Raw genomic sequence first — 54391 nt, 5'->3', positions numbered from 1 at the left:
CGCCGGCCCAGCTGCGTTCCACCCCCCCCGCGCGGGCCGCCCCCCGCCCGCCCCCCCCCCCCGCTCCTCGGTGCGGAAGGCCGGTCAGAGGAACGGCGAGAACGGTTCCCCGCCGAGCCGCAGGTCGCCGACCGTCTCCAGCATCCGGTCCTGCACGGCGATGTGCTGGCACGCCGTGGTGATGTCGCGCAACTGGCGGTCCAGCGGGGTGCGTCCGGTGTACACCGCCGCCGAGCCGCACAGGTCGTACAGCGTCTGCACCGCTTCGCGGCAGGCCCGGAAGGCATACCGGCGGGCCAGCGCACCCGGCCCGCGGTCCGGGGTGCGCCCGGCCTGCAGCTCGGTCCAGCTGTCCGTCAGCGTGGTGCGGACGTACGCGCGCGCCGCCCCCACCAGGGTCTCCGCATGCGCGAACTCGGCCTGGACGCGCGGGTTGCGGCCGGCCTTCTGCCGCGTCATGGCATCGGTCTTGTCGCGCAGCAGTTCCTGCGCCGCGTCCAGTGCGGACCGTCCGATGCCGAGCGCCACCCCGGCCATCTTCGCGACGAGATGGTCGGCGGTCGCATAGAGCGGATCGGTCCGCAGCGGCTTCGCGGTGAACTCGTACGTGTGCGTGCGGGGCACGAACACGTCGTGCACCTCGAAGTCGTGCGAGCCGGTGCCGCGCAGCCCGGTGGTGTGCCAGGTGTCGAGCACGCGCGCCTCGGACGCGTCGAGCACGGCGATCCGCCACGAGGGTGCGTCGTCCTCGGCGAGGACCCCGCACAGCACGTGGTCGGCGGCCTCGATGCCGCTGGCCATCGACCAGCGCCCGGACACCCGGTAGCCGCCCGCGACGCGGCGGCCCCGGCCGAGCGGCGGGAGCACGGCCGCGACCAGCCGGTCGGGCACCGGGAAGAGGGCCCGGACCTGCTCGTCGTCCCAGTGCATCGCGCACAGTCCGGCATCGATGCCGATCGCGGCGCACCACGCGACGGAGGCATCGGCGTACGCCAATTCCTCCACCGCAGTGACGATCTGATACGGCGTCATGCCAGGTCCGCCGAGCTCTTCGGGGAAGAGCGCACCGAGCAGCCCGGTACCGCGCAGACCGGCGACGACGTCTTCGGGCATGCGCCCGGCCGCCTCGATCTCGGCGCCGCGCCCAGCGATTCCGGCTGCGAACTCCGCGACTGCGAGCAGGACTTCACCGGCGCGCGCAGAAGCGGGCGGCACGACGGACAGTTCGGTGGCGGCGACCGGTGCAGCCGCCTCGGCCTCCGGCTCCACTTCTTCGTCCAGCGGCTCGTCGACCAGCTCGACGGCCGGCGCCGCCATGCCGAGCGCGGCCCACACCTGCGCCGCGACGGCCTCGGCCGGGCCGTCCACGAGCACGGTCGCGAAACCGAGTTCCGCGGCCGCCGCGATGTTCGCCGGGGAGTCGTCGACGAACAGCGTCTCCGCGGCGCTGGTGCCGAGCAGTTCGAGGACCGTGCGGTAGGGCAGGGCGTTCGGTTTGCGCGCCCCGACCTCGTACGACCTGACCACCACCGGGAAAAGCTCCGGCCACGGGTAGAGGTCCCACCACAGCGGCTCCAACTCCTCGACGGCGTTGGTGCACAGCGCCAGCGGCACTCCGGCGGCCGCGAGCTTCTCGGCCAGGCCGGTGTACGTGGTGTCCAACGTGAACGGCGGCGGCAGCGGCATCCCGCCGGGCATGCCCGCGGGCCCCGGACCGCCGCCCGGGAACGCCCCGGGCAAACCGCCGGGGGGCAGCGGCGGGAACCCGCCCGGCGGCGCCGGGAATCCCCCGGGACCGCCCGGACCGCCCGGACCGCCGGCCGCCGGCATCGGCGGCATCGGCATCCCCGGCGGCATCGGCGGAAGCTGCAGCCCGCCCGGGGCATTGCCGCTCATCGCCTCGCGGAACAGCTCCATGAGGGTGATCTCGCCGCGTTCGAGGCGGTGCCAGGGGTGGTCGCCGTCGGCGTCGGACGGCCCGAAGAAGTCCTTGGGCGGCGCCATCGGCCCACCCGGCGGGTGGGCGAGCACGCCGCCGACGTCGAACACCACCGCCTTGATCGGCCCGCCCGGCCCGGTCGCGTCGGGCATCAGGCGACCTCGGGGTAGTCGCGGTGCGCCAGCGAGTCGAGCATGCGGTTGTAGCGCACGAAGATCGAGGACGCGATGCCCTCGATCGCCGCCTGCGCGGCGTCCACCGTCTCCGGTGCGGCCGCCCAGGTGTCGAACCGCACGGCGTCCGCGGCCGGGTCGGGCTCCATGACCGTGTCGTGCGGGGTGCGCTTGAGGGTGAGGTACGGCAGCGGCCGGCCGGTCTTCTCCTCGACGCGGCGGGCCAGCGCGCCGACCGCGTCGGCGTACGTGGCGGTCATCTTCTTGAGCGCCACGACGGTCCAGTAGCGCAGCAGCGGGTCGGTGGTGACGTCGATGTGGTGGGTGACCACGGCGCGCAGGTCGCGGTGCGTCTCGGTGGCGCGGTCCAGGTAGATGAACTCCAGCGTGCGGCTGACCGGCCAGGCCAGGCGCCGGTCCAGGTCCAGCGAACGCCAGTCGACGTACAGCATCTTGGACCGCGAACCGAAGCGCGCGGCAAGGCGGTTCACGGCCCGCTCGGCCGGGGTGGCCGGGAACGCGTACGGGACCATGTGCCGGTACACGGTCGGCGTGCCGGTGGTGTCGGTGGCCATGAACAGCAGGGCCAGCCGCAGCCGGGCCTCGCCTTCGTCGAGGTCGTCGACGCGGAAGAAGTCGAGCACGCCGGACTCTGCGACCTTGTCCGTCTCGCGGCGCAGCGTCTCGACGAGCGGCTGCTGCGTGGGGTGCGGGTCGGTGGGCCAGAAGTTGAACGAGTACCCCTCCGGCCACAGCGCGCCGGCCTGGTAGTCGCCCTCCCGCTCGACCGCTTCGACCTGCGCGGGCGGTTCGGCCTGCGTGCGGCGGCGGAAGTCGAAGCCGCCCTGGGACAGGGTCTCCTGGGCGAGCTGCAGCATGTGGCTGTTCTGCTCTTCGATGAGCTCGAAGGCGCGGACCGCCAGGCGCACCGCGTCCTCGCGCTGCGCGAGGGTGAGCTCCATGTCGGCGAACACGGCCTCGTGCTCGTCCTCGACGGCGTGCCCGGTCTCGCGCTCGAGGTGGTACTGGCCCCAGTAGATGAGCTCGCGGCCGGTCTTCGCGGTGTAGCGGTCGGCGAGCCGCGCGGTGTGCCGGAAGAGCGCGTTGCCGCAGGCCTCGATGGCCTCCACCACGGCGTAGCGCACGGCCGGGTCCTGGGCCTCGATGTAGAGCTTCGTGATCGCGGTCGTGCGGCGCCGCAGCTGCTCGTTGACCTGGCTGCTGAAGAGCCAGTGGAAGACCTCGGACGGCTTCCAGTCGAGCAGCTCGTCCCAGCCGAGCGTCTTGAAGTCGGCCATGAACAGCCGGGAGTGGGTCATGTCCTCGTCGGCGTGCCCGGTCAGCGCGGCCCGCGGGGCGTCCAGGCCGGCCGGTGAACTGTAGGCGATGTGGTAGATGTTCAGTTCGCGGAAATACATGATGAAGTTCGTGAAGTAAAGCGAGAACCAGAGCTTCTGCTCCGGCTCGATTTCGTCCTCCGCGGCTAACCAGACGTGCAGAGGGTGGTCTTCGATCCGCTTACGCCAGTCATCGATGATCTTCGTCACCTGCTCCATGGCGGGCTTTCTAACAGCGCTTGGCACGGTCAATAAAGAGTGCGCAGGACTCGCGCACACAATCTCGACAAACGGCGTCCGGACTTCCGTTTGTTTACGTTGCGGAAGCCGAACGGAAACCGCGCCAGGCCTATTCGGGACAGCCTGGCGCGGCATGCCGCGTACTCCTTCCCGGGAGCGGTCGCCCGGTCGCGGTCAGACCGAGGTCTGCCCGCCGTCCACCGCGAGCACCTGGCCGGTGATGTACGAGGCGGCCCGCGAGGCCAGGAAGACCGCGACCCCGGCCACCTCCTCCGGCTGCCCCCAGCGGCGCATCGGGACCACCGCGGCGGTCTGCTCGCGGACCGCGGGATGCTCCCAGAACGGCCGGTTCAGGTCGGTGCACACCGGCCCCGGGCAGATCGCGTTGACCCGCACGCCGGCCGCCGCCCACTCCGCGGCGAGCCCGCGGGTGTAGGCCGCGATGCCGCCCTTGGCGGCACCGTACGCACTCAGGAACGGCACCCCGACGATGCCCGCGACCGAGGTCATGTTGATCACCGAGGCGTCGCCCCGGGCCAGCAACTCCGGTGCCAGCGCCCGGCATACGTTGACCGCGGAGTCGAGGTTGAGCCGCCAGGTGGCCTCCCAGCCCGCCGCATCCAGGCCCGCCGCGGGCCCTGCCGCGGGCACCCCTCCGGCGTTGTTGACCAGGATGTCGACGCGCCCCAGGCCCTCGACCGCGGCCCGGGCCGCGGCCTCCACCGCGGCCGGGTCGGTGACGTCGCAGGGCAGCACCAGTGCGCGCCGGCCGGCCGCCTTGACCTCGTCCGCGACCTCGGCCAGCGCGTCCGCGGAACGCGCCGCCAATGCCACGTCGGCGCCCGCCGCGGCGTAGGCCAGCGCAACCGCCCGGCCGATGCCGCGCGAGGCGCCGGTGACGAAAGCCGACTTCCCGTCAAGATCGAATATTCCCATGCTGATCCGCGCTCCCGCCGGTTCGGAATTTCGGCCATGATTCGTTCCGACCGAACCTTGGCGTACGACGCCGCACAGCGGAATACCGCTGCCGACAGGATGCGGCGGAATTCGGACACCCGGAGGGCCGATGCAATTCGGACTGACCATGTTCGCGACCGACCTCACGATTCCGGTCACCGAGATCGCGGTGGCCGCCGAAGAGCGCGGATTCGCCTCGCTCTTCGTTTCCGAGCACACCCACCTGCCGACCAGCAGGCGCAGCAATCTGCCGATGTTCGCCGAGCTCCCGGTCGAGTACGGGCACACCCTCGACCCGCTCGTCGCGCTGACCGCCGCGGCCGGCGCCACCCGCACGCTGCGGCTCGGCACCGGCGTCTGCCTGCTGGCCCAGCGCGAACCGATCGTGACGGCGAAGGCGGTCGCCTCCCTCGACCTGCTGTCCGGCGGCCGCGTCGAGTTCGGGGTCGGGTTCGGCTGGAACGTCGAGGAGGCGGAGGACCACGGCGTGGTCTGGGCGGAGCGCCGGGCCTCGGTCCGCGAGCGGGTCCTGGCGATGCGCGGGCTGTGGCGCGAGGAGGTCGCCGCATACGAGGGAGAGCACGTCCGGTTCGCGCCCAGCTGGTGCTGGCCGAAACCGGTGCAGCCGGGCGGGCCGCCGGTGCTGCTCGGCGGCATCGGCGGCCCGGTATTGGCCCGGCACGTCGCGGAGTACGCGGACGGCTGGCTGCCGGTGGGCAGCATGAGCCTCGAATACGGCCTGCCGCAGATACGCCGGGCCTGCGCCGAGATCGGCCGGGACCCCGCGGAGCTGCGCATCATCCCGTGCGGCGGCTTCCCGCCCACCCCGGCCGAGCTGGACCGCTACCGCGAGCTGGGGGTGGTCGAGCAGGTGGTGCTCACCGTGCCGCACGCGCCCAGGGACGAGGTCCTGGCCACGCTGGACCACTACGCGAAGGCGTTCCTCTGACGGTCCGACACGCCGCGGGTCCGGCCGCGGGCCGGGCCGCCGGCAGGTCGGGGGCGGGGGTCATCCGGCAGGACGGGTGACATGCCCGGATGTCAGACCGCGGACGGACGACATCCGGGCATCTCATACGTAAATTGTCACATCGTGTTGCGACTTCTCCGCTTTCTGTGGTGCACCCTGGCTGCCGAGTTCAAGGCCATCGTCGTGCTGCCCGTCAGAAAGCTCGTGCTGGAACGCCGCTGGAGCGGCCTGACCCTGGCGGTCGTGGCCTGCCTCGGCGTGATCGTCCTGCACGCGGTGCACCTGACCGCGTGGGGCCACGACTTCGTGCGCTGGATCGGCGGCGTGCAGGCCGGCCTGCCGCTGCCGCTCGCCCTGCTGCGCACCCCCATGTCGCTGTACGTGCCGGCCCTGCACCTGCCGGTCTGGGGCGGGCTCACCCAGTTGTTCATCGCGTTCGCCCTGGCGCAACTGCTGCTGGGCTGGAAGCGCACCCTGCTCGTCGCGTACGTCGCGACGCTGGCCGGCACCATGTCGGCACGCCTGATGATCTGGCTCGGCCCCGACCACCTGCTGGGCATCGGCGCGGACCAGGCGTACGTGCTGGACACCGGGCCGTCCGCAGCGGTGGTCGGGCTGTTCTCCTACATCGCGGTGGTCAAGCGCGCCCCGGTGCTGTTCTCGCTGACCAGCCTGATGATGATCATCGAGTCGGTCGCGGTGCCCAACCTCGCGGGCCGCGAGCACCTGATCGCCATCGGAGCCGCAATGGTCATGGGCTTCATCCGGCTGTACCGCGAGTCCAAGGGCATCGAGCCGGGCGCGTTCGCCCGCGCGCTGAGCCGTACCGCGGCCCGCGCGGCGGGCCGCGCGCCGAGGCCTGCCGCACCGGATCCGCAGGCCCTCCCGGCCACCGAGTGGGAGCGGCAGGCGGCCCCGGAACCCGCCGGGCGGGGTTCCCCGACCGGGTGACCGCGGCGCGGCGCACCCGCCCGGGTCATGCCGCTCCGGCGCCGGCCGGGCTACGGTGGGGGCAGTGGACGACGGCCCTCCGGACTCCCCGGAGCACTTCGACGACCCGCCGCCCGGGTTTCCCCGGGACCTCACGGTGGTCTGCCAGACATGCGACGGCGACGGCTGGCGCTACGTCGGCCGGGCCGCGGTGATCGGCGGCCGCGTCGCGGCGGTCGGCAAGCAGGAGGCCTGCATGGTCTGCGAGGCCGTCGGCCGGCACCGCTGGACCACCGGCCCCGGCGCCTGGGTGAAACGCCACGAACGCCGCCCGATCCCGGAGCACTGACGGCGTCGGCCGACCGCCTGGTACCGACTGCCTCGCCGATCCTTCCCGCCGCGAAATGCCTGCCGGCCGAACCCCGCACCCGCGTTCGTCGCCGATCGGTTCCGGTGGATGCGTCGACCGCGCTGCTGCCGATCCGGAGGCGCCCCCGCAGCGTGTGCAACGCCCGTCCTCCGAGGTCGGCCGGGGCCCCCTGGTCCGGCCGCCGTCCCGCCCCTCGTCGCGTGGCGCCCGCCACCCCGCCCATCAGCGGCCTCACGACTTGCGTCGTGCCTCACCTGCGCTCTTCTCCGTCCGTCTCACCGACCGTCTTGCCATGCGGATAGCCGGTATTGACGCCCGTTCGCGGCCCGCGAATAATCCGGACTGGTGAGCCGAGGAGGGGGATGACGATGCGCGGTGTCCGCGGGACGTTCTTCCCCCAGCCGCTCCCCCTCGTCTCGGGACGCTTCCTGAGGCGCCGTCACATCGATCTCCTCCGGGTCTGCAGCGCCGCCTAGAGCCGCGCTGCCCTTGGCCGTTCCCGCCGCCGTCCGCGGGGCTTCCGCGCGCCCGCAAGGCGCCGGACCGCCCGCGCGCGGCCGCATCGCGTGCCGTGCCGCCCGCCGTTCCCGTTCCCTGCCCGATCCGGCCTCCAGGGAGTTCCGCCATGCCCAAGCCCCTCGCCCCGCAGCCCCGTTCCGCCGACCCCGTCGACTTCCGGCGGCACGGGCGCCACCGCACGTTGGGTCGGCCGGCCCCCATGTTCCGCGGCCGGATCGGCCGCATGCCCGGCAGCGGCTTCACCGCCGACCCGAACCGCTACCACCTGTACGTCTGCTTCGCGTGCCCGCGTTCGCTGCGCGTGGCCATCACCCGCGACCTGCGCGGCCTCGCCGACCGGGTGGGCCTGTCCGCGGTCGACCCGGTGCGCGACGGCCGCGGCTGGGCTTTCCGCGACGGCGACGGCCACGGCCCGGACGCGGTCGGCGGGTTCGCGCTGCTGCGTGAGGCGTACGACGCCACCGAGCACCACTACGAAGGCCCCGTCTCGGTGCCCGTGCTGTGGGACCGCTGGAGCGGCCGCATCGTCAACAACCGGCCCGAGGACATCCTGGCCGACCTCGCCACGGCCTTCGCCGGCACCGGCCCGGACCTGTACCCGGCCCGCTTCGCGGCCGGACTCGCGCAGTACTCCGCGCTGTTCGACGACGACGTCTGGGAGGCGGCTCAGCAGGCCGGCCGGGCCCGGGCCGGGGCCCGCTACGACGAGGCGCTGCGGACCGTCCTGAACACCCTGGGCATGCTCGAACACCGCCTGGCGTACGGCGGCTTCCTGCTCGGCGAGGAGCTGACCGCGGCCGACGTGCACCTGTGGACCACGCTGCTGCACGTGGACGCCGTCCACCGGCGCCACCTGCACGCCGACGATGTCCGCCGGATCGCCGACCACCCCGCGCTGTGGGGCTACTTCGCCCGGCTCTACGAGCACCCGGCGTTCCGGCGCAACGTCCGGCTGGACCACATCGCGCAGCACCACCGCACCAGTTGTCGCGGCCCCGCGGCAAGCGGCAGCGCGGTTCCGATCGTGGACTGGGCGCGGTTGGACGGCGTCCCCGCGGATGCGGCGCTCGGCGCGGTCGCGGGCGCCACGGGCGGACCGTGCGGGTAGGGACGGGGAATTCGCGCCGGTCACGGCAGCGGCGCGGGAACGGGCAGGCCGAGGTGGTCCCGCAGGGTCCACCCGGTGTAGTCCGCGCGGAACGACCCGCGGTCTCGGAGCAGCGGGACCACCTGGTCGACGAAGGCGGTCAAGGCCGCGGAGCCGGACCCGTCCGGCGCGTCGGCCGCCTGCAGGACGAAGCCGTCGCAGGCCTGCTCTTGGACGTAGGCGTCCATGCGGGCGGCGATGTGCGCGGCGCTGCCGGCGAACACGGGACGGTCCGCGTCCGGCAGGCCGGCCTGCAGTCCGCGTCCGCGGGCGTCCGCCTCGCTGCCGCCGAGCACGAACCCGGCGTCGAGCATGACCCGGACGTCCCCGGGTCCGCGGGCGTGCCCCGCCGCGCGGGCCTCCAGGTCCGCGGCGAAGGCCCGCGCTTCGTCGAGTCCGGTGCACGCGGTGCGCACGACGTCGGCGTGCGCCGCGCCGAAATCGCGGGCCTCGTCGGCATCTCCGGCATGGATCAGCACGGGGTTCCCTTGCGGGCTGCGCGGCAGCGTCGCGTGCCCGGAGACCGAGAAGTACCGGCCGTGGAAGGCGAACGGCCGGAGCCCGCCGGGATCCGCGAAGACGCCGCCCGCCTGGTCGGCGGCCACCGCGCCGGGCGCCCATGCGTCCCAGACCGCGCGCACGGTGTGCACGAATTCGTCGGCCCGCTCGTGGCGCCGGACGGCCGGAAGGAAGTCCCCGCGCCGGTAGTTCGCACTGTCGTACGCATCCGGCGAGGTGGCCATGTCCCACGCCGCGCGGCCCGCGCTGAGGTGGTCGAGGGAGGCGATCCGGCGCGCGATTTCGTACGGCTCGCTGTAGACGGCGGTCGCCGTGGCGGCCAAGCCGATCCGGTGGGTCACCGCGGCGAGGGCGGAGAGCACGGTGACCGTGTCCGGGCCGCCGCCGCCCGCGAAGTCCCCGTCGCCCAGCAGGCAGAAGTCGAACTTGCCGCGCTCGGCGGTCCGCGCGATGCGCTCGTACGCCGCGAAGTCGGCGCAGCCGCCCGGGAACTGCACCGCAAGGTGCATCTGCCGACGGCGGCCTGCGCCCGCATCGGACGACCGGCCGCTCATGCAATCCCCGCGAAGCCGGCCGCCCGGAGGCCCTCCGGAAGTACGTCGGGCAACCGCGGCTTCAGATAGGCAGGTTCCGCCGGCGCCTTGGGCCGGGCATACCGACTCGGCGGCCGGCCCAGGCCGAGGTGCCCGCGCAATGTGTCCGCGGTGTAGGCGGTGCGGAACAGGCCGCGTTCGCGCAGGAGCGGTACGACCGCCTCCACGAACCGGGTCAGGCCGTCGGGCAGCACGGACGGCAGGACCGTGAAGCCGTCGACCGCGCCCGCCGCCGTCCACGACTCCACCAGGTCGGCGAGCCCGCTCGCGGTACCCGTGAACTGCAGGACTCCGGGCCGCCGCACGGCCGAAGCGGCGCCTGCCGCAAGGCCGGAGCGGGACCTGAAGCCGGTGTCGTCCGGTCCCTCCTGGCCGTCGCACGCATCGAGCGCGTCGAGGTCGCGGCGGGCCCGGCCGGCCTGCGCCGCGGTACGCCGCAGCAGCACGGTCACGTCCGCCATCACCCGCAGGTCCTCGGGGTCGCGCCCGGCGGCCTCCGCGATGCGGTGCGCGCGGGCCCGCAGGCGCCGCGCCTGGCCGGGCGTGGAGACGTCGATGTAGAGCACGTCGGCGGCCCGCGCGGCGACGTCCAGAGCCTCTTCGCTGTCCACGGTCATCGTCACGACGGGTCTGCCCTGCGGCGGCCGCGGCATGGCCGCCGGGCCGCGGACGTCGAAGTAGGTGCCCTCGAAGTCGACCTGGTGCAGCCGGGTGCGGTCGACGAAGTCGCCGCGCGGCCCGCCCCGGACCACCGCGCCGTCCTCCCAGCTGTCCCAGAGCCTCGTCACCACGTCGACGAACTCGACCGACTCGTCCAGGAGTTCCCCATCCGATGCAAGCGCCTTGCGGCCGAACAAACGGGTCTCGTCCTCAGTGGCCGACACCTTGGGCCACCACCCTGCCCGGCCGCGCGCGACGAAGTCGAGGGTGGCGAGCGCGGTGGAGACCTGGAACGGCTCGGTGTGCGTGGTGGTGGCCGCCGGGACAAGTCCGATGCGGTGCGTGGCGGGGGCCGTGCGGGCGAGCAGCGCCACCGCGTCGAGCCGGCCGCGCAGCCGGTCCGCGCGCAGCGACTGCAGGCCGAGTCCGTCGTCGATGCGGACGAAGTCGAGCGTTCCGCGCTCCGCCTCGCGCACCAGCGCGGTCCAGTAGGCAGCCGAGAACACCAGGTCCGGCCGGGTGTCCGCGGCGCGCCAGGCCGCCGGGTGGCGGCCGGCGCCGTCGAGGGCGACGGCAAGGTGGACGTGGTCGCGCACGGCGGGCATGGGGGTCCCTTCGAACGGGGGGCGGTACGTGCGGAGTTCCGCCGGCCGGCGCAGGAAGCGCGGGCCCGCGGTGCCGGCGTGCGGCGTGGTGCCCGCTGCCCCTGGGGGTGGGCAGCGCTCCTGGACGCCGGACGCGGGAAGCCTGACCGCTGCGCGGAAGCGCACCGCCGGGTCGTGTCGGCCCCGGCCGCACCGCCTCGGTCAGGCGCGACTACACGCCGCGCTGAAGACGCGGCCGAGGTCGACGTACAGGCGTGCGCAGAGGGCCGGCCCGGCGGGCATCGGGGATGCGGTCGCCTCGGCATCCGGGGAGGACGCGGGACACCGGGCAGCCGGGACCGCCGCGGCCCCGCCAAGGGTCCGGTGCGGCATCGCGCTCCCCCGTCCTCCCGCTCCCGGCCTGACGCCTCATCAGTTATTGCCGAGTTGTGAACTGCCCATGAACCACGCCGATTTCGTGGCTGACCTGCTTCGGAACCTACGTGACGCGCCGGGCTCGGTCAACGTTGACAGCCGCGTGCCGGGCTTCGTAGCGTCGATCACGTGAGTGCGGACCTTCGCCTGGTGTCCTGCCGCCACATCGACTTCTGCCGAGTGGCCGGCAGCACCTGTCCGCGCGCCTGAGCCCCGCTCCCGCCGCCGTTCCGCCGCGCCCGAGCGCATCCGCCACCGCGCCTCTCGCACGCGCAGCCACCCGCCGCATCGGGATGCGCTCTTCGCCCGAGGAGTCCCATGAGCACCATCACCGTCTTTGCCAGTCCCGTCGACCAGGAGGTCTTCGGCACCTACCGCGGGCGGCCGCCGTCGCCGCGCGACGGGGTCGAACGGCCGCTCTACCCGTTCCAGGACCGCGTCTCCGCTTCGGGGGACGGCCTCTACCCGGCCGAACCCGGGCGCTACCACCTCTACTTGGCGCACGGCTGCCCGTGGGCGCAGATCGCCGCGATCGTCCGCGAGGCCAAGGGGCTCGGCGAAGCGGTCACCGCGTCCTACGTCGACGAGGCGCGGGACGGCCGCGGCTGGGCGTTCCGGGAGCGCTTCGGCCCCGACCCGGTGAACGGGTTCGCGCTGCTGCGCGATGCGTACGAGGCCACCGAGCCCGGGTACGACGGGCACATCTCGGTGCCGACGCTGTGGGACCGGACCACCTCGCGCGTGGTCAGCAACGACTTCCCGGTCATCCCGGTGGACCTGGCCACCCGCTTCGACGCCTGGGCCGCGAACGACGTCGATCTGTATCCCGAGGCCCTGCGCGCGGACATCGACGCGTTCGACGCCCGCATCACCGCGGACGGCCGCGCGGGCGGCGTCCTGCCGGACTCCGCAGACTCCGCCGGCTCCGCGGCGAACGCCCTCGACGGCTACGAAACCCTGCTCGGCGAGGCGGAGTTCGTGCACGGCAGCGCGCTCACGCTGTCCGACATCCGGCTGTGGGTGAAGCTGATCCGCTTCGAGATCGGCTACCAGGCGGCGATCGAGCGCGACGGTCGCGCGCTGCCCGACTACCCGAACCTGTGGGCGTACACCCAGCGCCTGTACCTGCGCCCGGAGTTCCGGGCCGCGACCCACGACGCGGCGCTGCGCGAGCAGCGCGAGCGGCTGCTCGGCGCGCTGCCGCCGGGCGCCGTGCACGAGGCGGCGGTGCGCCGCGACGAGGAGTGGGCGGCTTCCTGACCCCGCCCCTCCCCGCAGTCCGAGGCCCGTCCGGCAGGCGCACGCCGGGCGGGCCTCTGCACGCCCGGCCGCGCGCCCGGCCCGCCGCGCACCGGCCGTCAAGCCGGGGCGGCCACCCCGTCGTCCGGTACCGCGCGCAGCGATTCGATGGCCCGCCGCAGGCCGGTCTCCAGGTACTTCGGGTTCTCCGGGCCGTGCACCAGGAAGTGGTGCAGCATCCCGTCGATGAAGGCCAGCAGCACTTCCCCGTCGTTGCGCGGGTCCGCCGACCCGGTGGCCATCGCGACCAGTTCGGTGAGCTTCCAGAACTCCTGGACCGAGCGCTTCATCGCCTCGCGGATCAGCGGCTCGCGGATCGACGCCAACTGCAGTTCGTAGCGCGCGATCTGGCGCTCCCGGCTGGTGCTCCACCAGGTGTGGGTGAGCTCCGCTATGCGCGGATAGTCCGGCGCGAACGGGCGCACCGCCATCGTGCGCAGGAGTTCGTCGGCCACATCGCCGGCCTGCGCGCTCTCCAGCTCGGTCATGCGGCCGATCACGCCCAGGACCAGTTGCTCGCGGGTCTTGAAGTAATACGTCACCGAACCGTGCGGCAGTCCGGCCTCCTGCTGCACCGCGCGGTGCGTGAGACCGCGCAGCCCCTGCGTCGAGAGCACCCGGATCGCCGCGTCGAGCAGCTGGACGCGGCGCCCGGACGCCTCGCCCGGCAGCCGCTCCGGAGTCTCGTCCTCACTCGCTTCCATGGCACCCATTATGACCTCGGCTTGACGCCTGTAGAAGATTTCTCTACAACTGGAGAAAACATTTCTACAGTCGTAGGAGGGGCGCGATGGAAGCCCACGGCTCCACCCCGGCTCGGGCCGGGGCCGACCCGAAGCTCGTACTGCTGCTCGTGTGCACCGCCCAATTCGTGCTGCTGGTCGACGACACGATCGTCAACGTGGCACTGCCGACCATCGGGACCGACCTGGAGTTCTCCTCCAGCGCGCTGTCCTGGGTCACCAACGCGTACTTCCTGACCTTCGGCGGCTTCCTGCTCATCGGCGGCGGCCTCGCCGACCTGCTGGGCCGCCGCCGCCTCTTCGCAGGCGCACTGGCCGCCTTCGTGCTGGCCTCGGCGGCCTGCGGCCTGGCCCCGAACGCCGGCACCCTGATCGCGGCCCGCGCCGCGCAGGGCATCGCCGGCGCGCTGCTCTCCCCCGCGGCCCTGGCGATCCTCCTGGCCACCTTCCGCGAGCGCGGCGAACGCGCCCGGGCACTCGGCGTCTGGGCGGCGCTGACCGGCCTCGGCGCGGCCACCGGCCTGCTGCTCGGCGGCGCCCTGGTGGAATGGACCGACTGGCGCTGGATCTTCCTGATCAACCTGCCGATCGGCGCGGTCGCCCTGCTGGCCTTGCCGCGCATCATCCCGGCCGACGACCGCAGCACCCCGGGCCGCGTACCGGACTTCGTCGGGGCCGCGCTGGGCACCCTGGCCGTCCTACTGCTTGTCTACACCGTCGTCGAGACCGAGTCGCACCCGTGGACCTCGGCCCGCACACTGCTCGGCCTGGCCGGTGCCGCGGTGCTCGCCGCCGGATTCGCGCTGCGGCAGCGCACCGCCGCCGAACCACTAATCCCGCGCAGCCTCCTGAAGATCCGTCAGGCGGTGCTCGCGCAGCTCATGGTGCTGGTCGCGGCGGGCGGGCTGTTCGCGATGTTCTACTTCCTCACCCTGTACATGCAGAACGTCCAGGGCTGGGGACCGCTCCGCACCGGCCTGTCGTACCTCCCCTTCAGTGCCGGCATGGGCGTGGCCAGCGCGGTGACCGCGAAGCTGCTGACCGGCCGCGGCCCCGGCGTCCCGCTGGTGCTCGGCCCGGTCGTCGCGGCGGGCGGCATGTACTCGATGAGCCTGCTGGATGCCGGAAGCTCCTTCACCGCGCACCTGATGCCCGCGCTGGTGGTCACCGGCCTGGGCCTGGGCATGGCATTCGTGGCCGTCATCCATGTGGCCACCGGCGGTGCGGGAGAGGCCGACGGCGGCGTCGCGTCCGCGATGGTCACCACCTGCCAGCAGATCGGCGCGGCGATCGGGATCGCGGTCCTGGTCACCCTGGCCACCAATGTGCGCGACGACCGCATCAAGTCGGGCACCGACCGGATGACCGCGTCGGTGGACGGCTTCAGCCGGGCCTTCGAGGTCCAGGCCGTGCTCATGGGCGCGGCGGCCGTCCTCGGCCTGCTGGTGGCCCGCGCCGCGGCCAAGGCGGCCCGCCACGGCGCCGGTCCGGCCGCGGAAGGCGCGGACGGCGCGGACGGCGCGGACAGCGCGGACAGCGCGGACGGCGCGGACGGCGCGGCGAAGGACGCCGGCCGGGGGGCCCCCCCCCCCCCCGCCGGGGGGGGGGGCCCCCGCCCCCCCCCCCCCCCCGGGGGGGGCCCCCCGCCCCGCCGGGGGGGGCGCCCCACCGCATTCGCCTGCCGGGGCTGCCGAACCGGCAGCCACCGGATCAGGAGGTGCGGATCTTGTCGAAGCGCTTCATACGCTCCAGCACGCCCTCCGCGGTCGGGTCGGCCAGCTCGTCGACGATGCGGCCGTCCGCGAGGAACACCACCCGGTGCGCGTACGACGCGGCGCCCGGGTCGTGCGTGACCATCACCACGGTCTGGCCGAGCACGTCCACGCTGCGGCGCAGGAAGGACAGCACCTCGGCGCCCGCGCGCGAGTCGAGATTGCCGGTCGGCTCGTCCGCGAAGATGATCTCGGGCCGGGCTGCCAGGGCCCGCGCGCACGCGACGCGCTGCTGCTGCCCGCCGGACAGCTCGGCAGGCCGGTGCCGCAGCCGGTCCTGCAGGCCGACCGCAGCGACCACCTGCTCGACCCAGTCGGCATCCGGTTTGCGGCCCGCGATGGCCGTCGGGAGCGTGATGTTCTCCTCGGCGGTCAGCGTGGGCAGCAGGTTGAAGGCCTGGAACACGAAGCCGATCTTGTCCCGCCGGAGCTTGGTCAGCTCCTTGTCCTTGAGCCCGGTGATCTCGGTCCCGGCGATCCACACCCGGCCGCGGGTGACCGAGTCGAGCCCGGCCAGGCAGTGCATCAGCGTCGACTTGCCGGACCCGGACGGGCCCATGATCGCGGTCAGCCGGCCGCGCGGGATCTCGATGTCGACCGCGTCCAGCGCGACCACCCGGGTGTCGCCTTCGCCGTACGCCTTGGTCAGCTGCGCGGCGCGCGCCGCCGCGCCGGTCCGGTCGGAATCGCGGTCGGAGTTGCGGTCGGAGTTGCGGTCGGGGCTGTTGTCGCGTCGGTCCTCCACGAGGAGCCTCCTGAGTGGTTGCTCGGTGGCTGTGCGTCGGAAGTGCGGGACGAAGTGCGGGAAGAAGTGCGGGGAAAGTGCGGGGAAACTGTGTGGCTGTACGTCCAGACTCCCCCGCACGTGCCCCGTCCCGGTAGACCGGATGCAAGCCCGGAGAACCTGCGAGAGTCGCGGCGCGTCCCCCTGAAGGAGGAGCCGAGATCTCGCCCGGTGCACGGAGTGCAACCTCGGGCGTCTAGGCTTCATTGCTCAACGAGGTGTCCATCAAGCAGGGCCGGGAGGGGTTTCGGCGTGCTCGTTCCCCGTCAACGGTCCGACGGCGGCAGATCTCGGCCTACCCGCAGGGCGGTATTGCTCGTGTCGGGTGCGGCCGCGGCCTGGGCGATTTCGCTCGGGCTGTGGATCCTGCTCCTGGTCGGCAACACCGGCATGCTGTGGACGTCGCTCGACCTGGCGGTCTACCGCGGTGCCGCGGAGTCCCTGGGCCACGGCCAGGACGCCCTGTACACGGAGTCCTTCGGGCCCTGGCCTGGGCCTTTCCTGTACCCGCCGATCGCTGCGGTGTTCTTCAGGGCGATGCTGGTCTTCGACTGGGAGACCTGGAAAGTCCTGACCTCGATCGTCAACCACCTGTGCGTGCTGGCCATCGCGTGGTGGTCGTGGGGCATGGTCGCGAAGAACCGCACCGCGGTGCGGCTGGCCGCGACCTTCGGCACCGCGGCCGTGGCCATGTGGCTGGAGCCGGTCGACAAGACCTTCCGATACGGGCAGGTCAGCCTGGCCCTGCTTGCCCTGATTCTGTACGACATGTCGCGTCCGGACGGGTCGCGCACCAAGGGCATCGGCATCGGCCTGGCCGCGGGCTTCAAGCTCACCCCGGGCCTGTTCATCGTCTATCTGCTGCTCACCCGGCGGTTCCGGGCCGCCGCGACGGCGACCGCGACGTTCGCCGCGACCGTGGCGGTGGGCTTCGCATTCCTCCCGAAAGCCGCGATCCGGTTCTGGTTCGACGCCATCAGCGGGCCCGAGCAAGTCAACAATTCGGTATCGATCGCGGACGCCATCAACCAGTCGTTCCGGGCGATGTTCATCCGGCTCGTCGGTGCCGACAACTCGACCGCGAGCCTGCTGTGGGTCGCCGCGTGCGCGATCACCACGCCCATCCTGCTGGCCGCCGCGGTCCAGGCCTCGCGGCGCCGCGAGGAGCTCCTCGGCGTCCTGCTGTGCGGCGGCGTCACCGTGCTGGTGAGCCCGATCTCGTGGTCGCACCACTGGGTGTGGGTGCTGCCCGCGGCGATCCTGCTCGCCCACAAGGCGGTCACCGCGGTCGGCCGGCGCCGCAAGCAGCTGTTCGCCGGGCTCGTCGCGTACCTCGCGCTGATGATGTGCTACCCCGTGGGGCTGGGCAAGCACGGAGAGTTCGACTCTTCGATGCACGCACTCCCGTACGGCCTGGTGTGGATGACGCCCCATCAGGACGGCTTCGACCTCACCTGGACGATGTGGCAGAGCGTGGTCGGCAACAGCCTGCTGCTCGCCAACCTCGTGCTGATGCTCGGGGTTTCCCTGATCCTGCTGCGCCCGAGCGCCCTGCTCGACAAGGACGGCGTCCCGGTCTTCCCCGCGGATGCCGCCGAACTCCCGTCCGAGGCCCGCAGCCAGGACGCGGACACCGCCGACCTCGATGCCGAAGCCGCTTCCGTAGTGGCCGAGGAGAACGCGGTCAAGCCCCTCCAGACGGTCCCCGACCGTCCTACCCGGCATCTCTGACCCGGGTCTCCCCTAAGGGGAGGCGTACGCCGACGGCTCTCCGATCCTCCTTGCGTAGGAGCAGGTCTTCCGTTCCTGACGACGATTCATCGTCCTTACGCGGCCCATAGCGTGATCGTGTTCGCTCGAATCGTCCTCAGCAACACCGCGGCGGAAACGCCACAGACCGCAGGAGAAACTCGTGACCACGGCCACGGCAGCCTCGAAAGACGCGAACCCCCGGGGAACCGGCATCGCCGCCCGCGCCCAGCAGCTCACCAAGGCGTACGGAGACGGCGAGACCCGCGTCGTCGCGCTGAACGCCGTCGACGTGGAGATCGCCCGCGGGCAGTTCACCGCGATCATGGGCCCGTCCGGCTCCGGCAAGTCCACGCTCATGCACTGCCTGGCCGGCCTGGACACGGTCAGCTCGGGCCGCAGCTGGATCGGCGACACCGAGATCACCGGGCTCAAGGACAAGGAGCTGACCAAGCTCCGCCGCGACAACATCGGCTTCATCTTCCAGGCGTTCAACCTGCTGCCCACGCTGAGCGCGCTGGAGAACATCACGCTCCCGATGGACATCGCGGGCCGCAAGCCGGACCAGGCCTGGCTGGACAACGTGATCGACACCGTCGGCCTGCGCGACCGGCTCGGGCACCGCCCCGCCGAGCTGTCCGGCGGCCAGCAGCAGCGCGTGGCCTGCGCCCGCGCCCTGGCCAGCCGCCCGGAGATCATCTTCGGCGACGAGCCGACCGGCAACCTCGACTCCCGGGCCGGCGCCGAGGTGCTCGGCTTCCTGCAGCGCAGTGTGCGCGAGCTGGGCCAGACCATCGTCATGGTCACCCACGACCCGAACGCCGCGTCGTACGCCGACCGCGTGCTGTTCCTCGCCGACGGCAGCATCGTCGACGAGATGCACCGGCCCACCTCCGATGCGGTGCTCGAGCGCATGAAGCGCTTCGACGCCGCCCGCACGAGCTGAACCGGGCGGGCCGACGACCATGTTCAAAGCGACGTTCAGAAGCTTCCTCGCGCACAAGGGCCGGATGGCGCTCTCCGCCATCGCCGTCCTGCTGTCGGTGGCGTTCGTCTCCGGGACGCTGATCTTCACCGACACCATCACCAAGACCTTCGACGACCTCTTCAAGTCCACCGCGGCCGACGTCACGGTGTCCCAGAAGTCCGAGCAGAGCGACAGCGACCTCGCGGTCACCGGCCAGGTCAAGTCCATCCCGGTGGGCACCACCGACCAGGTCGCGAAGATGCCCGGCGTCAAGGCCGCGCACGCCGCGGTCTCGGTCGAGAACATCACCGTGGTCGACAGCAAGAACAAGTCGGTCGGCCCGGACGGCGGCGCCCCGACCATCGGCCTGAACTGGTACGAGAGCGACCGCTCGCCGGTCAAGATCACCAGTGGCCGGGTGCCGCAGGCCGCCGGTGAGGCGGTCGTCGACGCCGACACCGCGGACCGCAAGAAGATCAAGATCGGCGACTCGCTGCGCGTCATCGCGGCGCCCGGCACGACCGAGGTCAAGGTCGTGGGTGTCGCCACCTTCACCACCACGAACCCCGGCGCCACGCTGGTGTTCCTGGAGACCGCGGCGGCCCAGAAGGCGTTCCTCGGGTCGACCGACAAGATCAGCGATGTGGAGCTGGACGCCGCACCCGGCGTCACCCACGAGCAGCTCAAGCAGACCGTGAGCAGCCAGCTCGGGGCCGGCTTCGAGGTCAAGACCAAGGCCGAGGCGGCCAAGGACGCGTCCGACGACATCGGCACCTTCATCAATTTCATGAAGTACGCGATGCTCGGCTTCGCCGGCGTCGCGGTGCTGGTCGGCATCTTCCTGATCTTCAACACCTTCCAGATGCTGGTCGCGCAGCGCACCCGTGAACTGGGCCTGATGCGCGCCGTCGGGGCCAGCGGCAAGCAGGTCAAGCGCTCCGTCGTGGTCGAGGCGCTGCTGCTCGGCGTGGTCGGCTCGACGCTGGGCCTGGCGGCCGGCTTCGGCCTCGCCATCGGGCTCAAGGCGCTGATCCAGAGCTTCGGGATGAACCTCAAGGGCACCAGCTTGGTGTTCAACCCGGCCACCCCGATCGCCGCGTACAGCGTGGGCATCATCGTCACGGTGCTGGCCGCGTACATCCCGGCCCGCCGCGCCGCGCGCATCTCGCCGATGGCGGCGCTGCGCGAGGCGAGCGCCCCGGTGCAGAAGCCGCTGCGCCGCCGCACGGTCATCGGCATCGTGATCGCCGCGATCGGCGTGTTCGGCCTGGTCGCCGCGGCGACTGCCAGCAGCGCCAAGAACGGCGGCTTCATGCTGGTCATCGGCATCCTGATGACGCTGGTGTCGTTCGTGGTGCTCGGCCCGGTGCTGGCCCGTACCGTCATCCCGTGGCTGGGCGCCGGGTTCCCGAAGCTGTTCGGCCCGATGGGCAAGCTCAGCCGGGACAACTCGATGCGCAACCCGCGGCGTACCGGTGCCACCGCCGCCGCGCTGATGATCGGTGTCGCGCTGGTCAGCGGCATCGCGGTGTTCGCCTCGTCGATGAACAGCTCGCTGTCCAAGCAGATCGACCGCTCGTTCGGCGCGGACTTCACCGTGCAGGGCAACAGCGGCGGCCCGATGGGGCCGGACATCTACCAGACGGTCAAGGGCGCCGAGGGCGTCGGCACCCCGGTCCGCGCCCGGCTGCTGCCGGACGTCGAGGTCACCTACCCCGACGGACAGACCAGCAAGGACCAGGTCAACGCGGTCGACAAGGGCTTCGACTCGGTGTGGAAGCTCAAGTACACCGCCGGCGACGCGAGCCAGGTCGGCACGCCGGGCAGCATCGTGCTGGACGAGCAGGCCGCGAAGGACCACGGCGTCGGGGTCGGCGGCACCGTCAAGGTGACGTTCCCGGGCGGCAAGTCGGTGGACGCCAAGGTCGTCGCGCTGCGCGAGCACGTCAAGGGCGGGCTGCAGTTCGGCTTCGGCAACATCCCGACGCTGCCGATCTCCACGCTCGAGGAGGTCGCGCCGGACGTGCAGGACTTCCTGATCTTCGCGAACGCCGCGCCGGGTGCCGACAAGTCCGCGGTGAGCGAGAAGCTCGAGGCCACGCTGGACCCGTTCCCGCAGGTGTCGGTGCGCGACCAGGCCGACTACAAGGAGCTGGTGCAGGGCCAGATCAAGGTCCTGCTGTACATGATCTACGGCCTCCTCGGCCTGGCGATCATCATCGCGATCCTGGGCGTCATCAACACGCTGGCGCTTTCGGTGGTCGAGCGCACCCGGGAGATCGGCCTCATGCGGGCCATCGGCGCCTCGCGCCGGCAGATCCGCCGGATGATCAGGCTCGAATCGATCGTGATCGCGGTGTTCGGCGCCTTGGTGGGCCTGGTGCTCGGATTGTCGTGGGGCGTCACCGCCCAGCGGCTGCTGTCCGAGCAGGGCCTGGAGGTCCTGACCATCCCGTGGGGCACGGTGGTCACCGTGGTCATCGCCTCGGCGGTGGTCGGCCTGCTGGCCGCGCTGCTGCCGGCGCTGCGGGCCTCGCGGATGAACGTGCTGGCGGCGATCGCCTCCGAGTGATCCCGGCGGGCCGTCCGGCCCGTGCGAAAGGCGCCTGCTCCCTGTCGGGGGAGCAGGCGCCTTTGCGCGTGCGGCGGATTCCGCGGTCAGTCGCTGCGGACCGCGTCGCGGGCCAGGCCCGCGGCGGTGGCCTGGGCGAGTGCGGCGCGGCAGGCGGTGTCCGCCTGGCGGGTGGTCTCCGGCAGCCGGAAGTGCGGGCTGAGGGCGAGGACATGGCGGCAGGCTGCGGCCAGGTCGAGGCCGTGGCCGACCGAGACGAAGACCGGCTTGACGTTGTCCTGGGTGCGCAGCACGGCGCCCACCACGTCGCCGTCCAGGACCAGGTCGGAGGCGGCGCCGCGGTGCGGCGGCGGGGTGTCGTAGGTGCCCACGAACGCGGTCTTGCCGACGCCGATGCTCGGGATGCCGGTGTGCACGCCCAGGTGGCAGGCCAGCCCGAAGCGGCGCGGGTGGGCCAGGCCCTGCCCGTCGCACACCAGCAGATCGGGCGGGACGGACAGCCCGTCCAGCGCCTCGACGAGCGAGGGCAGCTCGCGGAACGCGAACAGGCCGGGCACGTACGGGAAGCGGGCGTGGCCGAGGACCACCGAGCGCTCCAGCACTTGCAACGTGTCCGGGTCCAGGACGACCACGGCGGCGGCGAGGCGGTCGGAGTCCTCGGCGTACGCGACGTCCAGTCCGGCGACGCGCCGCACGTCGGCAGGCCCTGGGCCGGTGGTGACGACGAGCGGGCGGAGCCGGTCCTGCAGGGCGCGGGCCTGCTCGGCGGTCTCGGGCCGGCCGTCGACGCCGTTGTCGGCGGCGGGCTCCGGAGCAGAAGCGGGAGCGGGGTGCGTGGGGTCGGTCGCGTTCGGCACGTCCCCACAGTAGGCACGGGGTCGGGCCCGGCCTACCGGATATCCCGCTACTCGGCCGCGGGGCGGTGCGCGACCGGGCAGCCGCCGGTCATCTTGCCCAGGAACGCGTTGGGGTCGTAGAAGTGCTCGACGTCGAGGAGCCGCAGGTCGTCGCTGACCTTGGCGATGCTGATGCCGAACATCTCGATGGTCTCGCCGGTCGGCTCGAAGCCGTTGTAGGCGCCGTCGAAGGAGCCCCAGTGCCGCCACTTGAAGGTGACCACCGGCGGCGGGGTGAGGACTTCGAGGACCTCCCAGAAGAAGCCGTTGGGCATGGCCTCGTGGAAGACGTCGTGCGAGGACTCGAAGCTCTCCTGGCCGGTGCGGTAGAAGACGCTGTCGCCGATCAGGATGTTGTAGCTGCCGATCGCCGCGATGTCGGCCGCGGTGGCCCAGGGGCCGCCGTTGACGCGGGTGCGGAACTTCTCGGTGACCATCGAGACCCAGGTGTCCGGGTCCTTCTTGTGCGAGACCTCCATCTCGAAGACCTGCACGATGCTCTCGACGATGGCCTCCAGCGAGCCGGCGTCGAAGGTGTGGGTGCGCTGCCCCGGCATCACCGTGTGGGACAGGTGGTAGTCGGGGGCTTCCTCGCGCCAGTCGCTCGCGGGTGCGGCCGCGACGACGGCATCGCGGCCCTGGAGCCACAGCGGAGTCTCGGGTGCCTCAGCGGTTTCCGAAGTCGTCATGGGGGCGATCCTGACCCAGTGGCGCGCGCCATGGCAACCCTCCGGATGGCAACTCTCCGTATATCTCCGTGAGTTCCCGCATTGCGCGGTTGACTCGGGTTGCGAGGGAAGGCTCCGCGTTCGCACTCGACACGAACTGCCTTGGAAAACAAGCAGTTTCATGAGGCGAAGCGGAATGCGGACGGCCGCTTAGGCGGCGGTCGCGGCGACCGTTTCACGGCGCGGCAGCGGGAGGCGTGCATGCACTCCGTATCCGGACCGGTGGATGCGGAAGTCGGCGGCGGCGAGGCGGGCCCGGGCCGCCGCGCCGGGCACGCCGTACCGCCCCGCGAGCAGCCCGTATGCCTGGGACTGACACTGCATCAGGGCGCGCTCCACGTCGGCGTCCAGGCCGAGCGGGACGAGGTGCTCGGCGGTGGTGACGTACGGCCGACGGCCCGCGCCGGACCAGTCGCGCACCTGGGCGTGCGGGATCACGTCGAGCCGCAGCGTGGCGCGCAGCGGGCCCTCCCACAGCGCGCCGGGGACGCCGGGGCGGCGCCCGAAGCGCGGTCCGCCGACGTGGAACAGCGCGCCGGGCGCCTGGACCGGCAGGTGGAGTGTCGCGCCGGCCGACAATTCGGGCAGGTCCAGGTTGCCGCCGAAGCTCCCGGCGCTGCCGGAGTGCCGGCGCAGCCCGTCCGACGTCGCGACGCCCATCACGGCGAGCGACGGCCGGAAAGGCACCGGGCCAGCCGGGCCGATCCGGTGGAGTTCGTCCGGGGCGCCGCCGCGCGCCGCGATCACACCGTACGGAACGCGCGGTTCCAGGGCCGCGATGTGGACGGCCAGCACATCGCCGGGACGCGCGCCGCGCACCTCGATCGGGCCGGTGACCAGGTGCGGGCCGTCCACCGCGGGATCGTGCGCGGCACCGGAAGCGGCCAGCTCACGGGCGTCTTCGAGCACTTCCGCAGGGTCCACCCCGAACGCCCCGAAGTAGGCCACCGGGTCGCGTCCCTGATGGGGCATCAACCCCTGGTGCGACAGCGTGTCCACGACTACGGTGGCGCCCGTCGCGACGCTCAGGACCGGCCGGTCCACGGCGCCGGGCAGCCATCCCCACAGCACGGTGCCGGGCCGCGACGCCAGCAGATCTCGGGACATGTCCCAGGTTGTACGCCCGGTCCGTAACCACGCTGCGTCGTGCCGGTTACGCGCCGGTTTCCTGCGGGATCGCCCGGCCCGTAACCCCTCGGTAACCCTGTGGCAACAGCCCACCACCACAGTTGTCGGCAACACCGTTCCCGCGCACCCGGACAAGTCGCAGCGCACGCAGCACACCCGGCGCATAGGAGAAACCGTGACCGAAACGACCACACTGACCGGAGCGACGCTGCCCGACGGGCACGTCCGCAACGTCGTGCTGCGGCACGGGAGCGTGAGCCACCTGCGTCCGGTCGGGATACCCGATCCCGGCGAGTCCGTCATCGACCTCACCGGCTATCTGCTGCTGCCCGCCCCCGCCGAACCGCATCTGCATCTGGACCGGGCGCTGACCTGGGAGCCGGTGGGCAGCGACCCGGACGGCCGGGACGGCCCGGTGCGTTCGTGGCGCGCCTGGCCGGCCCGGTACAGCACCGCGGACCTGCGCCGCCGGGCGCGCAGCGCGCTGCAGGCGCTGTCCGCGAACGGGGTGACCGCGGTGCGCGCGCACATCGACATCGGCGTGGGCGCCGGGTCGCCGCTGCGGGCCGTCGAGGTGCTGCGCGAACTGCGCGAGGACCTGCACCGCATCCTCGACCTGCAGATCGTCGCGGTGCCGTCGCCGGGTCTGGCCGACCGGTCCGCACTCGACGCCTTCTCGGCGGGCGCCGGACTGCTCGGCGGGCGCCCGCACTCCGCGGCGGACCCGCGGGCCGAGACCCGCCGCCTGCTGCGGCTGGCCGACCGTGCCGAAGTGGACCTCGACCTGCACCTCGACGACCAGCCCGACTCCCGGGTCCTGGCCGTCGCGGACCTGGCCCGGCTGCTGCGGGCTTCGGGCTTCGGGCGCCAGGTGACCGCGAGCCACTGCGCGGGCCTGGGCGTCCTGCGGCCGCCCGCGCTGGCCAAGGTGGTCGAGGCCATAGCGGCGTCGCGCATGGCGGTGATCGCGCTGCCCGCGGCGCCGCGTACCGAGAACGGGACCCGTGCGGTGCCGCCGTGCGGCGGTCCGGGGCCGCTGCATGCGCTCCTGGAGGCGGGCGTACCGCTGGGCGCGGGCGGCGACCACCTGCGGGACGCACTGCACCCGATGGGCCGCGCGGACGCACTGGAGGCCGCGTCGCTGCTGGTGACGACGGGTCAGCTCACCGTCGAGCAGGCGTACGCGGCGGTCGGCGCCGATGCCCGGCGCATCATGGGCCTGCCCAAGGCCGGGCCCGAACCCGGCGCGGTCGCGGACCTGTTGGCGGTACGCGCGAGCAGCCTCGCGGAGGCGGTCATGGCGCCGCCCGCGGACCGCATCGTGTTCCGGCGCGGGCGCGTGGTCAGCCGTACGGCCGTGCCGCGTGCCGGGACGCTGCGCAGCCGGAGCACCGGTGTGCTGTCGCGGCAGCGCGGCCGGGTGCCCGCCGGGGCGCGCTGACACACCGTCAAGACCGTTGCTCCTGCCGAAGTGCATGCTGTGCGGCTCTGGAGATCGTCACGCTCCGGTCGCATGATGCTCTGCGGGCGTCCCCCGCGCCCGCAGAGCGACGCAAGGAGCACGGCGTGGACATAGTGGAACTGCTCGACGGGCATGACGCGGTCGGCCTCGCGGGACTGGTGCGCAGCGGCCAGGTCAAGCCCTCGGAAATCCTCGACGCCGTGGTCACGCGCCTCGAAGAGCGCAATCCGCTGCTGAATGCGGTGGTCGCGACCCGTATCGACGCCGCGTACCAGGAGATCGCCGAGGGGCTGCCGGACGGCCCGCTGCGCGGTGTGCCGTTCGTGGTGAAGGACCTGGGCTGCGATGTCGCGGGCCTGCCGTCGACGAATGGCAGCCGGCTCTTCGCGGGCGCGATCCCCGCGCGGGACGGGATCCTGGCGGCCCGCTACCGCAAGGCCGGCCTGGTGATCGTCGGCAAGACGAACACGCCGGAGTTCGGCAAGAACGCGAGCACCGAGCCGCAGTTGTTCGGACCGTCCCGCAATCCGTGGAAAACCGGCCACAGCACCGGCGGTTCCAGCGGCGGCTCGGCGGCCGCGGTGGCGGCTGGCATCGTGCCCGCGGGGCACGCGAACGACGGCGGCGGCTCGATCCGGATCCCGGCGGCCTGCTGCGGGCTGTTCGGCCTCAAGCCGTCGCGCGGGCGCGTCCCGTTCGACGCCGGGAACGCGGCCTTCGCCTACCCGCTGTCGGTGGCGAACGCAGTGACCCGCACGGTCCGCGACAACGCGGCCCTGCTGGACGCGGTGGCCGGCCCGGTACTCGGCGACGCGACGCTCGCGCCCGCGGACCCGGGTTCGTTCCTCGCCGCCCTCGCCGAGCCGCCCGGCCGCCTGCGCATCGGCTACTCCACGGTCAGCGCGAACGGCACCCTGGTCGCCCCGGCAGCCGCCCGCGCCGTCGAGCGCACCGCCGCGCTGCTCGCGGAACTCGGCCACGAGGTCGTGGAGTCCGCCCCTTCATGGGACATGACCGCGGTCACCGCGGTCCTCGGATCGGTGATGGGCACCGCGACGTCCGCGCAGATCGAGGACCGGCTCGCCGAACTGGGCCGCGACCTGGCCGACGACGACCTCGAACCCGCCACCCGCTGGACCCACGAACACCTCGGCAACGCGACCTCCCTGGTCCGCGCCCTCCAGCAGGCCGAAACCATCGGCCGCGGAATCGCCCCGTGGTTCGCCGAGTTCGACGTGTGGCTCACCCCCACCCTGGGCCTCGAAGTGCCGGAGCTCGGCTGGATGGACACCACGCGCATGGAGACCATGCCGAACGCCGGCAAGATGACCTGGTTCACCTCGGTCTTCAACGTCACCGGCCAGCCCGCCGCCTCGGTCCCGGCCGGCTTCGACGACCGCGGCCTCCCCCTGGCCGTCCAACTCGCCGGCCGCATGGGCTCCGAGGCCACCCTGCTCCGCCTCTCCGCCCAACTCGAAGAAGCCGCCCCCTGGCCCTGGCAGGCCCCCTGGAACCCCGCCGAGTAACCCCGTCAGGCGCGGCCGGGCACCCCGGCAACCCGGCCGCGCCTGCCGTCCACCCCCTCCGACTCCGGTCCCCCGACCGTGGTCCGGTGCAGGACCCGGACCGCGTCCCCGAAGTCGGCCACGACCCGGTGCTGCGTCGCACGGTTGTCCCACATCGCGACGTCACCGGGCCGCCACGACCACCGGACGGTGTTCTCCGCCCGGATGACGTGCCCTTGCAGGAGTCGGACAAGTGTCGCCGAGTCGGCAGCGCTGAAGCCGTCGAGCCGCTGGGCGAACCCGCCAAGGAGCAGGGTGCGTTCCCGGGTCTCGGGATGCACGCCCACCACCGGGTGCACGGCCTCGAACGGCGCCGCGGCGAGGAGTTCGCGGTACCAGGCGTGCGCTTCGGGGTCACGTTCGGGCGCGAGCGCCGAGTAGTCGTAGACGTTGCTGTGCACGGCGTCGAGCCGGTCGGCGAAGTCCCGCAGCGGCTCCGGCATGCCCGCGTAGGCGGCCGCGGTGTTCGCCCACATGGTGTCGCCGCCGAAGGCCGGCAGCCGGACCGCGCGCAGGATCGACACGGCCGGGAAGTCCGGGACGAACGTGAGATCCGTATGCCAGGCGTCGGCCTGGCCTCCGTAGCCGCTGGTGATCGGCAGCACGAACCCGTCGTCGTGGTCCACGAGCGGGTGCACGCTCGGCTCCCCGAGCAGGCGCGTGAACGCGACTTGTTCCCGGTCGTCCAGATGGTCCTGGCCGCGGAAGAAGACGACCTTGTGGGCGTGCAGGGCGTCCCGGATCTCCTGGACGGTGCCGGCGTCGAGATCGCCGGACAGGCGCACGCCGCCGAGCACCGCGCCGATCCGCCCGGCCACCGGGGTGACTGTGACCTGCGGCGCGGCGGGCGCAGCAGTTCGGTCGGGGCTCGGCGCGATCTCGGCGGGCGGCATGGGCGTCCTCTCGTGGCGGGAGCCCAGTGTGCCCGGGCCCCGGCCGTGCCTTGTGGGCGGCCGGGGCCGGGTGTGGTCCGCTGGGGCGCTTGGTGGGTCAGGCGGCCTGGGCGGGGGTTGCGGGGGCGGGCTTGATGGCGGTGCTGCTGCGGCCGTCGACGCCGACGGGGATGTCGCCGTCGACGGTGGTGCGGTGCAGGACGCGCTTGGCGGTGCCGAAGTCGGAGATGGCGCGGTGCTGCGTGGCGCGGTTGTCCCAGATGGCGACGTCGCCGGGCTGCCAGGACCAGCGGACGGTGTTCTCCACGCGGGTGACGTGGTTCTGCAGGAGCTGGATGAGCAGCTTGGAGTCGTCGCCGCCGTAGCCCGCGAGGCGCTGGACGAAGCCGCCGAGCAGGAGGTTGCGCTCGCCGGTGACCGGGTGGACGCGGACGACCGGGTGCTCGGTCTCGTAGACGGTGGAGGCGAAGATCTCCTGGTAGCGCTTGATCAGCTCGGGGTCGCGGTCCGGGGAGATGGCGGCGTAGTCGTAGAGGTTGGTGTGCACGGCGCGCAGGGAGTCAGCCAACTCCTTGAGGGCCGGGGAGAGTTCGTCGTACGCCGCGGCGGTGTTGGCCCACAGGGTGTGGCCGCCGGCCTCCGGGATCTCGATGGCGCGCAGGATCGAGGCGAGCGGGTACGCCGGGACGAAGGTGACGTCGGTGTGCCACTGGTCCGCGGCGCCGCCGTACTCGCTGGTGATGGGCAGGACGAGTTCGCCCTCGAGGTTGACCGTGGGGTGGCCGATCGGGTCGCCGAGCAGGCGGGTGAACTCCAACTGGGCCTCGTCGGTCAGGTGGTCCTGGCCGCGGAAGAAGATCACCTTGTGGGCGTGCAGCGCGTCCCGGACGGCCTGCACGGTGGCCTCGTCGAGGTCGCCGGAGAGGCGCACCCCGCCGATGACCGCGCCGATGCGGCCGGAGACCTTGGTGACGGTGATGCCCTCGGCGGTGTCCGGGAGAGCAGGGGTGGTGGCGAGCGTGGTGGCGGTCACGAGCGGGTTCCCTTCGGTTTTGGCATACGGCGTACCGGCGCCGCGCAGGGGGCGGCACTCGGGGACAGGCGGATGCGCGCGACCGCCGCGCCTCGGGCGCGGATAGGGCGTACGGGAGGGGCGGCGCGCGTCGGTCAGCGACAGTGACAGTGCGCGCCGGGGGGCACCGGAAGGTGGGAGATGCGGTGGCGGACCAGCTCGCGCATCGCGGTTCTCCCTTCCGGCTCATGGTGTGCGGGCAGCCGCACACGCGTGCAACGACTGCACGTGGTACGCGGGTTCGCTCCGCGTCTGCCTCGATTGTGCGGGGATATACATGCAGGGGTCAACTATTAACGGATGAACATATTGCGACACACCCGAATGAGTCATTGCTTTTCCCAAGAAAGCGGATATTGCCGCCGTACGGTGAGGGTCCATTTGCTCTTCACCCTCCGGACGAGGTGAGTCGTGCGCTCCGCTCGTGGTGCAGCCCTGCTCGTCGTCGTCGCGGTCCTGGCCGCCGTGGGATTCGTGTTCCTGGCCAAGGACGGCGACGACAAGAAAGCCAAGAACGACACCGCCAAGGCCGCGGAAGGCGGCGGCAAGGACGGCCAGAAGGTCCAGGCCGCTCCCCCGCCGGCCGGCGCGGTCACCCTGATCGGCGACGGCTCGACGTCGCACACCGGCCCGCAGCCCAATCAGCTGCCGGTCGAGAAGCTGAAGCCGGGCGAAGTGCCGCCGCAGTTCGTGGTGTTCTCGTGGGACGGCGTCGGCGAGGACAACCAGCACCTGTTCTCGCACTTCCGCAAGGTGGCCCAGGAGTCCAAGGCGACGATGACGCTGTTCCTCAGCGGCATCTACGTCCTGCCGGGCAGCCAGCGGGCGCAGTACCAGGGGCCGAACAAGGCGGTCGGGCAGAGCGACATCGGCTTCCTCGAACCGAAGGAAGTGCGCGACACCATCGAGCAGCTCGGCCTGGCGTGGAAGGACGGCCACGAGGTCGGCACGCACTTCAACGGCCACTTCTGCGGCCCGACCGGCGGCGGCTCGTGGTCGCCAGCCGACTGGGCCAAGGAGACCGAGCAGGCCCTGAAGTTCGTGCAGACGTGGAAGTCCACCACCGGCATCACCGACCTGCCGCCGCTGCCCTTCGACTACAAGAAGGAGCTGGTCGGCGGGCGCGCCCCGTGCCTCGAGGGGCAGAAGGCCCTGCTGCAGGCTGCGCCGCAGATGGGCTTCCGGTACGACTCCAGCGGCCCGGGCGGCCGCCAGGTCTGGCCCGCGAAGGCCAACGGGATCTGGGACATGCCGCTGCAGCAGATCCCCTTCCCCGGCCGTAAGTTCGAAGTCCTGTCGATGGACTACAACGTCATGATGAACCAGTCGCGCACCGTCAAGGGCGACCCGTCGAACTTCGGGGCGTGGCAGGAGCAGGCGTACCAGAGCTTCATGGGCGGCTTCGAGCGCGCCTACTCCTCGAACCGGGCGCCGCTGATCATCGGCAACCACTTCGAGAGCTGGAACGGCGGCATCTACATGAAGGCCGTCGAGAAGACGATGCGGACCGCGTGCACCAAGGAAGGCGTGCGCTGCGTGTCGTTCCGGCAGCTCGCCGACTGGCTGGACGCGCAGGACCCGGCGGTGCTGGCGAAGCTGCAGAAGCTGAACGTGGGCGAGAAGCCGGACTGGGGGACGTTCCTCAACCCGGCCGCGCCGCCCGCGGCTCCGCCGGCTGCTCCGGCCGCCCCGGCGCCGGGAGTTCCGGCCGGGGTCCCGGCAGGGGTGAAGCCGGCCGGCTGACCGGCGGCCCGACCCGGAGTCGACGAGAGGGGTGCCCGGCGCGCGAGCGCGGGGCACCCCTCTCGGCGTTCCGGGGGCGGTAGGTCCGGGACGCCCGGGCCGATTGACCCGGCAGACATCCCGAGAGCCTCAGAGGTGGGTGCGCAGGAACCGCTCGGTGGCGTCGACGGCCTGGGCGACATACGGCGCGTTGTCGTAGAGGTCGATGTGCAACTTGGCGTCCAGCCAGACGATTTCCTTCGGCCCGGTCATCCGCTCGTGGGCCTCCTTGGCCCCCTCCGGCGAGCAGAACGCGTCCTCGACGCCATGCACGATCAGGCCCGGCGTCGGCCCGAGGAAGTCCGCCCCGGCCATGTTGTCGACGGTGATGAGCGCGCGCGGCGTCACGCGCGTCACGCGGTTCTCCCAGTGCGGCGAGAAGCTGCGCTCGGTGCCGTAGTACGCGAACGGCTCGTCGCCGGGCATCGCCGCCTCGCCCTCGGCGGCCACCGCGGGCAGGTACTCGTGCTCGCCGCCGTTGTCGATCGTCTCCTGCGCGGCGGCGAACGAGCCGAGCACCGCGCGGTAGTTGTCCGGTCCGAAGCCGCTGCGCATGCCGTACGGGGTGTTGTACGCGCCCGCGATGCCCGCGAAGGCCTTCACGCGCGGGTCGAACGCCGCGAACTTCAGCGCGTAGCCGCCGCCGAGGCAGATCCCGACCGCACCGATCCGCTCGGCGTCCACCTCGGGGCGGCCGCGCAGCAGGCTGACCGCCGCGCCGAGGTCGGCGAGCTTGGCCTGCGGGTCCTCGTGCTGCCGCGGGGTGCCGCCGGACTCGCCCCAGTTGCGGTGGTCGAAGGCGAGCGTCGCGTAGCCGCGCGCCGCCAACTCCGCCGCGTAAAGGCCGGCGACCTGTTCCTTCACGCCGGTGAAGGGGCCGGTGAAGACGAGTCCGGGCGCCGGTGCGTCCGGTCCGGCGCCGTCCGGCAGCCGCAGCTCGCCGATCAGCTCCACGCCGTCGACGGCGAAGGTGACACGCTCAGTTGTGATCATGGCTGTAGCGAACCACGGCGGTGCCCGGTGCCGTCCCGCCGAGGGGCGGTCCGGTCATTCCGGTTGTCATGCCGTACGGCAATGACGGGCCGCAGGTGCCGCCTGCTTATGCCCCGCCCCAGTTACTTGACTATGCCACGCACCTGGACACCAAGCCGGGGCGCACCTAGCATCGACCGACATTCCAGCAGGTCAGGTACCGCGTACCGGTCCCGGACCCGGACCCCGAACGCGAGGCGGTGCCCCCATGCACGAACCGGCCGACCCGACGTCGCCGTCCTTCCGCGGCCAGGCCGTCCTGGTGACCGGGGCCTCCCGCGGCATCGGGCTGGCGACCGCCGAGGCGTTCCTGCGCGCGGGCGCCGACGTGTGCCTGACCGCCCGCAAGCAGCACGAGCTGGACGAGGCACTGGCCGGGCTCGCCGAACTCGGCGCCCCGGGGCGCGCGGTCGCGTTCGCCGGGTCGGCGGGCGAGCCCGAGCAGGTCGAGGCGGCCGTCGCCTGCGCGGTGGCCGAATTCGGCCGGGTGGACGTGCTGGTCAACAACGCCGCCACGAATCCCGCGTTCGGGCCGCTGATGGACGTCTCGATCGGCGCGTGGCGCAAGACGTTCCAGGTCAACCTCGAAGGCCCGCTGCTGTTCGCCCAGGCGGTCTGGCGGGCCTGGATGCGCGAGCACGGCGGCGTGATCGTCAACATCAGCACGGAGGGCACGTACGGCGTCGCCCCCATGATCGGCGCGTACGAGACCAGCAAGGCCGCCCTCGCCCACTTCACCCGCCAGCTGGCCGGCGAACTCGCCCCGGGCGTGCGGGTCAACTCCATCTCCCCCGGCCTGGTCAAGACGCAGATGGCCCGTGCCATCTGGGCGCCCGACGAGTCGGCCGCGGCGTCCGGCATCCCGATGGGCCGCATCGGGATCCCCGGCGACATCGCCGCCGCCGCGGTGTGGCTCGCCTCCGAGCAGGCCGCCTGGATCACCGGGGCGGACCTGATCGTGGACGGCGGCTCGCGGGTCCGGGCCGCGTCGACCCGGCGTACCGGCAGCGGCGGCAACGGGATCGTCGACAACCTGCGCGGAGCGGCCACATGAGTTCCCTCCTGGACCCCGGCCGGCTGGCCGCCTGGCTCGACGGCCTGGGGCTGGCGGCCGGCGAGCCGATCGCCCATTCGCCGCTGTCCGGCGGCCGCTCCAACGCCATGTTCGAGGTACGCCGCGGCGACCACTCCTGGGTCCTGCGTCGCCCCGCGGGCGTCGCCATGGCCCGTGCCGAGGACGGGCTGCGCCGCGAGTACCGCATCCTGGACGCGCTCGGCGGCACCGGCGTACCGCACCCGCGCGTCATCGGCCTGTGCGACGAACCCGTGGTGCTGGGCACGGTGTTCTACATGATGGAACGGGTCCGCGGCTTCGCGCCGATGCCCGGTGCGCTGCCCGAGGGCTTCGACGGCCGCGCGATCGGACTCGCGATGGTCGACGCCCTCGCCGACCTGCACGCCCTCGACCCGGACGCGCTGGGCCTGGCCGACCTGGGTCGGCCGGACGGCTTCCACGAGCGGCAGGTCGGGCGCTGGAGCAAGCAGCTCGCGAGTTACGGCGGCGACGGCCTGCCGGGCATCGAGAAGGTCGCCGCATGGCTGGCCGGCAACCTGCCCGGGCCGTTCACACCGGTGCTCATGCACGGCGACTACCACTTCGGCAACGTCCTCATCGCCCCCGAACCCCCGGTGCGCGTGGCCGCGATCGTCGACTGGGAGACCGCGACGATCGGCGATCCGCTGCTCGACCTGGCCGCGTTCCTGCGCATCTGGTTCGAGACCGGTCCGCACGAGGGCAGCGACCGGGACGAGATGGCCGCCCGGTACGCCGAACGCAGCGGGCGCCAAGTCCCGGACCTCACCTACTACGTGACGCTGTCCCGCTTCCGGCTGGCCGTGCTGCTCGAAGGCATCCACCAGCGCTCGCTGGTCGACACGACACGGCCACCGCAGCACGAAATGGGAGCGTACGCACGGCGGTTGGTCGCGGACGCGGTCGCCGATCTCGGCTGACCCCTGGAGTGCCGATCAGCCGACGGTGAGGTCGCGGGCCTTCTCCCGCTTCACGGCGTCGAGTTCGGCCTCCGCGCGGGTCCACTGCTCCGGTGCGACGCGTACGTCGCCGGGCTGCGCCGGGAGTTCGGCGAGGAGCCGGCGGCGCAGGTACGTCGGCGGGTGGGTGGCGTCGACCGACGCGCCGGTCTGCTCGTCGACCAGCGAGAGGCGCTCGCGCTCATGTTCCGGGAGCACCGCCAGGTAGGCCTGGAGGTCGTCCCACAGCGACGCGGATCCCTGGCGGGAGGTCGTCCGGGCGCGCTGCCGGTCGATGAACCCGTCGATGCGCGGGGCCAGGACCACGACGTCGAGCAGCCGCATCGCCGCATCGGTCGACGCGGCGCGGGCGGCCAGCCGGTCCGCGAGGTATTCGGCGCGCGGCTTGGTGGCGGTCCAGATGCGACCGTGCAGGCGGCGCATGCCCTTCGCGAACAGGTAGAAGGGGAAGAGCAGGACGGGCAGCAGGTAGGTCTGCACGAAGCTCATGAGGAAGCCGATTTCGTCGCCGCTCCGGTGGTGGCCGGCGGCGCGGGCCGCCCGCGGGTCGAGAAGCGCCTCCCACTCGGCGAGGCTGGCCTGGGCGCTGCCGCCGATGACGCCGTGCGTGGCGTCGCCGTTGACTTGATGGGCGAACTCGTGGGCGAGGAGCGCGACGCGTTCGTCCTCGCGCAGCACCGTCCACAGCGGGAGGCCGAGGACGAGGAAGCGCTCTTGGCGCAGGCCGGCGCGGCCGGTGGCGGCGTTGACCCGGGTGTCGAACGCGACGGCGTCCGGCGGTGCCGCGCCGACGGACGCGGCGACGGTGTCGAGGATGCCGAACAGCGCGGGCATCTGCTCGCGGCGGTGCCAGTCGCGGCCGCGCGGGCCGCGGCCGACGCGCGGCCGGACCGCGCCGGCGAGTCCCACGGCCATGACGCATCCGAGCCAGGCGACCCAGTTGCCCGGATCGGCGGCGAACCAGGCGGCGGCACCGGCCACGATCAGCACGAACGGCAGATGCACGGCCAGTCCGAAAGCGGCGACCGCCCAGCGCGTCCCGGCGGCCGGGCGCGGGTCGGCCCCCGAGCTCAGCTCGGTGTACAGCGCCTCCGCGCGGGCACGGCTCGCCTCGGCCGCCCGCAGGGCCCGCGCGGCCCCGCGGCGCCCGAGCATGGCAGCCGCTTCTGCCTGAGTGACCGCGTCGGCCGACGGCACCGCGCCGTGGTTGCACTGCCGGCACCAGGCCACGAAAGCCGGGTCGAAGCTGCCCGACCATCCGCAGCCGGGCCGCGGGCAGGTGTACGTGCGGGTCGCGGCGGAGGCCGCGCCGGCCGCCGGCCGCGCGCCCTGCTGCGGGATTGCGGTGCCGTCCGGCGCCGCGGCAGGGGCGGCGGCGGACGGGTCGGCGGTCTCGTCAGGTCGGATCACCGGGACAGTGTGATGATCCGACTCGTTGGAGGCAAGCGGTTACCGGCGGGGCCGGGCGGTCAGTGGTCCTCGCGCAGCACCTGCGGGAGATAGAGGGCGCCCGAGCCGAAGCGGGCCGCGGAGTCGTCCGGGTTGGAGATCGCGCAGCGCTGCAGCGACAGGCAGCCGCAGCCGATGCACTGGTCGAGGCCGTCGCGCAGGGTGGTGAGGGCGGCGATCTCCTCGTCCAGCCGGGTCCGCCAGCTGCGCGAGATGCGGGCCCAGTCGGCCTTGTTGGGGGTGCGCGACGCGGGCAGGGTGGCGAGCGCCGCGCGGATCTCGTCGAGGCTGAGGCCCACGTGGCGGGCGGCCCGGATGAAGGCGAGCCGGCGCAGGACGTGGCGCTCGTACCGGCGCTGGCCCCCGCTGGTGCGCAGTGCGCCGATGAGGCCTTCGCGCTCGTAGAAGCGCAGGGCCGAGGCCGCGAAGCCGCTGCGCTTGGCGACCTCGGAGACGGTCAACAGGTCGGTGTCCTTCATGGCCGGGCCCTTCTTGCATCGCCTCGCGCAGATTCCTTGACTTGAAGTCAACTTCAACTTGCAGCATAGGTGACGTAACCGCTCCTTGACGGACCATCACAGGAATTGGGGATGATCCTCATGCCCGTCGCCCTCATCACCGGCGCTTCCCGCGGACTCGGCCTCTCCCTCGCCCACGGCCTCGCCGAACGCGGCTGGACGCTCATCGTCACGGCCCGCGGCGTCGACGAGCTGGCCTGGGCGGCCGCCGACCTGCGTACCGAGACGAAGGTCGTCACGGTCACCGGCGACGTCGCCGATCCGGACCACCGGCGCGAGATCGCCCGTACGGTCGCCGCGCTCGGCTCTCTCGACCTGCTGGTGAACAACGCCGGGACGCTCGGCATCAGCCCGCTCCCGGCGATCGCCGACTACCCGGCGCAGGCGCTCGAAGAGGCCTTCCGCATCAACACCGTCGCGCCGCTGGCGCTGATCCAGCTGCTGCTGCCGCAACTCGCCGCGGCCGGCGGCATCGTCGTCAACGTCACCTCGGACGCCTCGGTGGAGGCATACCCCGGCTGGGGAGGGTACGGCGCGTCCAAGGCCGCCCTCGACCACATCACCGGGACCCTTGCCGCGGAGAACCCGGAGCTGCGGTTCTACGCGGTCGACCCGGGCGACATGCGCACCGCGATGCACCAGGAGGCGTTCCCCGGCGAGGACATCTCGGACCGCCCCGAACCGGGAACTGTCGTGCCCGGGCTGCTGAACCTGCTCGACCGGCGCCCGGAGAGCGGACGCCACCGTGCTTCCGGCTTCGCGGCGGGGGGCGCTTCCCGCGCTACCGGCACGGCCGGCACGACCGGCGCGACCGACACGAGTAACACGACCGGCACAACCGGCAAGACCGACAGTCCTGGCAACTCCGGTGACTCGTCCGGCAGTAGCACCGTCACGCTTGAGGAGGTCCCGCGATGAAGGTTCTCGACCTGGCCGCCGCACAGACCCGCTTCTCCCTCCCCGACGAACTGCACGCCGCAGAACCGCCGGAGGCCCGGGGGCTGACCCGGGACGGCGTCCGCCTGCTGGTCGCCGACGGCGGTGGGGCCGAAGGGGGCGGGGCCGAAGGGGGCGGGGCCGCAGGCGGTGGCGCCGAAGATGGCGAGGCCGCAGGCGGCGGCAAGATCACCGTCCGGCACGCCCGGTTTCGCGAACTCGGCGCCCATCTGCGGCCCGGCGACCTGCTGGTGGTCAACACCTCCGGCACGCTCCCGGCCGCGGTCGACGCGGTCCGCGAGGACGGCCGCGGTGTGATCGTGCACTTCTCCACCGAGTTGGACGACGGCCGCTGGCTCGCCGAACTGCGGCCGCCGGACAACAAGGGCGGCCCGATCCCGGACGGCCGCGTCGGCGAAGCGGTGCTCCTGCCCGGCGGCGTCCGGCTGCATGTGGACGCGGCGTACCCGGACCCGTGCACGATCACCGGCAGCAGGCTGTGGGCGGTGCGCACCGACGCGCCCGCCGGAGTACCCGCGTACCTGGCCGAGCACGGCCGCCCGATCACCTACGGATACCTGCGCGGCCGCTGGCCGCTCGCGCACTACCAGACCGTCTTCTCACGCGACCCGGGCAGCGCTGAAATGCCCAGTGCGGCACGCCCGTTCACCAATGACATCGTCCTCGACCTGATCGCCTCCGGGGTCGTCGTGGCGCCGATCACCCTGCACACCGGCGTCTCCTCGCTGGAGGCCGGCGAACCGCCGCTGCCGGAGCGCTACCGCGTACCCGAGCAGACCGCCCGGCTGGTCGAACTGACCCGGCGCAGCGGCGGCCGCGTCATCGCGGTCGGCACCACCGCCACCCGCGCGCTGGAGAGCGCGGCGCTGCCGGACGGGAGCATCCTGCCCGGCGAGGGTTGGACCGACCTGGTACTCGGCCCGGACCGCCCCGCATATGTGGTGGACGGCCTGATCAGCGGCCTGCACGCGCCGGACGCCTCGCACTTGCTGCTCCTGGAGGCGGTGGCAGGCCCGGACGTGGTCGGCCGGGCGTACGAGGCGGCTCTCGAACACGGTTACCTGTGGCACGAGTTCGGCGACTCCAGCCTGCTGCTGCGGTGAGGCCGTCGCCGTCTTCCTGCCTCGTGCTGCACCTCGCCCCGTGCCCCGCGCTCTGACCGGCGCGGGGCACGGCCGTACGTCGTACGCCGGGCGCCGGGCGCCGGGCGCCGGGCGCCGGATGCCGGGCGTCGGGCGCCGTCAGGAGGCAGGTGGCGGCGCTTCCGCATCCGCGCCGCCGGGCTGCTCGGCTCGACGCAGTGCCGCCAACTGGCGCCGGGTGGTCCGCAGGACGACGACGCCGGCCGCGAGTGCGCAGCCGGCGTGGGTGAGCGCGTAGACGATCCGCTCCCCCACGTAGTCGGTCTCCATCTCCAGCTGCTGGAGAGTCGATTCGTCGTAGTAGTGGCTCATCGGACCGATGGCCCGCAGGAACAACACGACCGCGAACACCGCCAGGCACAGCCAGGCGAGCGGAATCGGGCCGATGCGGAGCCGGGCGGCCTGCTTGGCCTCCCGTTCCCATTCGTCCCGGGGCCAGGCCACAAACCCCGGGCGCGGGTGCCGGAAGGCGCGGCGGTTGCGCTGCGCCGCGACCGCCCAGCACACGAGAAGCGCCACCATGGCGGCAAAGGCGAGCACGATCAGGCGCCCGGCCCACTGCGTCGCGCCGTTGCCGGTCCGGATCATCAGACTCGCGTCGGCCAGCTCGGCCCGCTCCGCGGGGTCGTCGATGCGGGCCGCCAGCTCGGCGCGCCAGTCCCGGTACACGAGGGACGCGTACACGTTCGCCGCGGCGAAGGCGAGGGTGCCGCAGCAGGCTGCCACCGCCAGTCTGGCCAATCGCGCCGGGCTGGTGGGAAGTTCGCGCGGCGGCGGGCGCCAGTACGCGGGCTGGGCGGCGGATGCTTGTCCGGACATGGCGGCCCCCGTTTTGGTCGGCCGAGCGGCCGTGTCCGCAACGGAACACGACCAGCGGGCGAACCGGCCACAGGACGGTCGGATTCGTGCGCCAACCGAAACGGTTCCGTGTCATGCAGGGTCGCAGGGTCGCCGGTACGCCAGCCGTCGGGTGTTCGGTCGCCGGGTGATCAGGCAGGTGATCGGGAGCCAGGTGACCGTGCCGTCAGCCCGTCCGCGGTGGCGAAGACGCCGCGGACGTACGCGTTATGCCGCGCCTTCCGCGGACTTCTCCGCGATGCGGCGCTCGGCCTCCGCCCACGTCACGGGGAGGTCGGCCGTGCCGGTGTTCCAGAACACGAAGACGGACGTCTTCATCGTCGGGCGCATCGCGGTGACGATGCTCTTGTGCGGGTCGGTGGCGTTGTAGGCCATGAGCGAGGCGCGGTCGTCCCATGCGGAGAGCGTCAGGAAGGTGCGCGCGAAGGGTCTCGCGACGAGCGAGGCGCCGAAGCAGCCGGGGGCGCTGCGTACCTGGCGCCAGGCGGACAGCGACTTGAGGAAGAAGCGCGGCACGTCCTTGAGGCTGCGTACCTCGAAGCGCGAGGCCATGACGAGCGCGGTCTCGCCCTGCGGCGGGTTGGGGACGGTCCAGGGCAGCGTGGGCATCGACGACTCCGTAATCCGTGAGCGGGCGGGCCGCGCCGCCGGGCGCGGACATCAAGACGATCGTGGTGCGGCGAACGCCGCGGATCACTCAAGCCGCGCCGGGTGTCCGGCTATTCCGCGGGCGACGAAGGCCCCCGTTGCACCGAGGCATCAGGGGCCTTCGACCGGACCGCTCACGGGAGCGGGCGGCGGCATCACCGGGCCCGGCCTCGGTGCGGCAACCTGGCGGCGGCCGGGGCGGCGTGGGTGGGCATCAAAGCGCGGTGGCCTGCGGCGGAGCCGTTCCGTCGCGGCTTGGCGGCGGTCGCCGTGGTGGCGAAGGCGGCGCTCAGGACGCCGGCGGGCCGGGCCTCCGCGGCCGAGGTCCTGACGGGGCCGAAGCCGGCAACGGCAACAACCGCGGCAACCGCGGCAGTACGGGTGAACACAAGCGACTCCTCACGAACAGCAGGGGCGGCAAGGACCGCAGGGACGACGGACAGCTTCGGCATGGCGGCCGAAGCACGTGCACCTGGGCGGGCGAGCAAAGGCGTTCCTCTTCTCAAGGGGCAGGCAAGTACGGCGGCGGCAGGTCCGGCTCCGGCCCTGTCAGGCGAGGTAGTCGCGCAGGAGTTCGGCGCGCGGGCGGAGGCGCAGCTTGGCGAGGGCCTTCTTCTCGATCTGCCGGATGCGCTCGCGGGTGACCCCGAACGTCCGGCCGACCTCGTCGAGGGTGTGCACCTCGCCGTCGGCCAGGCCGTAGCGCAGCGCCAGGACCTCGCCCTCGCGCTCGGTCAACTCCGCCAGCACCTGGTCGAGTTGCGCGCGGAGCGTGGCGCCGGTGACGGAGTCCTCGACGGACGGGCCCGCGGTGTCCTCGACGAGGTCGCCGAGTTCGCCGCCGTCCTCGCCCAGCGGGGCGTGCAGCGAGACGGGAGCCCGGTCGTACGCCAGGACCTCCGTGACGCGGTCTGCGGTCAGGCCGAGTTCGGCGCCTATCTCGGCGGGGGCGGCCTCGCGGCCCAGGGCCGTCTCCAGCGCGCGGCGGGTGCGCGCGACCTTCGCGATCAGCTCGGCCATGTGCGCCGGGACGCGGATGGTCCTGGACTGGTCGTCCGCGGCGCGGTGCACCGCCTGCTTGATCCACCAGGTGGCGTAGGTGGAGAACTTGAAGCCGAGCGTGTGGTCGAACTTCTCGACCGCGCGGATCAGCCCGATGTTGCCCTCCTGCACGAGGTCGAGCAGCGGCATGCCCGTGTACATGTAGCGCTTGGCCACCGAGACGACGAGGCGCAGGTTCGCCTCGACCATGCGGTCCTTGGCGATGCGGCCGGCCGCGGCGAGCCATTCCAGGTCGGCGCGGTCGGCGGCGGTCAGGCCGTCCGCGGTGTCGAGCCGGTCCTGGGCGAAGAGCCCGGCCTCGATCTGCCGGGCCAGCTCCACCTCGGCCGCCGCGTCCAGCAGCCGGGTGCGCCCGATCGCCTTGAGGTAGGCGGCCGCGGGGTCGGCCTGCACAGCAGTGGTGGCGGTGGCGGTCGTGGGAGCGGCGGTGGCGGCAGTGGTCAAAGCATCTCCTTAGGTCGGTCCTAAATTTAGGATCGACACCAGAGACTGTCAACCCTAAAAATAGATCCGACCCAAAAAAGTGTCGGACCTATGCGAGGATGACCCCCATGAGCACGCGAGAAGCGGTCGGGCTGCGGGCCCAGAAGAAGCTGGAGACCCGGCAGGCGATCTCCGACCACGCCACCCGGCTGTTCATCGAGAACGGCTTCGACGCGACGACGATCGCGGACATCGCGGGCGCCGCGCGGGTGGCCAAGATGACCGTCACGAACTACTTCCCCCGCAAGGAGGACCTGGCGCTGGACCATGCGGACGCCTTCGTCGCGAGCCTGGCCGCGACCGTCGCGGCGCGCTCGCCGGGCGTGTCCGCGGTCGGCGCGCTGCACGAGGCGTTCCGGGAGGCCCTGGCCACCCGCAACCCGGTGCTCGGCTTCAGCGGCGAGCCGTTCGCCCGCATGGTCGCGGCGAGCCCGACGCTGGTCGCCCGGCTGCGCGAACTGCACGACAAGCGCGAAGAGGCTTTGGCTGACGTCCTGGCCGCGGAGACGGGTGCCGACGCCGGCGACCTCGTACCGAAGCTGGCCGCCGCGCAGATCGGCGGTGTACACCGGGCCCTGTTCCAGGAACTGCAGCGCCGCACCCGCGACGGGGAACCGGACGATGCGATCGCCGCCGCGGTCCGGGACAGCACCGAAGCGGCCTTCGCGCAGCTGACCCGCGCGCTGGGCGACTACGCGGTACGGCCGTAGCCCCGGACGAACGCCGAGGGGCGGCCCGCGCCTGCGGGCCGCCTCTCGAAGTCGTACAGCACGCAGCGCGCACTCGGCGCGCCGCAAGTCGCAGGCAGCAGCCCGCGCCGGCATCCTCAGACGCCGTACCCGCCATCCACGTCCAGCTTCTGGCCGCTGATGAAGCCGGCCCGGTCGGAGGCCAGGAAGCAGACCGCCTCGGCGATGTCGGCGGCGACGCCGAACGTGCGCAGCGGGATGTTGTTGCGGGCCACGTCCAGGGCGCGCTCGTCCAGCGCACCGCTGCCGATCAGCTCGGCGGCCATGCCCTCGGTCAGCATGCCGGGGCCGACGCAGTTGACCCGGACCCCGAACCGGCCCTCCTCGGCGGCCAGCGCCCACGCGGTCTGCTCGACCGCGCCCTTGGGCGCCGAGGACAGCCCGTCCCGGATCGGATAACGCTTGGTGGCCGCGGTGGTGACCGCGACGATGCTGCCCTTGCTCACCCGCAGGTGCGGCAGCGCGGGGTGCACGAGGTTGAAGAAGGCCACCGCGTCGTTGTCGATCTGGCCCTTGAACTGCTCGGGCGAGACGCGGCTGAGGTGGATCATCGGCACGTGCGGGCCGGACGCGTAGACCAGCGTGTGGATCCCGCCGAACTCCGCGGCCGCCTCGTCGAGCACCGCGGCCACCCCGGCGGCGTCCGTCAGGTCCGCCTTCCACGTCTTGGCACGGCGCCCGTGCTTGGTGCGGACCTCCTCGGCGATCTCGTCGGCCGCCCCGGCATTGCTGCGGTAGGTGAGGACCAGGTCGCTGCCGCGCTCCGCGAGCATGCGGGCGATCGCCGCTCCCAGGCCGCCACTGGCGCCGACCACGACCGCCGCGCCGGTCTTCGTCGCGAAATCCTCAGCCAAACCGGTCATGGGCGCGCTCCTCACACCTTGATCTGATTACCCGTCAGATCTACGCGCGCCCGCCCGCGATGTCAATCAGTCCGCCGTAGTGCGCCCGCACACACCCACCGCTTGAACCCGCCCCGGAGGCCCCTGACGCCCGCTCGGCGCCGCCCCCCGCGACCCGCCGTTAATGCGGTGTCGAGCACCCTCGGAGATCGGGTACTATTTTCCACGCAGCACGCGCCGCTAGCTCAGTTGGTTAGAGCAGCTGACTCTTAATCAGCGGGTCCGGGGTTCGAGTCCCTGGCGGCGCACCAAGTCCAAGGCCATCCGTATTCGTACGGATGGCCTTGGTCGTTTTTCGGCGCGTCTGCCGTCCCTGATCAGGAGCGGCAGCGCCCTGTCATCGCCGACAGCCATCGGCTACTCGACCGCAGACGCCGGCGGCGTTGCGTGGTGGAGCTGTGTCACGGTCACTGCGGCGTCGAAGCCGAGCACGGTGTCGGGGTGGTCGGACAGGAGGCTCTCGTAGAGCGGCCGGTAGTGGGCGTGCTTCCTTGGGGTCCGGCCGTCGTCGGTGTGCGCGGCCAGGAGCGTCTCGCCGCGGGCGGCGAAACCGGTCATTGCGGTGTGGTCGATCCATACCTCCACACCGGATTCCCCGAAGGCGATGACGGTCTCCTTGCTGCTGGAGCCGGTCAGCCAGCTGGTGCGCAGCCTTGCCGTTCCTGTCGCGCCACGTGACTTGAAGGCGAAGGTGCACCACGCGCTCGCGCCGCCGTCGAGTTGCGTCGCGGACGTCAGGCTCGTCAGGTCAACCAGGCCGGCCAGCACGCTGAGCTGGTTGATCCCGGAGTCCATCCAGCTTGATCCGTACGAGGCAAAGGCCTGCTCGCCGCGGAGGATGTACGGGTCATGGAATGCCGAGGTGATCGTGGTGACCGGTCCCCATTCGGGATGCTCGCCGAGCTGCTGGGCAGCCCATCGCACTTCGGGTGAGAAGGCGAAGTGATGTGCGGTGAACACGCGGCCGCGTACGTCGGCCTTGGCGTCCAGCGCCCGCAGCCGGTCGAGCGCGGCGAGGTCGTGGACAAGAGGCTTCTCGACCAGCACGCGAGCGGACGATAGGGCGAGCGCTTGTTCGGCGAGGTCAGCGTGGGTGTCTGTGGGTGTGGCGATCACGACCAGGTCGGGCTGGTGGACCTCGAGCGCTTCTGCGACGCCGCCGTAGTGCGGTGGCGTGCCTCCGCGGAAGTCGACCGGTCCGTCCGGGTGCGGATCGACGGTGAAGTCCAGGGAGACGTCTGGCAGTCCTGCGAGGACTTCGAGGTGGGTCTCCGCGATGTGCCCGAGGCCGACCAGGCCGACCTGTACCGAACCACTCAACTGTTCTGCTGCTCCTGTCGTGAAAGCCCTGCGTGCGCGGGGCTCTGCCGTACGCGGACCGTCACCTCTGAACCACCGCCTGCGCCCAGCGCCCCAAGGCCGCCTCGGGGCCGTCCACCCAGTCGACAGCGTGCGGGTCTTGCGCCGCGGAATCGACACCGTCGATCCAGGACGTGGCGACCGGTACCCAGTAGACGTTGCCACCGGATGCACGCGTGCGCTCATCCAGTTCGGCACGTAAGCGGCGAGCGGCTTCGTAGTCACCCGCGCGCACGTTGAGGAGGATCTCCGCGACGTCGGCCAGGTTGTGGCCCCCGCGGTACCCGATTCCGTCCGTCAGCCGCCGGGTGTCGGCGACCGTCCGGCGGGCTGCCGCGTGGTCCTCGCCCATCGCTGCGGCAACGGCCTCGGCAGAACGGACCTTGACGAGCTCCACCGGGTTCGGGACAAGGTCCAGCAGTTCCCGCGCGCGCTCCGCGGCGGCAGCCACCGTCGATGCGTCTCCGGACCAGCAGGCGGTCTGGGCGAGGTTGGCCTGCGCCTTCGCCTCGGCCGCAGCCAATCCTTCACCTCGGGCCAGCGCAATCGCCTGGGTGTAGGCGTCCGTGGCTTCGGCGAACCGCGCGTTGACACGCCAGATGTGCCCGATCAACCGCAGCCGTTCGCCTTCTTCAGCCGCGTTGCCGGCACGTTCACTTCGCAGTGCCTCCAAGGCTGCGACGAAGCGTCCATTGAGGTAGTCGTAATCGCAGAGCCAGTAGCGCGCAGCGGCATCAAACTCTCCGCCCAGCAGGTCGCGGTAGATCTCCGCGGCCCGCTTGTAGTCACCCGCGTTCCGCAGCGCATGCGCGAGGTGAAGCTGGACGAAATGCGCGGCAAGACTCCCGCTGCCGATTCCTGCCTGGGCGCCGTCCAGGACCGCTACGGCCTCTGGAGCGCGCCCGGTCCGGCGCAGGTGCACACCTTGTATCGCAGCGGAGATCGTCCTGAATTCCGGAGAACCCGTCGAGCCGCCGGCGAGGCCCGCGCCGATGCTCGTCCATTGGCCGGCCTCGACCAGGCGCTGGGCTGCGCGGACCATCCAGTCTTCGAAGATTCCGTACGAGCCCGACAGTCTGAGGCCGGACTCGAGTGCTTGGGCCACGAGCACACGTCCCGTGTCAGGTTCCAGTTGCCTGCCGAGCCACCTGAGCAGCCGGTTGGCGACCTCGGCGCGGTCGCGATCGGACCAGCCGTCCGGGAGTCCCTGGTCGGCCTCTCCGATGGCGTGGCGGAGTGCGGCGTGGAGGGCGTACGGGCGTTCGTAGGCATCGTCGTGGGTCAGGAACGGACGCCGGAGAAAGCGGGCGATGCGCCCATCCGAGAGCGAGGGCTGGCCTGCGCGGAGCAGCGCTGCATCGACTCGGTCGATCAACGCCGCGGTACGGACGAGGTCGCGTTCCTCCTGGGAGAGGTCCCGGATGGACCGTGTGGCGACGGCGGTGAACGATCCTCCGAAGTCGTCGACCGAGGGCTGTGCTCCACGGGCGAGCAACTCGACGAAATGCGAGACGGAAAGGTCCAGGTAGAGGGGTAGTCCTTGACCACCGGAGATGATGCGTTCACGGACCGGCGCGGGCATCGCGGGTGCACCGTCTTCGGTGAGGGCCTCGCGGAGGAAGCTGTCGGCGTCGGAGTCCGACAGGTAACCGACGAGATGCTGCCGTGGTTCGTCCGTGTCGTTGCTGAAGTGCAGGGACGGCCAGCACTGCGGGCCCGTGAAGTCGAGCTCGCCACTGGTGCCGTGGTCGGCCCAGTCGATCCGGTTGCGGCCGGTGACCACGAACAGGACGTTCGGCATCAGGTACACGCACCGCTGCAGGAACCGCTCGGCCGTGCGGTCCGCCGCCCCGCCCAGGGCTTCGAAGGTATCCAGGAAGACGCAGACCTGAGGTCGCTTGCCCCGCTTGGTCTGGCGGTCCAGATCCCAGGCCAGCAAGTAGGGGAAGTACGAGAGCGTCTCGTAGTCGGCCTCTGCCTCGACCAACTCCGCGAACAAGTCGCAGTCCGAGAGCAGTCGCCCCTCGCGTACGCGGTCCCGAATCGCCCGGTAGGTGCCCAGGGCCGCGCGCTGCGCGATGCCGACGAGTCCGCCCAGGTCGGGCGGGAGGACGGCACCGACGTTGGACGTGAACTGTTCGTTCAGACCGACGCTCCGCGAAGCTCGGCGCATTGCCGGCGAGGAGTCCAGGAACTCCTGCAGGGGTTCCCCCGGATGGGCGCGTTCCCAGTACGCGGCAAGCGCCAAGTCGAACGCCTGCCAGCGGCTTCCCAACTGCCCCAAGCCGGCGCGCAGGCGTAAGAGAACGCCTTCAAGGTCCGAGGCGCCGTCCTCGGAAAGATCGATGCGCACGGCCACGACGTCCTGCCGTCCGTCGTCCTGGGCGGCGGTGAGGAAGAGACGCTCCAGTTCATGGGAGAGCGTCGTCTTTCCTATCCCGCCCACCCCGTAGTACGAGAGGACATTGCGGCGTCCTTGTATCCGGTCGACCACGGGCGAGATGGGCGCATCGGCCAGGGACTGGTGCAGCGCAGTCAGCGACCGCCGAAAGGCAGCCACCTCGTCGACTCGATTGGTGAACACCTGCTGTGCGGCGACAGCTGATGAAGCACCACTCATGAAGGCGGCGCGTAAGTTCAGTCGTGTCATCCGGTCCCCTCAGGCGACAGCACGCGGACACGTCGTCGGCGGCCCACCGAGACCCCCATAGACGACCGTAGCGCGACCGCGCACCCCAGGGCAGTGAACGGCTTCCGATCGGTTGGGAACAACAACGGTGACCAGGAGATCAGCGTCGGGGGCAACTGGCGGCGCAGCGACTCCCGTTCCGGCGTGAGGCCTCCTACAGCGGGCTCCTGGCGGCGGTGGATCGCGCAGCGAATGCCGTGCTGCATGGGCCTGTTGGTGGTGGTGGCTTCGAGTTGCGGACGCGGTAGGGCCATGTTCATGGGGTGATTCGGGTCAAGGATTCGGACAGTCATGCGGGGGGCACCAGCCGGGCCGCCGTTCGGGGCGGGGCAAAAGGGGCACTCCTGGCGGATTGCGGATGCGCCGATCGGGTGACGGGGCATCATTTGACCTTCAGTCAATACGTGTCTGTTTGATGGATTTCGAGATGCAATGTCCGGAAAGCCCGTTGAAGATGAGTGAGGCACTGCGGGGTCCCCCGCGGTCATCGACGGCCGCGCCCGCCGCAGACGCCGAAAGGACTCACCTGTCATGCGTCGTTCCTGCACTTACGTCCTTGGCGCTTCTTCCGCGATAGCCCTGCTCGCTCTCGCGCCCACCGCCGCCCACGCCCAGGGGGCAGAAGTCTTTCCCGGGTCCGGAAGCCCGGGCACCAAGGTCACCGTGAACGACGGCAACCTCTGCGCCGGCACGGCGGCGAGTGCCACCTCCGAGGCTTTCGGCACGATCACGCTGTCCAAGGGCACCCAGACCATGGTCGGCTCCGGGACCGTGAAGGAAGTGCCGAACGGGTCGTACGGCGTCAAGCTGACCTGCGGCAACGGCAAGTCGGCGTCCGGCTCGTTCTCGGTGACCGGCAGCACGTCGACCAAGCCGACCACGCCCACGACCAAGCCCACGGGCGGCGTGAAGGCGGGTTCGGGCGGCACTGCCGAGACTGAAACCGCGGGCCTGTCGGCCGGCGGTGCGCTGCTGCTCGGTGGTGGCGCGTTTGCCGTGTACGCGCTGCGCCGCCGCAGTTCCTCCAGCCCCACGGCGTAGCGACCCGGGCCTGACGGGCCGGCCGCGCGTCTTCCTTGCACCGCGCTCACGCACCGGCGGCGCGCCGCGTCACTCGTCGGGTGGAGCAGTTCCAGAGCCCGTCCCGCATTCCCGGCTTCGGCACCGGGATTTGCGGGGCGGGCTCTTCGGGGCCCGCCTTCGGGTAGGGCCTGCCGACTTTGCCGAACCGCCCTTTCAGGAGGACCTGTTGGCCGCCGAGTCGAAGTCCGGACGCGGATTCCGGATGCTGCTGGCTGTTGCCGTACTGGTCGTCCTCGCGGGCGGCCTGCTGGTTTCCCGGACGCCGGGCGGGGACGGGGGCGGGCCGCCGCAGCCGCCTGCGTCCGCGGCTCGTCCGTACGGAGCGATCACCCCGGACGCGCAGGCTGCGGTCGACCCGGCGGCGGGGGCCCCGGCGGTGCTGCCGCCGTCGGCTCCGGTGCGGGTGGCGATTCCCAAGATCGGGACGAATGCGCCGCTCGTGGGGCTGTCGTTGGAGGCGTCCGGTGAACTTGCCGTGCCGGATCCGGACGACCGCAACGTGGCGGGCTGGTACCAGGACGGCGTCACGCCCGGCTCGCCCGGGACGGCGATCGTGGTCGCGCACGTGGACACGAAGACGGGCCCCGCGGCCTTCTTCGGCCTTGGTGAGCTGCGGCCCGGGGACACCGCCGACATCACCCGGGCGGACGGTGTGGTGGCGACGTTCCGCATCGAGTCGGTCGAGGTCTTCGAGAAGAAGGACTTCCCGAGCGAGCGGGTGTACGCGGACACCGAGGACGCGCAGCTGCGGCTGATCACGTGCGGCGGCGCGTACGACAGGCAAGCGGGCGGCTACCAGTCGAACGTGGTCGCGTTCGCGCGGCTTGTCGGGACGCGGGCCGGGGGCTGAGGAATCGGTCGGGTTCGTGCGGCCGGGTGCGGATGGGTGTCGCGTGGTGCGGCTCGAACGGCTTGGGGGCCCGAACGGCTTGGGGGCTCGGGCGGCTTAGGCGGTTTGGCGGCTTGGGCGGTTTGGCGGCTTGGGCGGCTTGCGGGCTCGGGCGGCTCGGGCGGCTTAGGCGGTTTGGCGGCTTGGGCGGCTTGGCGGCTTGGCGGCTTGGGCGGCTTGGGGGCTATCGGATCTTGCGGACGGTCAGCAGGTCCGAATCGCCGCCGGCCGCGAGGATCCTGCTGTCGGCGGAGAACACCAGCCTGCGCACGCGGTGCCCTTCGATGCGTTCCAGGGTGATCGGCGCCGGCTCGCGGGTCGTCGCGTCGCGCAGGTCGATGCCGCGGTCGGCGCGTTGCCGTCCGATCGCCAGAAGGCTGCCGTCGGGTGCGTACGCCCAGGTGAAGCAGGGGTCGTCGGGCTCGGTCCGGGTGGCGGCCGGAGTGTGCCAGGCCAGTTCGCCGGTTTCTGCTGAGAAGGCGAACGGGCCCTGCGCGGGCTCGATATTGGCGACGATCAGCTTCTCGTCCGGGTCGAAGCCGATGCGGTCCAGTCGGTTGTCCGGGTAGGGCGCCGGTACCTGGATGCGGCTGCGGAGGGTGCCTGTGTCGACGTCCCACACTTCGATGGCGTCGCCGTACCTGTGCATGCTGCCGTGGCTGGGCCGGTAGAGCGCGAGCAGGCGGCCGGACGGCGACAGCGCGGCCGCGCGGCACTCGGTGGCGGGGCCGGTGACGGGGTCGGCGACGGGCAGGGCGAACAGGGCGGTGCCGTCGGCGTCCTGGATGCGGACGGTGTCGCCGGTGTCGAAGACGAGCAGGCGGGTGCGGGAGGCGTCCCACTCGGGTTCGAGGCGGTAGGGGTTGAAGTGCGCGTCGTGCAGGTGCCGGTACGAGGCGAGCACGCGGATTTCGCCGGTGCGCAGGTCCAGTCGGCGCGTCTCGCCGTCGAGGGCGAAGACGAGTGCGGTGCCGGTGCTGTCGTAGCCCAGCGCGTGCAGGACGGTGTACGCCCGGGTGCCGTGCGGCCCCGCTGCGGGCTCGGTGTGGACCGGGCGGCGTACGCCGGTTGCCACGTCGATCAGGTGGATCTCGGCGCCGGAGCCGTCCCGGAGGCTGGTCGCGACGGCGACCTCGGCGCCGTCGGGGCGCAGGTCGAAGGCGCTGGAGACGTACCGGTTCGGGACCGTGCACTCGAGCAGGAGATCGCCCGGGCGGGCTGCGTCGGGGACGCGCAGGACGGCGAAGCCTTCGTGCATCTTGCGGCGCACCTGCTTGCGGAACTCCTGGGCCGCGGCAGCGGGTGGGCCGTCGATGTGCCGGGAGGTGGACCGCGGTTTGCCGGCTCCGGTCCAGGACTCGCGGGTGATGCGGGTGCCGTCGCGGGTGAGTCGCCAGTGCTTGGGGAGCGGGGAGTCGTGCCGGGTGAGGAGCACGGTCGGCGGCTCGTCGGTTCGCTGCATGGCGGACACGGTAGGGGGCCGCGGCAGGGGGCCGCCGCGATGGCATTGGTCGGTGGAAAGGGACGTCAGGGGCGGGCAAAGTGGGTGGGCCCCTTGCATTCCACAACGAATGGGTTGTGGGGCGGAGTTCCGGGCCGGCGATGGACCGGTATGGCACGGTGTGGCGCGGCGTCGGCGGCGTGGGCGGCGGGGCGTGGCACGGGGCGCGGGGCAAGGCGCGGCACAGCGGGGCAGAGCGCGGCGCAGCGGGCCGGGATGCGGCACAGCGGGCGGGGTGCGGCACAAGGCCGGAGCGAGGCACAGCCGACCGGGATGCGGCACAGCGAGCGGGGCGCGGCACAAGGCCGGAGCGAGGCACAGCCGACCGGGATGCGGCACAGCGAGCGGGGCGCGGCACAAGGCCGGAGCGAGGCACAGCCGACCGGAGTGCGGCACAAAGGGCGGAGCACAGGCACAACCGACCGGGGTGCGGCACAAGGCCGGAGCGAGGCACAGCCGACCGGGATGCGGCACAGCGAGCGGGATGCCACAAGGCCGGAGCCGCTCAGCGGCAAACCCGTTCAGCGAAGGAGCTCAGCGGCGGCCCGGGCCCCGAGTGCCCTTCTTGTGGGCGCGGTGCCGCGTCCGGATTCTCACGCGGCAGCCTGCCCTGCGGCGGAGGCCGTCGGCCGGGGTGCGCAGGTAGCGGCCCCGTCCCCCTCTTCAAACGTCGCGCTGCTCCGGGCCGTTGTCGCCGCCGCCCATCGCCGCCGCGGTCTCGATCTGGTCTTCCATGTCGTCCAGCGTCGCCTGCGGCAAACGGGTGTACGACAGCAGCCGGCCGCCCGCCTCGCGGATCCGGACCGCGACCTCCCGGGCCCACACGTTCTCCACGAAGACCACGACCACCAGCGAGTCGGGCGGCATGATCAGCCCGATCTGCTCGGCGTCGCTCTCCCCCGCCAGGCCGAGCATGCGCCGGGCGGCCACCTCGGCGGCCATGTCGCGCAGGTCCTCGTACTCGCTGATCTCGTGGTGGCTGATCTCGCCGTGCACGTCCTTGACCACGATCAGCATGTCGATGACCCGGACGTCGCCGCGGGCCTCCACCTCGTCGACCGCGTCCAGCACCGACGGAGTCAACCGCTGGCCCGGGAATCCGAGCACGATCGCGTCGACGGGTCCCAGCTCGCCCATGTGCATGGCCTCCTCCAGCGGTTTGCGCATCCCGGATACGCCTTCCACGCTAAGGCGGTACGGCCCGGCGCGCATGCGGATACGGGCCCCCAGCATCCGCTCGGCACCCACCCCTGGCACCCCCGGCACACCCGCTCCGACGTGGAACCGCGGTGGAACCGGCGTGGAACCGGTGTGGAACCAGCGGCCGCCAGCATCATGCGGGCCTGATCACGTGTCAGGTCAGGCGGTGCCCCCCGCCGCCGGCGTCTCCCCCGAAAGGGCTCCGTATGCTCCGCTCGAAGATCGGCAAGGCCGTCGGCCTGCTCGCCTCTGCGATCGCGCTCACCGCGGCCACGCAGACCAGTGCCTCGGCCGCCGCGGTCAGCTGGGGCACCTCGTACCCGCAGCTCGGCAACGCCAAGTGCTCGGACCCGACGTACCTGACCAGCGACTCGGCCATCCAGAGCTGCATCGCGTGGGGCGGCGGCTACGCGCAGGCGTACGTGATCGCCTACAACACCAGCACCGGCACCCGCTACCTGCCGCCGATCAACAGCATCTCGGTCATCGACGCGGCAGGCGGCAACGGCGGCGCCAACAGCTGCGCGGCGAGCAGCTTCCCGACCTACAGCACCCGGTTCTGCAAGGGCCCGCTGAACAAGATCACCGCGTCGAGCTGCATCAACGTCTTCGCGTCCACCGGCTACTACTGGTACGAGAGCCGCGTGATCTGGTCGCCCCTGGTCACGGCCTGCCCCTGATCCCCTGACCCCCGATCCCTGATCCCTGATCCCCTGAACGGAGCAGCCTGCCCCGGTCGGGCCCCGGACGGCGATCCGGACGTCCGGCCGGGCACCGCCCGTCCCCCGCGGGCGGCACGGGGTGCGGCGCGGCGGCTGTTGCAGCGGCCGCCGGGCCGCGCCCGGAAACACCGCCGGCTCGGACGCAGGAGCTCAGTACCCGGGAGCCCGGTAACCAGGAGCTCGGTACGCAGCTTCCCGGCACGAAGGCGCCCTGGCACGAAGGTGCCCGCGCACGCCGGTCAGCTGCAGCAGCACCCGCACACGCAGCCGCACTCCTTGCCGAGGTCGTCGCCCGCCAGAATCCGCCGGTGCACGCGGCGCGCCTCGGGACCGGGTTCGATGCCGAGGCCGTCCACGAGGAGGGCGCGCAGCCGCTGGTACGTGTACAGCGCGTCGCCGCGCCGCCCGCAGCCGTCCAGGGCCAGCATGAGCCGCGGCCACCAAGGCTCGTGCAGCGGATCGGCGGCGATCAGGTTGGACAGTTCGTCGACGACCTCGCGGTGCCGGTCGAGCGCGAGGTCCGCGTCGATGCGCGCCTCCAGCGCGGTCACGCGCAGCCGGGCCAGGTGCGCGCCGTGGCAGGCCACCGGGCCGGCCGGGTCGGCCATGTCGACCCCGTCGTACGGATCGCCGCGCCACATGCCGAGCGCCCGGCCCAGCAGCGCCGACGCACCCACCGGGTCGCCGCAGGCCAGGCGCGCCCGGCCGCGTTCCACCAGCAGGCCGGCGAGAACCGCGTCGATCTCCACGTCCGGTACTCGGAGTTCGTACCCCTGCGGCCGGGTCGCGATCAGCACGCCCTGCCGATCCCCGATCAACTTCCGTAACCGGTGCACCACTTGCGCAACTGCCTTGGCACGCATGGCAGGCGGCTCATCCGGCCACACCTCGGTGAGCAGCCGCTCGGTGAGCACGACGCGTCCGGACGCGGCGGCCAGCCGGGCCAGCAGCGAGCGCGGCCGGGCCCCGGGCACCGGCTGCCAGAGGCCGTGCGGGGGCGTGCCTGCGGCGCGCACTTCGAGCGGGCCCAGCACGCCGACTCCGGCACTGTGCGCCATCCGACCTCCCCCTGGCTGTCAGCCGACTCCCCGGCAGGCTAGGAAGTCGACACGTGCCGCCGTCCGTGCCTATCCCGAAAACGCAGCCCGCCCCCGGGAGTCGGGACAACATCGGAACCTTCCTGGCCCCGCGCGACTCGAAGGAGTAGAGGCGCGCACCGCGGCACCTCGAAAAGGAGCGAAAGGAGCAGAGGGCGCCCGCCAAGGCACCCCCCGACAAGCATGGCGGGGGGCGCCGACACAGGCACCCCCGAGAGCAGGAACCGCGGCCCGGTGCCGAGCGCCGGACCGCCCCGGAACCGGGCGGCCGGAACCGTCCCGGGCTCCCGCCAGGAGCCCGGGACGCGGGACCGGCCCGCCCCGATCGGAGCGGTGGTACGTACGGCGGCACGTACCACCGCTCCGACTCGCCGGGGCCGCGTTTCCCGACGATTCGCCGGTATGAGGGAAATCCCGCTGGATCCCCCGTGCCCGCTGCGGGACGATGAGGGGCTCTTTCGGCCCCGGTTTATCTCAGGTCGACAAATGTCCACCCGGCGCGCGCGTCGCTCGGCCCAACGGGCCGGGTGCTGGCATACAGTGCGGTCGAGTGGAGGACGAAGAGATAGCCCGGACGGGGCCGGGACGAGCGGAGAGGGAGGTGCCCATGGGCGCGCTGCGCAAGGCCGGCTCCTGGCTCGGGCTCGGTTCGGGGGACGAGGACGACGACATGTACCGCACCGGCAGGGGCGCGTACGACACAGGGTCATACGACGAGGACGACGACGTGGACGCCGGTTGGGTCTACGACGACGAGCCCGAGGACCGCTCCCGCCCCTTGGAAGGGAGCGTCGTGCCGGCGTCGGAGATCTTCGCGGCCCGCGCCGCGGCTGCGGCCGAACTGGTCAAGCCGACCTCGCGGATCTCGGTCGTACACCCGAAGAGCTACCACGAGGCTCGCGCAATAGGCGAGTACTTCCGTCAGGACATCCCGGTCATCATCGACCTCACCGCGATGGACGAGTCGGACGCCAAGCGCGTCGTCGACTTCGCGTCGGGGCTGACGTTCGGCCGCCGAGGCACGATAGAGCGTCTCGCCAAGCGGGTCTTCCTCCTGCTGCCGGGCGACGTCGCACTGCTGACCGGAGACCCGGGCAGCAACAACCACGACGGCTTCTTCAACCAGGCCTGATCCGGCCCGGGGGCAGCAGCCGCCCGCACACGACCACGGCGAGGGCCCGTCCGCACACCGCGGACGGGCCCTCGCCGCTTGC

Annotated in this window: 44 protein-coding genes, 1 tRNA gene and 1 pseudogene; 22 read left to right on the top strand and 24 right to left on the bottom strand. The window is 72.2% G+C overall.

Going from position 1 to position 54391, the window contains the following annotated elements:
- Nucleotides 1-84: 84 nt before the first annotated feature.
- The 3 genes from LZ495_RS32265 to LZ495_RS32255 all read right to left on the bottom strand — a co-directional run bounded on the left by LZ495_RS32265 (nucleotide 85) and on the right by LZ495_RS32255 (nucleotide 4625).
- A complete protein-coding gene (locus LZ495_RS32265) occupies nucleotides 85-2091 on the bottom strand; it encodes an HAD-IA family hydrolase (protein ID WP_235056513.1) in 2007 nt (668 codons plus the stop codon).
- Nucleotides 2091-3668, bottom strand: a complete 1578-nt coding sequence (locus tag LZ495_RS32260; protein WP_235056512.1) for a hypothetical protein — start codon at nucleotides 3666-3668, stop codon at nucleotides 2091-2093. The genes LZ495_RS32265 and LZ495_RS32260 overlap by 1 nt, the downstream gene beginning before the upstream one ends.
- 195 nt (nucleotides 3669-3863) lie before the next feature.
- The gene (locus LZ495_RS32255) at nucleotides 3864-4625 is read right to left on the bottom strand and encodes an SDR family NAD(P)-dependent oxidoreductase (protein ID WP_235056511.1); all 762 of its coding nucleotides are present in this window, start codon (nucleotides 4623-4625) and stop codon (nucleotides 3864-3866) included.
- Between the two features lie 130 nt (nucleotides 4626-4755).
- Here LZ495_RS32255 and LZ495_RS32250 point away from each other — a divergent pair, with 130 nt between their 5' ends.
- The 4 genes from LZ495_RS32250 (at nucleotide 4756) to LZ495_RS32235 (ending at nucleotide 8543) form a co-directional block, all read left to right on the top strand.
- Nucleotides 4756-5595 (top strand): LLM class F420-dependent oxidoreductase, encoded by an 840-nt coding sequence (locus tag LZ495_RS32250; protein ID WP_235056510.1) that lies wholly within the window; start codon nucleotides 4756-4758, stop codon nucleotides 5593-5595.
- 144 nt (nucleotides 5596-5739) lie between these two features.
- Complete coding sequence (locus tag LZ495_RS32245; protein ID WP_235056509.1) at nucleotides 5740-6567, top strand: hypothetical protein; 828 nt, start codon at nucleotides 5740-5742, stop codon at nucleotides 6565-6567.
- Between the two features lie 64 nt (nucleotides 6568-6631).
- Nucleotides 6632-6895 (top strand): hypothetical protein, encoded by a 264-nt coding sequence (locus LZ495_RS32240; RefSeq protein WP_235056508.1) that lies wholly within the window; start codon nucleotides 6632-6634, stop codon nucleotides 6893-6895.
- Nucleotides 6896-7541: 646 nt separating this feature from the next.
- Complete coding sequence (locus LZ495_RS32235; protein WP_235056507.1) at nucleotides 7542-8543, top strand: glutathione S-transferase C-terminal domain-containing protein; 1002 nt, start codon at nucleotides 7542-7544, stop codon at nucleotides 8541-8543.
- Nucleotides 8544-8563: 20 nt separating this feature from the next.
- Here the strand turns inward: LZ495_RS32235 and LZ495_RS32230 are convergent, their stop codons facing one another.
- Nucleotides 8564-9610, bottom strand: a complete 1047-nt coding sequence (locus LZ495_RS32230; RefSeq protein ID WP_235056506.1) for an LLM class flavin-dependent oxidoreductase — start codon at nucleotides 9608-9610, stop codon at nucleotides 8564-8566.
- Between the two features lie 41 nt (nucleotides 9611-9651).
- Nucleotides 9652-10959 carry an LLM class flavin-dependent oxidoreductase gene (locus LZ495_RS32225; protein WP_235056505.1) on the bottom strand — a complete coding sequence of 436 codons (1308 nt, stop codon included), beginning with the start codon at nucleotides 10957-10959 and terminating at the stop codon, nucleotides 9652-9654.
- Between the two features lie 732 nt (nucleotides 10960-11691).
- Between LZ495_RS32225 and LZ495_RS32220 the strand changes: the two genes are divergently transcribed.
- On the top strand, nucleotides 11692-12633 hold the full coding sequence (locus LZ495_RS32220) for a glutathione S-transferase C-terminal domain-containing protein (RefSeq protein WP_235056504.1): 942 nt from the start codon (nucleotides 11692-11694) through the stop codon (nucleotides 12631-12633).
- A 98-nt stretch (nucleotides 12634-12731) separates the two neighbouring features.
- On the opposite strand, the gene LZ495_RS32215 is transcribed toward LZ495_RS32220, so the two are convergent.
- The gene (locus LZ495_RS32215) at nucleotides 12732-13376 is read right to left on the bottom strand and encodes a TetR/AcrR family transcriptional regulator (protein WP_235056503.1); all 645 of its coding nucleotides are present in this window, start codon (nucleotides 13374-13376) and stop codon (nucleotides 12732-12734) included.
- Between the two features lie 86 nt (nucleotides 13377-13462).
- On the opposite strand from LZ495_RS32215, the pseudogene LZ495_RS32210 reads away from it, so the two are divergent.
- A pseudogene (locus LZ495_RS32210) lies at nucleotides 13463-14698 on the top strand (MFS transporter); the annotation flags it as partial.
- A 427-nt stretch (nucleotides 14699-15125) separates the two neighbouring features.
- Here the strand turns inward: LZ495_RS32210 and LZ495_RS32205 are convergent.
- Nucleotides 15126-15836, bottom strand: coding sequence for an ABC transporter ATP-binding protein (locus LZ495_RS32205; protein ID WP_235056560.1), 711 nt, complete (start codon nucleotides 15834-15836; stop codon nucleotides 15126-15128).
- A 453-nt stretch (nucleotides 15837-16289) separates the two neighbouring features.
- Between LZ495_RS32205 and LZ495_RS32200 the strand changes: the two genes are divergently transcribed.
- From LZ495_RS32200 to LZ495_RS32190, 3 genes are all read left to right on the top strand, one after another.
- Nucleotides 16290-17702 carry a glycosyltransferase 87 family protein gene (locus LZ495_RS32200; RefSeq protein WP_235056502.1) on the top strand — a complete coding sequence of 471 codons (1413 nt, stop codon included), beginning with the start codon at nucleotides 16290-16292 and terminating at the stop codon, nucleotides 17700-17702.
- Nucleotides 17703-17883: 181 nt separating this feature from the next.
- Nucleotides 17884-18666 (top strand): ABC transporter ATP-binding protein, encoded by a 783-nt coding sequence (locus tag LZ495_RS32195; RefSeq protein WP_235056501.1) that lies wholly within the window; start codon nucleotides 17884-17886, stop codon nucleotides 18664-18666.
- 19 nt (nucleotides 18667-18685) lie between these two features.
- A complete protein-coding gene (locus LZ495_RS32190; protein ID WP_235056500.1) occupies nucleotides 18686-21259 on the top strand; it encodes an ABC transporter permease in 2574 nt (857 codons plus the stop codon).
- Nucleotides 21260-21345: 86 nt separating this feature from the next.
- On the opposite strand, the gene LZ495_RS32185 is transcribed toward LZ495_RS32190, so the two are convergent.
- From LZ495_RS32185 to LZ495_RS32175, 3 genes are all read right to left on the bottom strand, one after another.
- Nucleotides 21346-22008, bottom strand: a complete 663-nt coding sequence (locus tag LZ495_RS32185; RefSeq protein WP_235056554.1) for an endonuclease V — start codon at nucleotides 22006-22008, stop codon at nucleotides 21346-21348.
- Nucleotides 22009-22163: 155 nt separating this feature from the next.
- Nucleotides 22164-22844: a SnoaL-like polyketide cyclase gene (locus tag LZ495_RS32180; RefSeq protein ID WP_235056499.1), complete on the bottom strand. Its 681-nt coding sequence runs from the start codon at nucleotides 22842-22844 to the stop codon at nucleotides 22164-22166.
- A gap of 189 nt (nucleotides 22845-23033) precedes the next feature.
- Nucleotides 23034-23990: an acetamidase/formamidase family protein gene (locus LZ495_RS32175; protein WP_235056498.1), complete on the bottom strand. Its 957-nt coding sequence runs from the start codon at nucleotides 23988-23990 to the stop codon at nucleotides 23034-23036.
- A 196-nt stretch (nucleotides 23991-24186) separates the two neighbouring features.
- On the opposite strand from LZ495_RS32175, the gene LZ495_RS32170 reads away from it, so the two are divergent.
- Nucleotides 24187-25452, top strand: a complete 1266-nt coding sequence (locus tag LZ495_RS32170) for an amidohydrolase family protein (protein ID WP_235056497.1) — start codon at nucleotides 24187-24189, stop codon at nucleotides 25450-25452.
- Between the two features lie 125 nt (nucleotides 25453-25577).
- The gene (locus LZ495_RS32165; protein ID WP_235056496.1) at nucleotides 25578-26999 is read left to right on the top strand and encodes an amidase; all 1422 of its coding nucleotides are present in this window, start codon (nucleotides 25578-25580) and stop codon (nucleotides 26997-26999) included.
- A 5-nt stretch (nucleotides 27000-27004) separates the two neighbouring features.
- Here LZ495_RS32165 and LZ495_RS32160 read toward each other — a convergent pair whose 3' ends face one another.
- Nucleotides 27005-27931, bottom strand: a complete 927-nt coding sequence (locus LZ495_RS32160; protein WP_235056495.1) for a TauD/TfdA dioxygenase family protein — start codon at nucleotides 27929-27931, stop codon at nucleotides 27005-27007.
- Between the two features lie 97 nt (nucleotides 27932-28028).
- Nucleotides 28029-28964, bottom strand: a complete 936-nt coding sequence (locus tag LZ495_RS32155) for a TauD/TfdA dioxygenase family protein (RefSeq protein WP_235056494.1) — start codon at nucleotides 28962-28964, stop codon at nucleotides 28029-28031.
- A gap of 450 nt (nucleotides 28965-29414) precedes the next feature.
- On the opposite strand from LZ495_RS32155, the gene LZ495_RS32150 reads away from it, so the two are divergent.
- Entirely contained in the window at nucleotides 29415-30746 is a 1332-nt protein-coding gene (locus LZ495_RS32150; RefSeq protein ID WP_235056493.1) for a polysaccharide deacetylase family protein, read from the top strand.
- A 129-nt stretch (nucleotides 30747-30875) separates the two neighbouring features.
- On the opposite strand, the gene LZ495_RS32145 is transcribed toward LZ495_RS32150, so the two are convergent.
- On the bottom strand, nucleotides 30876-31778 hold the full coding sequence (locus LZ495_RS32145; protein ID WP_235056492.1) for an alpha/beta hydrolase: 903 nt from the start codon (nucleotides 31776-31778) through the stop codon (nucleotides 30876-30878).
- Nucleotides 31779-32025: 247 nt separating this feature from the next.
- Between LZ495_RS32145 and LZ495_RS32140 the strand changes: the two genes are divergently transcribed.
- Together LZ495_RS32140 and LZ495_RS32135 are read left to right on the top strand one after the other, a co-directional pair.
- The gene (locus LZ495_RS32140) at nucleotides 32026-32871 is read left to right on the top strand and encodes an SDR family oxidoreductase (RefSeq protein ID WP_235056491.1); all 846 of its coding nucleotides are present in this window, start codon (nucleotides 32026-32028) and stop codon (nucleotides 32869-32871) included.
- Complete coding sequence (locus LZ495_RS32135) at nucleotides 32868-33830, top strand: phosphotransferase family protein (RefSeq protein WP_235056490.1); 963 nt, start codon at nucleotides 32868-32870, stop codon at nucleotides 33828-33830. Before LZ495_RS32140 ends, LZ495_RS32135 begins: the two co-directional genes overlap by 4 nt.
- Nucleotides 33831-33845: 15 nt before the next feature.
- On the opposite strand, the gene LZ495_RS45070 is transcribed toward LZ495_RS32135, so the two are convergent.
- Entirely contained in the window at nucleotides 33846-35279 is a 1434-nt protein-coding gene (locus LZ495_RS45070; RefSeq protein WP_235056489.1) for a M48 family metallopeptidase, read from the bottom strand.
- 59 nt (nucleotides 35280-35338) lie between these two features.
- Nucleotides 35339-35797, bottom strand: a complete 459-nt coding sequence (gene soxR / locus LZ495_RS32125; protein WP_235056488.1) for a redox-sensitive transcriptional activator SoxR — start codon at nucleotides 35795-35797, stop codon at nucleotides 35339-35341.
- Between the two features lie 111 nt (nucleotides 35798-35908).
- Here soxR and LZ495_RS32120 point away from each other — a divergent pair, with 111 nt between their 5' ends.
- Both LZ495_RS32120 and LZ495_RS32115 read left to right on the top strand, forming a co-directional pair.
- The gene (locus LZ495_RS32120) at nucleotides 35909-36754 is read left to right on the top strand and encodes an SDR family NAD(P)-dependent oxidoreductase (protein ID WP_308268672.1); all 846 of its coding nucleotides are present in this window, start codon (nucleotides 35909-35911) and stop codon (nucleotides 36752-36754) included.
- Nucleotides 36751-37896 carry an S-adenosylmethionine:tRNA ribosyltransferase-isomerase gene (locus LZ495_RS32115; protein WP_235056487.1) on the top strand — a complete coding sequence of 382 codons (1146 nt, stop codon included), beginning with the start codon at nucleotides 36751-36753 and terminating at the stop codon, nucleotides 37894-37896. The genes LZ495_RS32120 and LZ495_RS32115 overlap by 4 nt, the downstream gene beginning before the upstream one ends.
- Before the next feature lie 138 nt (nucleotides 37897-38034).
- Here the strand turns inward: LZ495_RS32115 and LZ495_RS32110 are convergent, their stop codons facing one another.
- The 3 genes from LZ495_RS32110 to LZ495_RS32100 form a co-directional block, all read right to left on the bottom strand.
- Complete coding sequence (locus LZ495_RS32110) at nucleotides 38035-38754, bottom strand: hypothetical protein (RefSeq protein WP_235056486.1); 720 nt, start codon at nucleotides 38752-38754, stop codon at nucleotides 38035-38037.
- Nucleotides 38755-39000: 246 nt separating this feature from the next.
- Nucleotides 39001-39402 (bottom strand): antibiotic biosynthesis monooxygenase, encoded by a 402-nt coding sequence (locus tag LZ495_RS32105; RefSeq protein WP_235056485.1) that lies wholly within the window; start codon nucleotides 39400-39402, stop codon nucleotides 39001-39003.
- A gap of 588 nt (nucleotides 39403-39990) precedes the next feature.
- A complete protein-coding gene (locus tag LZ495_RS32100; RefSeq protein WP_235056484.1) occupies nucleotides 39991-40947 on the bottom strand; it encodes a sigma-70 family RNA polymerase sigma factor in 957 nt (318 codons plus the stop codon).
- Nucleotides 40948-41054: 107 nt separating this feature from the next.
- Between LZ495_RS32100 and LZ495_RS32095 the strand changes: the two genes are divergently transcribed.
- Nucleotides 41055-41696: a TetR family transcriptional regulator gene (locus tag LZ495_RS32095; protein ID WP_235056483.1), complete on the top strand. Its 642-nt coding sequence runs from the start codon at nucleotides 41055-41057 to the stop codon at nucleotides 41694-41696.
- Between the two features lie 116 nt (nucleotides 41697-41812).
- On the opposite strand, the gene LZ495_RS32090 is transcribed toward LZ495_RS32095, so the two are convergent.
- Nucleotides 41813-42598, bottom strand: a complete 786-nt coding sequence (locus LZ495_RS32090) for an SDR family NAD(P)-dependent oxidoreductase (RefSeq protein ID WP_235056482.1) — start codon at nucleotides 42596-42598, stop codon at nucleotides 41813-41815.
- A 213-nt stretch (nucleotides 42599-42811) separates the two neighbouring features.
- On the opposite strand from LZ495_RS32090, the gene LZ495_RS32085 reads away from it, so the two are divergent.
- Nucleotides 42812-42888: transfer RNA gene (locus LZ495_RS32085), tRNA-Lys, on the top strand.
- Between the two features lie 106 nt (nucleotides 42889-42994).
- Here the strand turns inward: LZ495_RS32085 and LZ495_RS32080 are convergent.
- Nucleotides 42995-43957: a Gfo/Idh/MocA family protein gene (locus LZ495_RS32080; protein WP_235056481.1), complete on the bottom strand. Its 963-nt coding sequence runs from the start codon at nucleotides 43955-43957 to the stop codon at nucleotides 42995-42997.
- Nucleotides 43958-44018: 61 nt separating this feature from the next.
- The gene (locus tag LZ495_RS32075; protein WP_235056480.1) at nucleotides 44019-46646 is read right to left on the bottom strand and encodes a tetratricopeptide repeat protein; all 2628 of its coding nucleotides are present in this window, start codon (nucleotides 46644-46646) and stop codon (nucleotides 44019-44021) included.
- 570 nt (nucleotides 46647-47216) lie between these two features.
- On the opposite strand from LZ495_RS32075, the gene LZ495_RS32070 reads away from it, so the two are divergent.
- Nucleotides 47217-47726, top strand: a complete 510-nt coding sequence (locus tag LZ495_RS32070; protein WP_235056479.1) for a hypothetical protein — start codon at nucleotides 47217-47219, stop codon at nucleotides 47724-47726.
- A 208-nt stretch (nucleotides 47727-47934) separates the two neighbouring features.
- Nucleotides 47935-48618 carry a class F sortase gene (locus LZ495_RS32065; RefSeq protein WP_235056478.1) on the top strand — a complete coding sequence of 228 codons (684 nt, stop codon included), beginning with the start codon at nucleotides 47935-47937 and terminating at the stop codon, nucleotides 48616-48618.
- 223 nt (nucleotides 48619-48841) lie between these two features.
- Here LZ495_RS32065 and LZ495_RS32060 read toward each other — a convergent pair whose 3' ends face one another.
- Together LZ495_RS32060 and LZ495_RS32055 are read right to left on the bottom strand one after the other, a co-directional pair.
- Nucleotides 48842-50119 (bottom strand): WD40 repeat domain-containing protein, encoded by a 1278-nt coding sequence (locus LZ495_RS32060; RefSeq protein WP_235056477.1) that lies wholly within the window; start codon nucleotides 50117-50119, stop codon nucleotides 48842-48844.
- Between the two features lie 702 nt (nucleotides 50120-50821).
- Complete coding sequence (locus tag LZ495_RS32055) at nucleotides 50822-51325, bottom strand: DUF6325 family protein (protein WP_235056476.1); 504 nt, start codon at nucleotides 51323-51325, stop codon at nucleotides 50822-50824.
- 239 nt (nucleotides 51326-51564) lie between these two features.
- Here LZ495_RS32055 and LZ495_RS32050 point away from each other — a divergent pair, with 239 nt between their 5' ends.
- Nucleotides 51565-52038: a hypothetical protein gene (locus tag LZ495_RS32050; RefSeq protein ID WP_235056475.1), complete on the top strand. Its 474-nt coding sequence runs from the start codon at nucleotides 51565-51567 to the stop codon at nucleotides 52036-52038.
- Nucleotides 52039-52319: 281 nt separating this feature from the next.
- Here the strand turns inward: LZ495_RS32050 and LZ495_RS32045 are convergent, their stop codons facing one another.
- Nucleotides 52320-53138, bottom strand: coding sequence for an AfsR/SARP family transcriptional regulator (locus tag LZ495_RS32045; RefSeq protein WP_235056474.1), 819 nt, complete (start codon nucleotides 53136-53138; stop codon nucleotides 52320-52322).
- A gap of 646 nt (nucleotides 53139-53784) precedes the next feature.
- On the opposite strand from LZ495_RS32045, the gene LZ495_RS32040 reads away from it, so the two are divergent.
- Nucleotides 53785-54309 carry a cell division protein SepF gene (locus LZ495_RS32040; protein WP_235056473.1) on the top strand — a complete coding sequence of 175 codons (525 nt, stop codon included), beginning with the start codon at nucleotides 53785-53787 and terminating at the stop codon, nucleotides 54307-54309.
- The last annotated feature ends 82 nt before the right edge of the window (nucleotides 54310-54391 follow it).

This window comes from Yinghuangia soli, from assembly GCF_021502675.1.
Classification (GTDB): Bacteria; Actinomycetota; Actinomycetes; order Streptomycetales; family Streptomycetaceae; genus Yinghuangia; species Yinghuangia soli.
This window is presented reverse-complemented; position numbering and strand designations above follow the sequence as displayed.

Bases quoted from the DNA above. Each gene is read 5' to 3' on its own strand.
- LZ495_RS32250 (WP_235056510.1), top strand. From the start codon at position 4,756: ATGCAATTCGGACTGACCATGTTCGCGACCGACCTCACGATTCCGGTC.
- LZ495_RS32160 (WP_235056495.1), bottom strand. From the start codon at position 27,931: ATGCCGCCCGCCGAGATCGCGCCGAGCCCCGACCGAACTGCTGCGCCC.
- LZ495_RS32055 (WP_235056476.1), bottom strand. From the start codon at position 51,325: ATGCGCAAACCGCTGGAGGAGGCCATGCACATGGGCGAGCTGGGACCC.
- LZ495_RS32230 (WP_235056506.1), bottom strand. From the start codon at position 9,610: ATGCACCTTGCGGTGCAGTTCCCGGGCGGCTGCGCCGACTTCGCGGCG.
- LZ495_RS32215 (WP_235056503.1), bottom strand. From the start codon at position 13,376: ATGGAAGCGAGTGAGGACGAGACTCCGGAGCGGCTGCCGGGCGAGGCG.
- LZ495_RS32175 (WP_235056498.1), bottom strand. From the start codon at position 23,990: ATGTCCCGAGATCTGCTGGCGTCGCGGCCCGGCACCGTGCTGTGGGGA.
- LZ495_RS32180 (WP_235056499.1), bottom strand. From the start codon at position 22,844: ATGACGACTTCGGAAACCGCTGAGGCACCCGAGACTCCGCTGTGGCTC.
- LZ495_RS32255 (WP_235056511.1), bottom strand. From the start codon at position 4,625: ATGGGAATATTCGATCTTGACGGGAAGTCGGCTTTCGTCACCGGCGCC.
- LZ495_RS32220 (WP_235056504.1), top strand. From the start codon at position 11,692: ATGAGCACCATCACCGTCTTTGCCAGTCCCGTCGACCAGGAGGTCTTC.
- LZ495_RS32145 (WP_235056492.1), bottom strand. From the start codon at position 31,778: ATGATCACAACTGAGCGTGTCACCTTCGCCGTCGACGGCGTGGAGCTG.
- LZ495_RS32260 (WP_235056512.1), bottom strand. From the start codon at position 3,668: ATGGAGCAGGTGACGAAGATCATCGATGACTGGCGTAAGCGGATCGAA.
- LZ495_RS32095 (WP_235056483.1), top strand. From the start codon at position 41,055: ATGAGCACGCGAGAAGCGGTCGGGCTGCGGGCCCAGAAGAAGCTGGAG.
- LZ495_RS32140 (WP_235056491.1), top strand. From the start codon at position 32,026: ATGCACGAACCGGCCGACCCGACGTCGCCGTCCTTCCGCGGCCAGGCC.
- LZ495_RS32070 (WP_235056479.1), top strand. From the start codon at position 47,217: ATGCGTCGTTCCTGCACTTACGTCCTTGGCGCTTCTTCCGCGATAGCC.
- LZ495_RS32040 (WP_235056473.1), top strand. From the start codon at position 53,785: ATGGGCGCGCTGCGCAAGGCCGGCTCCTGGCTCGGGCTCGGTTCGGGG.
- LZ495_RS32225 (WP_235056505.1), bottom strand. From the start codon at position 10,959: ATGCCCGCCGTGCGCGACCACGTCCACCTTGCCGTCGCCCTCGACGGC.
- LZ495_RS32110 (WP_235056486.1), bottom strand. From the start codon at position 38,754: ATGTCCGGACAAGCATCCGCCGCCCAGCCCGCGTACTGGCGCCCGCCG.
- LZ495_RS32190 (WP_235056500.1), top strand. From the start codon at position 18,686: ATGTTCAAAGCGACGTTCAGAAGCTTCCTCGCGCACAAGGGCCGGATG.
- LZ495_RS32120 (WP_308268672.1), top strand. From the start codon at position 35,909: ATGATCCTCATGCCCGTCGCCCTCATCACCGGCGCTTCCCGCGGACTC.
- soxR (WP_235056488.1), bottom strand. From the start codon at position 35,797: ATGAAGGACACCGACCTGTTGACCGTCTCCGAGGTCGCCAAGCGCAGC.
- LZ495_RS32090 (WP_235056482.1), bottom strand. From the start codon at position 42,598: ATGACCGGTTTGGCTGAGGATTTCGCGACGAAGACCGGCGCGGCGGTC.
- LZ495_RS32045 (WP_235056474.1), bottom strand. From the start codon at position 53,138: ATGGCGCACAGTGCCGGAGTCGGCGTGCTGGGCCCGCTCGAAGTGCGC.
- LZ495_RS32075 (WP_235056480.1), bottom strand. From the start codon at position 46,646: ATGACACGACTGAACTTACGCGCCGCCTTCATGAGTGGTGCTTCATCA.
- LZ495_RS32265 (WP_235056513.1), bottom strand. From the start codon at position 2,091: ATGCCCGACGCGACCGGGCCGGGCGGGCCGATCAAGGCGGTGGTGTTC.
- LZ495_RS32060 (WP_235056477.1), bottom strand. From the start codon at position 50,119: ATGCAGCGAACCGACGAGCCGCCGACCGTGCTCCTCACCCGGCACGAC.
- LZ495_RS32135 (WP_235056490.1), top strand. From the start codon at position 32,868: ATGAGTTCCCTCCTGGACCCCGGCCGGCTGGCCGCCTGGCTCGACGGC.
- LZ495_RS32050 (WP_235056475.1), top strand. From the start codon at position 51,565: ATGCTCCGCTCGAAGATCGGCAAGGCCGTCGGCCTGCTCGCCTCTGCG.
- LZ495_RS32105 (WP_235056485.1), bottom strand. From the start codon at position 39,402: ATGCCCACGCTGCCCTGGACCGTCCCCAACCCGCCGCAGGGCGAGACC.
- LZ495_RS32115 (WP_235056487.1), top strand. From the start codon at position 36,751: ATGAAGGTTCTCGACCTGGCCGCCGCACAGACCCGCTTCTCCCTCCCC.
- LZ495_RS32235 (WP_235056507.1), top strand. From the start codon at position 7,542: ATGCCCAAGCCCCTCGCCCCGCAGCCCCGTTCCGCCGACCCCGTCGAC.